Genomic DNA, 57,671 nt, shown 5'->3' on the forward strand with positions numbered 1-57,671 from the left:
CCACGCTCTTAATAAACAATGGTTGTCGTTGTGTTGCCGAAGGGGCTAACATGCCAACAACTCCCGAGGCTGTTCATGCTTTTCAAAACGCAAAAATACTTTTTGCCCCCGGAAAAGCCTCAAATGCTGGTGGTGTGGCCACTTCTGGTTTAGAAATGTCTCAAAATTCCTTGCGCTTGAGTTGGACCGCCGAAGAGGTGGATGAAAAACTCAAAAGCATTATGTTAAACATTCATGCTTCTTGCGTAAAATATGGCACAGATGATTCTGGTTATGTTGATTATGTAAAAGGTGCCAATATTGCTGGTTTTGTAAAAGTGGCCGATGCTATGTTAGCTCAAGGCGTCGTATAATTCTTTTTTAGTTTTTTGTAATGCTTTCTAATGTGTTCTTTTGGGACTATTTAGAAAGCATTTTTTTATTTGAATAGAACAAAATTCAAATTCTTTCGTTTGTAGTATATTTGTGAACCAATTGTAGTATAAAAAATGAAAAAAAAGTGTTTCTATATTTTATTTTTAATCCTTGTCCAAAGTAGTTTTGCGCAAAGTAATTTGGTCTGGAAAGGTTATTTTTCGTACACCGAAATCAAAGACCTTTCGGAGGATGCTACCACAGTATTTGCCGCTTCAGAGAATGCTTTGTTTTCTAAAAATACGTCTACAAGTAGCATTAAAACAACCAATACTATTGATGGACTTTCGGGGGAAACGATTTCGGCTTTGTACCACAGCAACACCGTAAACAAAACACTGATTGGTTACGAAAACGGGTTGATGATTGTCATTAACGAGGCCGATGGAACAATGCTCAATGTGGTAGACATCATCAATAAACAACTCCCAGCAAACATAAAAAAAATCAATCATTTCATGGAGAAAGACGGAATTGTTTATGTTTCCTGCGACTTTGGAATAGTTCAATTTAATCTCACCACCTTGCTTTTTGGCGACACCTATTTCATTGGCGACAGCGGCAAAGAAACCAGTGTTAAACAAACCGCAGTCTATAACGGTTTTATTTATGCAGCCACCGAAACGGGTATTCGTAGTGCCGATTTTTCGAATAAAAACCTAATCGATTACAAACAGTGGGCTGTAATAAGTCCTGGTAGTTGGTCCAGTATTGAAACTTTTGGAACAGCGCTAATTGCCATTAATTCAGCAGGATTAGTTCAAAAATACGCGTCAAATGCTTTTAGTACAGTGGCAACACTAGGACAAGCGGCACAAGATATGCGGGCAAAATCAAATTATTTATTGGTGACAACCGCTTCAAAAGTTTTGGTGTACAACCAGCAAATGATTTTGGTACTGCAAATAAACAACAGTCAAATTCCCGATGTAGTTCCTAGTTTTTCATGTGCCACTGTTTTAAATGATGTGGTATATATAGGAACACAAGAAAACGGCTTGTTCTCTACAGCACTGGCCTCGGGTACGGTTTTCGAAAACGACACACCCAGTGGCCCTTCCCGAAATAATATTTTTGCACTGCAAACAACAACCACTTTTCTTTGGGCGGTTTATGGAGGCTATTTGGGTAGTTACAATCCGTATGGGTATAATGGAACTGGCCCTAACTCCTATGGAATAAGCAAATTTAGCGATGCCGGTTGGCTCAATATTCCCTATTCTAAAGTTTTTGGAGCCAAATCAATTTCTAGAATTACCATTAATCCTAATAACGAGAAGCAAGTATATGCCAGTTCTTTTTTTTCGGGCTTGGTGAAAATTGAAGACGATATTCCGACCTTTTTATACAATCAAACCAATAGCGGTTTAGAATCGATTTCATTTCTTGGTCCTAATTATATCGATGTGCGTATCAACGGTGCCGCTTTTGATAAATCAGGCAACCTTTGGCTCAACAACAGTCTTATAGAAAAAGGGTTGAAAGTCTTGAAAACTAATGGACAATGGCAAAGTTTCTCGTTGAACAGCATTTTGGACAAAAGTATAGATGCGAGTATGGGTCGCCTCATTATTGATAAAAATGACACCAAATGGTGGTGTACCAATACTGATGGTTTAATAGCTTACAATGAGTCTATTAATAAGTTCAAAAAAATAAATTTTGGTCCTGACAAAGGTAATTTACCAACAACCAATGTGAGAGCTATTGCTGTTGATAACAGGAATCAGCTCTGGATAGGAACCACCAAAGGACTTCGTGTTTTATCAAATATAGGTGATTTCTTGACCGAAGATCAAATGACTACTTCCTCCATAATTATTCTAGAAGATAATTTGGCTCAAGAATTACTGTACGAACAATTTATTACTGATATTGTGGTCGATGGCGCCAATAATAAATGGATTGGAACGGCTGATTCGGGCGTGTTTTTGGTTTCGGCAAATGGACAAGAAACCAAATACCATTTCACTACCAAAAATTCGCCACTGCCTAGTAATTTGATTAATGATATCGATATTAATTCGGCTACGGGAGAAGTTTTTATCGCTACGGACAAAGGAATGATTTCCTTCAAAGGAGTTTCGACTGCGGCGAGTGCCGATTTGAGTAACGTGTATGTGTATCCGAATCCTGTTCGCCCCGAGTTTGATGGAACTGTAAAAATCACAGGATTGCTCAACAAAGCCAATGTAAAGATTACCGATATCGAAGGAAATTTAGTATACGAAACCATTTCCGAAGGGGGAACAATCGAGTGGGACACCACAGCTTTTGGCAAATACAAAGTCGCTTCGGGAGTGTATATGATTTTTATATCGGCACAAGACGGAATTGAAACCAAAGTCAAAAAAGTGATGATTATTAGGTAAAATCATATTAAAACAAACCCCACATTCTCACTCCAAATGAATAAAAATTGCTTTGATTTCCTCCGAATGTTTTTTTCGGTAACCATTCTGTTAGCACATTTGGGAGAACTTTCGCAACATAAAAGTTTCGAATTTTTACACCGTATTGCCAATTCAACTATCGCCGTGCAGGGTTTTTTTATAATTAGTGGTTTTCTTGTTGCCAAAAGTTACACCAATACGCCCTCGCTAAAAAACTATTTTATAAAAAGAGCCAAACGAATTGTACCCGCTTACGTTTTCTTGCTTTTTTTTACTGTTTTGGCACTTTCTTTTTTCAGCCAAGTATCGGCTTTGGATTATTTTTCAAGTAGTGAAACCTATGCGTATTTAGGGTGGAATCTTTTCTTTTTTAATTTTATGCATCCTTGTTTGCCTGGGCTTTTTACGGGCAATCTTTTGTGTGCCGTAAACGGTTCGTTGTGGACTTTGAAAATAGAAGAAGGTTTTTACGTCCTGTTGCCGTTTCTTTTTTATGTGCTGCATAAAATAAAGAAACCCTTTGTTGTACTTTTTACGCTCTATTTTTTGTCCTTGTTGTATTGGTATGTCATGGAAGATTTTTTTAATAAGCCATTACTCGCCAAACAATTGCCGGGTTATTTGGCTTATTTTGTGGTAGGAATTTATTTGTATTTGAATATCGAAAAGGTGTTAAAACACAAAGTAAAGTTGTTTTTGATAGCCGTTGTTGCTTTTGTAATTGCTAATTATTTTACCTTGCCAATCGATGTTGTGCATCCTGCAGCTTTTGGAACGGGATTGATAATTGCGGCTTTTAGTTTGCCTTTTCTAAATAATTTTGGCAAATACGGTGATTTTACGTACGGAATTTACATTTATCATTTTCCTATAATTCAGCTTTTTCGGCAGTACAATCTATTCGAAAAGTACAATCCAATTCTAATGGCGATTGGCGTTAGCATACTTACAATTTTGTTGGCCGTTTTTTCATGGTATGGTATTGAAAAACGATTTTTAGACCGATACAAAAAAGGGATTTCTCCTATTTTATCTTAATTTTTTATGCAAATCAAAACCAAAGCAATCGTAATTTCGGCTTTAAAATACCAAGAAAAAAGCTTGATTGTCAAGTGTTTTACGCTTTCGAGTGGTTTAAAAACCTATTTTGTTCGCGATGCTTTTTCGTCCAGAAAATCAAGTCAAAAAATCGCTTATTTTCAACCCTTATCGATTCTTGAAATCGAAGCCGTTCATATAAATAAAGGCACTTTGGAGAATTTTAAAGAAATAAAACTTGCCGTTCCTTTTCAATCCATTCCTACAAATATTGTAAAAAGTACCATTGTATTATTCATTTCCGAAATCTTGCACCATTCCATTCACGAGGAAGAAAAAAATGAATCCTTATTTACCTTTCTCGAAACGGCCTTGTTGTGGTTGGATCATCACGACGAAATTGCTAATTTTCACCTTATATTGTTGCTGGAAACGACCAAATATCTTGGTTTTTATCCTGATGTTTCGGACATTGATATGCCTTTTTTCGAAATGACCGAAGGTGTTTTCACGCCCTTCCACGCCATTAGTTCGCTCACGGAACACGAAAGCAATTTGTTCAAAAAACTCATTGGATTGAAATTTGAAAACGACAAAAAAACATTCCACGTCATTGAAAGACAATTGCTATTGAAAATTTTAATTGACTATTATAGTTTTCATCTCGATGGTTTCAAAAGACCCAAATCAGTGGAGGTTTTAGCCGCTGTTTTTTCTTAAAAATAGTAGCCATAAAGACCCAATATTCGATACTTTTTTTGTTTTAATCGGTTTTTTCAGGAACTATTTCCCTTTCAATAACGCTCATTTGCCTTTGTGCAGTAGTGGTTTTGTGGCCAACAAAAACTCCTAATTCATAACTTCTAATTCATAACTATTTCTTACTTTCGCACCACGATTAAGAAAAGGATAAAATGAGCACAAAATTTACTGAATACAAAGGACTTGACTTACCAACAGTAGCATCAGAAGTACTAGATTTTTGGAAAGAAAAAAACATATTTGAGAAGAGCGTAACCACGCGCGAAGGCAGTACGCCATTCGTTTTTTTTGAAGGTCCGCCTTCGGCAAATGGATTGCCCGGAATTCACCACGTGATGGCGCGTGCGATTAAAGATATTTTTTGCCGATATAAAACTCAAAAAGGATTCCAAGTAAAGCGTAAAGCAGGCTGGGATACCCACGGATTGCCTGTAGAATTAGGTACTGAAGCCGCATTAGGCATTACCAAAGAAGATATAGGAAAAACCATTTCCATAGAAGAATACAACGAAGCCTGCAAGAAAACGGTAATGCGCTACACCGATGTGTGGAACGATTTGACCGAAAAAATGGGGTATTGGGTCGACATGGAAGATCCCTATATTACCTACAAATCCAAGTACATGGAAACCGTTTGGTGGATTTTGAAACAAATCTACAACAAGGATTTGATGTACAAAGGCTACACCATTCAGCCGTATTCGCCAAAAGCAGGAACAGGATTATCGTCACATGAAGTGAACCAACCGGGAAGTTATCGTGATGTAACGGATACCACTATTGTTGCTCAATTCAAAGCATTAAACGAAACTTTGCCGAGTTTTCTTCAAGGTTTTGGTGATATTCATATCTTGGCTTGGACGACAACACCTTGGACTCTGCCTTCCAACACGGCATTGACTGTTGGTCCAAAAATTGATTATGTTGTAGTAGCAACTTTCAATCAATATACTTTTCGACCTGTCAAAGTGATTTTGGCTAAAAACTTGGTTGGAAAACAATTTGGAAAAGGTTTTTTCGCCAGTTCCGAAGCTTCGGATTTTGAAAATTTTAAAAAGGGCGACAAGAAGATTCCCTATCAGATTTTGGCAGAAGCCAAAGGTGCTGATTTAGTTGGAATTCGTTACGAACAATTGATGCCATTGACTTTGCCGTACCAAAATCCAGAAAATGCTTTTAGAGTCATTGCTGGAGATTTTGTAACCACCGAAGACGGAACTGGAATTGTACATACTTCGCCTACATTTGGTGCTGATGATGCCAAAGTGGCCAAAGAAGCCGTTCCAGAAATCCCACCAATGTTGGTTCTTGACGAAAACGGAACACCCGTTCCACTGGTAGATTTACAAGGAAAATTCATTGACGGTTTAGGTAGTTATTCCGGAAAATACGTTAAAAATGAATATTACAACGAGGGAGAAGCACCAGAACGCTCCGCCGATGTGGAAATTGCAATTCAATTAAAGGAAGAAAATAAAGCCTTCAAAGTAGAGAAATACGTCCACAGTTACCCACATTGCTGGAGAACAGATAAGCCTATTTTGTATTATCCTCTGGATTCTTGGTTTATAAAAATTACCGAAGTTCGGGATCGAATGTTCGAATTGAACGAAACCATCAACTGGAAACCAAAAGCCACTGGAGAAGGTCGTTTTGGGAATTGGTTAAAAAATGCCAACGACTGGAATTTATCCCGTTCTCGTTTTTGGGGAATTCCATTGCCAATTTGGAGAACCGAGGATAAACAAGAAGAAATTTTAATTGGTTCGGTAGAAGAATTATACAATGAAATCGAAAAATCTATTGCGGCAGGTTTTCAAACTACAAATCCTTTCAAAGGTTTCGAAATTGGAAACATGAGCGAAGCCAACTATGATTTGATTGATTTGCATAAAAATGTAGTCGATGAAATTACTTTGGTTTCGGCTTCTGGAAAACCAATGCAACGCGAATCGGATTTGATTGACGTTTGGTTTGATTCTGGTTCCATGCCTTATGCACAATGGCATTATCCTTTTGAAAACAAAGACAAAATAGACGAAAATAAAGATTTCCCAGCTGATTTTATTGCCGAAGGTGTGGATCAAACCCGGGGTTGGTTTTATACCTTGCACGCTATTGCCACTTTGGTTTTTGATAAAGTAGCCTATAAAAATGTAGTTTCTAATGGTTTGGTTTTGGACAAAAACGGACAAAAAATGTCCAAACGTTTGGGTAATGCTGCTGATCCATTTGAAACCTTAAATGAATACGGCCCAGATGCCACCCGCTGGTACATGATTTCGAATGCGAATCCTTGGGACAACTTGAAATTTGATTTGGAAGGCATTGCCGAGGTGCGTCGTAAATTCTTTGGAACACTATACAATACCTATTCGTTTTTTAGTTTGTATGCCAATATTGACCAATTTACTTTTGCCGAAGCGGAAATTCCATTACAAGAAAGACCCGAAATTGACCAATGGATTATCTCGGAATTGAATACCTTGGTCAAAGAGGTGGATGGTTTTTATGCGGATTATGAACCAACGAAAGCCACTCGAGCCATATCCGAATTTGTTCAAGAAAACTTGAGCAACTGGTACGTTCGCTTGTGTCGCCGTCGTTTTTGGAAGGGAGAATACGCACAAGATAAAATTGCCGCTTACCAAACATTATACACCTGTTTGTTAACCATAAGCAAACTTGGTGCGCCTGTTGCGCCGTTCTTTATGGACAAACTTTACAGAGACTTAACGCAAACAACACAAACAGAAGAATTTGAGTCGGTACATTTGGCGCAGTTTCCCGTTTCGGTTGAAAACTATGTTAATAAAATGTTAGAGAGCAAAATGCAAAAAGCGCAGACTATTTCATCACTCGTTTTATCGCTTCGAAAAAAGGAAATGATTAAGGTGCGTCAGCCGCTGCAAAAGGTAATGATTCCAGTACTTGACGCCAATCAACGTGCTGAAATTGAAGCTGTTTCAGACCTGATAAAAGCCGAGGTGAACGTGAAGGAAATCGTACTTTTGGACGATGCTTCTGGGATTTTGGTCAAGCAAATAAAACCAAATTTTAAGACATTAGGCCCTCGTTTTGGTAAAGATATGGGATTGATTTCCAAGGAAATACAATCATTTACAGCCGAACAAATCAACCAATTAGACAAGGAAGGAAGCCTGACTGTTGTTATTTCTGGAAATAGTGTAATTTTATCATTAGAAGATGTCGAAATAACATCGCAAGATATCGAAGGTTGGTTAGTTGCTAATTCAAACGGAATCACCGTTGCGTTGGACATCACTATATCGGCAGAATTGAAGGAAGAAGGAATTGCAAGAGAATTGGTCAACCGAATTCAAAATAGTAGAAAAGATGCTGGTTTTGAAGTTACAGACACCATAAACGTATTTTTAGAAAACGAAACCGTGCTAGAAGCCGCTGTTAAAGCCAATGAAGAGTACATAAAATCCGAAACATTGACTGCAACAATCGTTTTTCAAGAAAGCCTTGTAAACGGCGCAATAATTGAATTTGATGCTATCAAAACCAAAATGACAATAACCAAATAACGAACTAACAAGTAATAACTACAAATAATTTTAGGGTATGACAGACGAAATGACACGATACTCGGATGCTGATTTAGCAGAGTTCAAAGAGATAATTATAAACAAAATGCAAAAAGCGCAAGCCGATTTAGACTTGATAAAAAGCGCCTATATGAATGACTTAAACAACGGTACCGATGACACGTCGCCTACGTTTAAAGCCTTTGAGGAGGGAAGCGAAACTATGTCTAAAGAAGCGAACTCGCAACTGGCCATACGTCAAGAAAAGTTCCTTCGCGACTTGAAGAACGCCCTATTCCGTGTAGAAAATAAAACCTACGGTGTGTGCCGAGTAACTGGAAAGTTGATAGGCAAAGAGCGATTAAAAATTGTTCCTCACGCCACTATGAGCATCGAAGCAAAGAACTTGCAACGATAAGCATTAGCCTCAACCTAATAATTAACGCTCCTTTGGGAGCGTTTTTTTTGATTAAATTACTATTTTTGCGCCATCAAAATTTACAAAATGTCATTACGAAAAGCATCCCTCCTTATTTTTATCATTCTACTGGTGGATCAAGTGTCCAAAATATACATCAAAACCCATTTTATTCTAGGCGAAGAAGTACAAGTGTTTGAATGGTTTAAAATCCTTTTTATCGAAAATAAAGGAATGGCTTGGGGCACCGAAATACCAGGGCAATATGGCAAAATAATACTTACTTTTTTTAGAATTTTGGTAGTGCCTTGCATTGGTTATTGGCTTTGGGACACGATTCAAAAAAGAGGCTCTAATTATTTAATACTGGCCATAGCTTTAATTTTTGCAGGAGCCTTGGGGAATATTATTGACTCCGTTTTTTACGGGGTTCTTTTTGACGACAGTCACATTCAAGTGGCGACATTATTTACTGATAAACCTTATGGGACTTGGTTTCATGGTCAAGTAGTCGATTTATTTTACTTCCCTTTTTGGCACGGAATCTTGCCTACTTGGTTGCCTATTTGGGGCGGCAGAGACTTCACTTTTTTTAATGCCATTTTCAATGTTGCCGATATGGCGATTTCTACAGGAGTTGGAATTTTGATTTTTTTCAACAAAAAAGCATTTCATAAAAATTAAAAACTGATTTTTTGGATTGGATTTTGTGAGGCCAAACTTTTAATGTTACAGATAATCAATGCTTTTTTGCTAGCAAAATAGGAATTGTTTCGTCAATTTATTCTTTCCATTAAATTTCTCCTACCCAAACAACTCTTGCGCGACATCTTCAATTTTGGCGACAAGCCTGATTTGGATTCCGGTATTTTTTAAAGCTATTTTGTTGTATTTTGATACAAAAATTGTGGAGAATCCTAATTTTTCGGCTTCTTGAATGCGTTGATCTACTCGGTTTACAGGGCGAATTTCTCCTGACAAACCTACTTCTCCAGCAAAACAATAGCCTTTGGGTACCGAAATGTCTTCGTTCGAGGATAAAATTGCGGCCACAACGGCCAAATCTATCGCAGGATCATCTACGGATATGCCGCCGGTTACGTTCAAGAAAACGTCTTTGGCGCCTAGCCTGAAACCAGCTCTTTTTTCTAAAACGGCCAGAATCATATTGAGCCTTTTGGCATTGTAACCTGTGGTGCTGCGCTGCGGTGTTCCATAAACGGCGGTACTTACGAGCGACTGAATTTCGATCATCAAGGGGCGCATTCCCTCAAGTGTAGAGGCAATGGCTGTTCCTGAAAGCTCTTCGTCTTTGTGGGAAATCAATATTTCGGAGGGGTTCGAAACTTCTCGCAAACCACTGCCTAACATTTCGTAAATACCAATTTCGGCGGTGGAGCCAAAACGGTTTTTTAGCGAACGTAAGATCCGGTATACGTGGTTTCTGTCGCCTTCAAACTGAAGTACGGTGTCGACCATGTGTTCCAGTATTTTGGGGCCAGCAATGGTACCATCCTTGGTAATATGTCCAATTAAAATGACTGGAATGTTGGTTTCTTTGGCAAATTTTATGAGTTCGGCTGTGGTTTCGCGTATTTGCGAAATGCTTCCCGCTGTTGATTCAATATAATCCGTATGCAAGGTTTGAATGGAATCGATAATTACAATTTCGGGAGCAATGGCTTCTATTTGTTTGAAGATGTTTTGGGTTTTCGTTTCGGTAAGAATGTAGCAATTGTCGCCATTGGGCGTGATTCTTTCTGCCCGCATTTTAATTTGTTTTTGGCTTTCTTCGCCCGAAACGTATAATGTTTTGTAGGGTAGTTTTAATGATATTTGGAGCAAAAGCGTACTTTTTCCTATGCCTGGTTCCCCACCCAAAAGGATTAAGGAACCTGGTACGATGCCGCCGCCAAGTACGCGATTGAGTTCGCCATCTGTAGTATCCATCCTAATTTCTTCGGAGGAATCGATTTCATTAATTCGCAATGGTTTTGGGGCTTTGCTGCTGGTGGTGGGTTCGCTTTTCCAAGCTACTTTTTCTTGCTTTTGAATAATTTCCTCGGCAATTGTGTTCCATTCTTTGCAGGAGTTGCATTGTCCTTGCCATTTGGCATATTGTGCACCGCAACTTTGGCAGAAAAAAGTTGTTTTTACCTTGGCCATTACTTTTTGGGAATTAGACTTTTCATATCATCAAATTTGTCCATCATCATGTCTTTGGTCAAGTCACCAATTTCCTCAAGTTGTGAGGCGTTTTGGTATTTTTTGGCAGCTTTTTTGGGATCGCCTGTTTTTTCGTACATCAAGCCCAATTCATATTCGGCAAGCATGGATTTTGGGTAATTTTTATCCGCAATTTGAGCCAATTGATCTAGTTCGTTGTAGGCTTTATTTTTTAGAATTGCCGCTTCAATAGCTTTGAAATCATTGATACGAACGGGAACTTTTAGACTTAAATTTTTAGTTAGAATATCGTATTTGTTTACTAGATAATCAACATAACCTGATGGTAAAACGGCAATTTTATCAGTAAATTCAGCAGAGGAAATGGGTTTGTAGGCATCAAAAATTTGATACAAAGCATTAGGAATGGCATATAAAACCAAGGAATAATGAGAGGCACCTTTGAACAAATCGTATTTGTAGTTGACTACAGGATTAGCAATTGTTTGTATGTTTTCGTCTAGTTTTTTAATGGGTTCTTGGAGTGCTTTGACATCGCCATCAGCGGAGGATAAATAGTAAAAAATAGGCTGTTTAATTGTTTTTAATCGGTCTGGAATTCGGGTTTCCATATCGGGTGCTAGTTCTGGACTTAAGGAAATATAGCCATTAAATATAGAATAGTCTTTGTACAAATAAAAATTCAAAAACCCAGCAGTGGTATCGTGTCCCGCAATAATTCTAAAGGGAGCAACACGGTATTTTTTTTCGATATACGGCAGTAATTCGCCTCCTATAAATTCAAAGAATTTGACGCCTTTTTCGCTAGGAACACCATCAGATTCGTCAAAATGACTGTCTTCTATGCGCTCGTCATTTTTGTTTTGATTGATGGCTACAATTATCGTTTCAGGCAAATCATCCCAATAGGCACCATAATTGAGTGCGCCATAAAAGGGATCAAACAAGTATTCGCCGTCTAATAAAATGAGAATTGGGTATTTTTTGGTAGTGTTTTTTTCGTAGGAAGGCGGAAGCCCAATGGTAATTTCTCGTTTTTCGCCTAATGTAGTAGATTCGAATGTTTCTGTTGTTTTTTGCGAAAAAACAGCAACCGAAAAAAGTAAAAACAATACAAGCTGTTTCATAATTTGGGTAGTTTTAGGGGTAGGATTTTATAAATAAAAGAGCAAGATAGCATTTTATTTGCGTTTTAAAAAAAGCCCAATTACAAAAAGGAGCGTGTAGAATTAAAAGGACAATCTAGGTCAGGGAATTATCCGTTTCATTTGGAAAAATAATCCAGGGTTGAAAAGTTTTGGCTTCTTCAAATTCTAAAGTAGCGTAGGAAATAATGATGATGATGTCGTCTTTTTGAACTTTTCTAGCGGCTGGACCATTCAAAGTTATCGTGCCTGAATTTTTTTCGCCTTTGATGGCGTAAGTCTCAAAACGCTCGCCGTTGTTGATGTTTACGATAGCTACTTTTTCGCCCTCGATGATATTTGAGGCGTCAAGCAACGCTTCGTCAATGGTGATACTTCCTATGTAATTTAAATCGGCACCTGTAACTTTTACACGGTGAATTTTTGATTTTAGAACTTGAATTTGCATAAAAAAAGGAAATTAATGTAATGAAATGGTATCAATCAATCGAATGTTGTTGATAAATACTGCGATAAAAGCGCGGTAATTCTTGGTTTTATTTTTTCTCGCACAAGGCAAAAGTGTGGCTTCATTTGCAATGACAAAATACTCTAAAGTAAAAAGGGGCTGTTTTAAAAAGGCTTTTTTTACCCACTCCCCAACGACTGTGGTACTTTGGGTTTTGAATTTTTCCTTGGCAGTTTTCAAAATAGTGTAAATCACGGCGGCTTCTTGTCTTTCTGTAGGGCTTAACCGCTCGTTGCGAGAGCTCATGGCCAGTTGATTGGCTTCTCTAAAAATGGGGCAACCCACGATGGTTACGGGCAACTTGTTTTTTTCGACAAGTTTTTTTACAATTTGCAATTGTTGGAAATCTTTTTCGCCAAAATAGGCATTTGTAGGTGTTACAATTTCAAAAAGACGTTTGACAATCGTGCCCACACCATTAAAATGTCCGGGTCTAAATTGTCCTTCCATTTGGTTTTCTAGCCCATCAAAATCAAAGGATTGCGACTGGGTATTTCCTTCATAAATATCGGCTACTGTGGGTGCAAATACAATGATTTCAGGACTCAAAGCAGTCATTTTCTCAACATCTTGGTCAAGTGTTCTTGGGTATTTTGCTAGATCTTCGGGATTGTTGAATTGGGTTGGATTTACAAAAATACTTACAACAGTAAATTGATTTTCTTGTAGTGATTTTTGCATTAATGCCAAATGTCCTTGGTGCAAAGCGCCCATAGTAGGAACAAATCCAATAGTGCTTTCAGGAGTCATTATCGATTTTAAGTATTCCCTCAAAGCGACATTTCCAGAAAAAATTTGCATGGCATTATTATTAAAATTAACTGCAAACTTACTATTTTATGTCTATAACTGCATAAATTTTTGTAATTTTGCATGGTTTTTATTGCCATTAAATTAAGTAAAATATACTATGAAAGATAAGAGGATATTATACGTATCATCTGAAGTGGTGCCTTATCTCGCTGAAAATGAGGTCTCTTTAATGTCTTATGACGTGCCCAAAATGATTAATGATCAAGGCGGTCAGATAAGAATTTTCATGCCTAGGTATGGAAATATTAACGAGAGAAGACATCAATTGCATGAAGTGATTCGGCTTTCTGGGATGAATTTGGTGGTAAATGATTTAGATATGCCCCTTATTATTAAGGTAGCTTCGATTCCGAAAGAGCGAATTCAAGTTTATTTTATAGATAACGACGAGTATTTTAAACGGAAAGCCACTTTTGCGGATGAGGATGGGGTAATGTACCCTGACAATGATGAGCGCGCTATTTTCTTTGCAAAAGGAGTGGTCGAAACCGTAAAAAAATTGAATTGGGTGCCTGATATTATTCATGTTCACGGCTGGATGGCTGCGATGTTGCCTATTTACATGAAACATTTCTATAAAAACGAAGCATTATTCTCTGAAACTAAAATCGTTACTTCGGTTTACAGTCAATCTTTTGATGAAACTTTGGATGTTGAAATGATCAATAAAGTAAAATTTGACGGTATTCCTAGTGAGGCAATTGCGGATCTAGCAATTCCTAATTACGAGAATATCATCAAAACAGCCATTCAACATTCGGATGCTGTAATTATGGCTTCGGATGCGTTATCTCCAAGTTTAACAAAATTTATAGAATCTTCAGGAAAACCTTTTTTACCTTTCGTGCCAAAAGATGCATTCGCCGAGGCGTATACTAATTTCTATAAAAACGAGGTTCTTTAAAAATAAACTTTTCCATACAATATGCACACTACTTCTTTTCTTAAGAAAATAATCCTAATAGCTACGGTTGTTCTCTTGTATTCCTGCGATAAAGATTATAATTCAATAGGCGACGGTCTTATAGGCGATAATAATTTTGACCTTTTACAATACACTTCGGCTGTAACGGCTTACAATCAAAAAACAGATCTGGTACAGTCTAATAACCTAGCAATAAATGCTTTAGGAATTTATGACAATCCTAATTTTGGTGAGACAATTGCTAGTTTCAACACACAGTTGACATTGGCTACTCCTATAAGTACCACTTATATTGGTGCAAAACCTTATGTAAGCAGTGTTGTTTTAACCATTCCTTATTATTACGATGCCTCAAAAACGACCACTAGTGCTACTGATGGGAGTCACGAATATACATTAGATTCTATTTATGGTGCTAGCAAAGCGCCTATGAAATTGAGTGTTTATGAGTCAGGTGTTTATATGCCCGCTAAAGAACTTGTTGGTGGTTTTCAAAGTGATAAAGTATTCTATAACGATCAAAATACAGAATTTGATGGTTATAAAGTTTCAAGTCGTTTGAATAATGATGCTAGTGTGGCTCAAAACGATGCTTTTTTCTTTGATCCAGCAGAGCATGTTGTAGTAACCAAAGATTCGATTACAAAAGTCGAAACCACTACACGAACTCCTCCCGGAATGCAATTGAATTTAGATAAAAGTTATTTTAAAACTAAAATCATTGACGGTGCTCTTGCCGGAAAATTAGAAAATGACAACACCTTTAAAGAATATTTCAAAGGATTGTATTTTAAAGTCGAAAAATCAGGGGCTAGCGATGGTAATATGGCCATGTTGAACTTTAAAGCGGGAAAAATCACAGTGAATTACAATGAAGATTTGTCTACGACAACTAGTGGGGTAACAACTGTAACGAGAGTCAAAAAAAGTATTGTACTTAATTTGACTGGAAATTGTGTTAGTTTATTGAATCAAACCAAAACAAGTGCTGCTTACACAACGGCAATGACTACTGCTAATCCAACTTTGGGAGATGAAAAATTATTTTTGAAAGGTGGAGAAGGATCAGTAGGCGTAATTGAACTTTTTGACAAAAAAGATGTTTTAGGAATTGATGCGCTGGGTAATTTAACAACAGTTCCAAATGGTGTTTCGGACGAATTAGACCAATTGAGGAGTCAATATTTGTTCAAAAAATTATTAATCAACGAAGCCAATCTTGTGTTTCATATTGATGCGGCCACAATGGCTAAAAATAATGAACCACAACGTATTTACCTCTATAATTTGTCCCATAACATTCCTGTTTTAGACTATTATACGGACGCTTCTACGAGTAGCGATGTAAAAAAATCAAAATACAATTTTGGCGGTAATATAACGAGAGAGGCCGTTACTGGTGGTAGGGGATTAACGTATAAATTTAGAATAACAAACCAAATCAAGAATTTAATTCAACATACGGACTCTACCAATGTGAAATTAGGGGTTGTTGTTACCGAAGATATTGCAACAAGTGCTTTTTATAAAGTAAAAACACCGAATGCTTATTTTTCAAAACTTCCAAAAGCAAGTGTCATGAATCCTTTGGGAACGATTCTTTATGGTACAAATTCTTCTGTACCTGAAGATAAAAAATTAAAACTTGAAATCATTTATACTAAACCTAACTAATAAACTAAAGCTATGTGTGGAATTGTTGGATACATCGGTTATAGAGAAGCATATCCTATTGTTATCAAAGGATTAAAACGATTGGAATATAGAGGGTATGATAGCGCTGGGGTGATGTTGTATGATGGTGCCGATATTAAATTGTGCAAGACCAAAGGAAAAGTTTCGGATTTAGAAGAGAAAGCTAGCAAAGAAATGACCACCAATGGAACCATAGGAATTGGGCACACGCGCTGGGCTACACATGGCGTTCCTAATGATGTGAATTCGCATCCACATGTTTCTAATTCTGGGGATTTAGTTATTATTCACAATGGAATTATCGAAAATTACGCTCCTCTTAAGCAAGAATTAATTGCTAGAGGTTATGTTTTTCAATCTGATACCGATACTGAAGTTTTAGTTAATTTAATTGAAGAAATTCAAAAAAAGGAAAAATTAAAACTAGGCAAAGCCGTTCAAACGGCATTAAATTATGTAGTTGGTGCGTATGCCATTGCAGTTTTTGACAAAAAATGCCCTGATGAGTTGGTTGCCGCTCGATTAGGAAGTCCCTTGGCTATAGGGGTTGGCGAAGGCGAATTTTTTATCGCCTCGGATGCCTCTCCATTCATTGAATATACTTCGAATGCGGTCTATCTTGAAGATGGTGAAATGGCCAATATTAGGTTGCACAAACCAATGAAAGTTAGAAAAATTAAAGACGATTCCGAGGTAGATCCTTATATTCAAGAGCTTCAAATGAACTTGGAGCAAATTGAAAAAGGAGGTTACGATCACTTTATGCTAAAAGAGATTTATGAGCAACCAAGCGTTATTAAAGACACCTACAGAGGAAGACTGCATGCCAATGAGGGGATTATCCAAATGGCAGGAGTTGAAGATAATTTAGAAAAATTCTTGAATGCCGACCGCATTATCATTGTGGCCTGCGGTACTTCTTGGCACGCTGGTTTGGTTGCCGAATATATCTTTGAAGAGTTTGCTAGAATTCCAGTTGAGGTAGAATATGCCTCTGAATTTAGATACAGAAACCCAATTATCAACAGTAAAGACGTAGTAATTGCCATATCTCAATCAGGCGAAACGGCTGATACGATGGCGGCAATTAAGTTGGCCAAAGAACACGGTGCTTTTGTTTTTGGGGTGTGTAATGTTGTGGGTTCGTCTATTTCTAGAGAATCTCATGCGGGTGCTTATACACATGCTGGACCAGAAATTGGCGTAGCATCGACTAAAGCATTTACCACACAAATTACGGTTTTGACCATGATAGCATTGCGTTTGGCAAAAGCAAAAGGAACATTATCAAATTCTGATTTCCACATGTATTTGCAAGAATTAGAAATAATTCCCGAAAAAGTAAGAGAAGCATTAGAAACTAATGAACGTGCCAAAGAAATTGCGGCTACCTTTAAAGATGCGCCTAATTGTTTGTATTTAGGTCGTGGCTATAATTTTCCGGTTGCTTTAGAAGGCGCTTTGAAATTAAAAGAAATATCTTATATTCACGCCGAAGGCTATCCAGCTGCCGAGATGAAACACGGGCCTATAGCTTTGATTGATGATCAAATGCCAGTGGTTGTCATTGCTCCAAAACAAGGACATTACGACAAAATTGTGAGTAATATTCAAGAAATAAAATCTCGAAGCGGGCGTATAATTGCCGTAGTGACCAAAGGCGATACTCAAGTGCGTGAATTAGCAGATTATGTCATTGAAATTCCAGAAACATCCGATGCGTTATCGCCATTAATTACTACAATTCCATTGCAATTATTATCGTATCACATCGCTGTTATGAGAGGATGTAATGTGGATCAGCCCCGAAATTTAGCAAAATCAGTAACGGTGGAATAATATTTTTACCGCTTCATTTTAATACCATTTCAAAACCTCGAAAGAACATTTTCGAGGTTTTTTTGTAAAATAAATTTGTAAGGGATAGCGTATGGAATAGAATTACAGTATCGTCAATAAAATGCTTTTTTATTGATTATTTCATTTTTATTAAATAAGTATAAAAAATGATTTTTGAATACCATAAATTCAATTTTATTATGCGTGCATACTGTTATTGTGTATTTTCGTCTAAATTTTGTGTTAAAAATAAAAAATATTGAATATTTAATAATCTAATTTGCTTCAAAAACATTGATAAAAAATATATTTTTCAAACGCTTTTTTATTAATATCAAAAATATTTTTACATTTACCTCATAAACCAACTAATATTAAACCAATGAGAGTGTATTTACTTTTTTTGTCATTGTTTTTTTGCAGCATAACCTTTGCTCAAAATTCAATTTCAGGTACTGTTACTGACGGTAACAACCAGCCTATTCCAGGCGCAAATATCAAAGTGGTAGGCGACGCTGCTACTACTGTGAGTGATATTGATGGAAAATTTACGTTAAGTTTAACCAAGACATTACCACTTACGCTTGAAATTACAAGTGTAGGATTTGGTTCTCAAAAAGTAAACGTAAAATCAAGTAATCAAAAAGTAAATGTAAAGTTGACTGATGAGGAAACCAAGCTTAATGAAGTGGTTGTATCGGCTTCGAGAACTCCCGAAAGAGTTTTGGAATCGCCAGTTACCATTGAAAGAATGGGAATTGCCGAAATCAAGAAATCAGCTTCCCCAAGTTTTTATGATGGACTAGAAAACTTAAAAGAAGTCCAAATGAATACCAGTAGTTTGAGTTTTAAATCCATCAACACTCGTGGTTTTGCAACGGTTGCGAACACTCGTTTTATGCAATTGGTGGACGGTATGGACAACTCTTCGCCTTTGTTGAATTTTGTTTTAGGAAACATGATTGGTGTTTCGGAAATTGATGTTCAAAGCGTGGAGTTATTGCCAGGAGCGTCTTCGGCTTTATATGGAGCCAATGCTTTTAACGGAATTTTATTCATGAACAGCAAAAGCCCTTTTACAAGCCCTGGTATTACCGCTTATGCAAAATATGGACAAACAAGCCAAAAAGCCGCAGGATCAAACGATTACATAGATTACGGGATACGTATGGCAGCGGTTTTTAGTCCAAAATTAGCGGGTAAAGTTAATTTTACCTACATGCGAGGAACGGATTGGTATGCAACTAATTATGATGACAAAACAGTAGCAGGACGCGATAGAAGCCATGTCAACTATGATGGTATCAACGTATATGGAGATGAGGTTTCTACCAATCTTAAAGGAGTTGGACAATCATTAGCATCATTGGGTTTGATACCTGCGGGAGCTGTTAATTTATTGCCTAATTATAATGTGAGTAGAACAGGATACAATGAGGTAGATTTAACTGACAATAAAGCAAGTAATACCAAAATTGATTTCTCCCTTCACTACCGTCCTTTTGGCAACGAAAATGTAGAAGTGATTTGGCAAAGTAAATTTGGTTTTGGTAACGCAGTCTACCAAGGAGCAAATCGCTATTATTTGAACAACTTTTTTATGCAACAACATAAATTAGAGATTAAAGGTAAAAATTTCTTTGTAAGAGGGTATACAACCACTGAAGATGGCGGAAAATCATACGACATGCTTTTTACAGGGATTAATATCAACAGAAAATGGAAAGACGATAAAACTTGGTTTGGTCAATATGCAGGAGCTTATATTCAATCTACATTGGCGGGTATGACTCCAGAAAATGCGCATATTATAGCAAGAAACACAGCAGATACAGGACGTTTTTTACCTGGAAGTGCAGAGTTCAAAAATGCGTTTAACCAAGTGACTACAGAAGCCAGTGTGCTTACGGGTTCAAAATTGGTTGATAATTCCAAAATTTACCATTCAGACGCTAATTATAATTTCAAAGACCTGATTAAATTTGCCGAAATTCAAGTAGGAGGTTCTTATAGATTGTATGAATTGAATTCACACGGAAGAATTTATACCGATGCTAATGGTCCAATAAATTATAATGAATACGGTGCTTACACGCAGTTGACCAAAAAATTCATGGACGATAGATTGAAATTTACAGGATCTATTCGTTATGACAAATCCAAAAACTTTGATGGTAACTTTTCGCCAAGAGTATCTTTTGTTTACTCTGGAGGAGAAAGTAGAAAACACAATTTCAGAACCTCTTTTCAAACAGGTTTCAGAAACCCATCAACACAAGATCAATACATAGGTTTCAATGTAGGAAGTGCTATCTTATTAGGTTCAGCTCCTGATAATTTAACTAGATTTAGTGAGACTTTGCCTGTTTCAACCGCAGTTGGTCAAGCTTTGGCAGGAGGAACATCCGTAACTATTACAGGCTTAAATGCGTATAATAATTCATATACGGCATCATCAGTTGGAGCATTTAGTGCTTTGGCAGGAAGTAATCCTATTGCGGCTTCAGCATTGTTACGAAAAACAAACATCAACTTTGTTAAACCAGAACAAGTAAAAGCTTTTGAGGTAGGATACCGCTCTTTTATAGATGGCGTATCAGTTGATATTAATGGGTATTACAATATTTATAATGATTTTATTGGAAATCTAAATGTAGTGGCACCTTTGTATGGTAAAACACAAGATGCTCCAAATCCTTTGGCTGGTGCAGCTGATGGTGGCGCACAAACGTTGCATGCTTTGCAAACAGGAAACTACAGAGCGTTTCAACTGTATACCAATACGGATGTTGAAATCAAATCACTTGGTTTTGGTTTAGGTCTTTCGAAAAAAGTGTACAAAGATTTTGAAGTAGGTGTAAACTATAATTATGCCGAATTTAATTTTGATCAAGCCAAAGACCCAAGTTTTGAAGCAGGATTCAATACTCCTAAACACAGAGTAAAAGCCTCGTTTGGAAACGAAAAATTGTTACCAAATTTTGGTTTCAATGTAAGCGCAAGATGGAACAGTGAATACCTGTGGCAGTCATCAATGGTAGATGGAATGGTTGATGCCGCTACAGTAGTAGATGCTCAAATAAACTACAACCTTCCAAAATTGAAATCGACATTAAAAATAGGTGCTGCAAACATTGGCGGAAAAGAATATGCTCAAGTACTTGGTGCAGGTTTAATTGGGCAACAGTATTTTGCTTCTTGGACTATCAATCCGTAATTGAGTCAATAATTAAAAAAAAATAAAAATGATAAAAAATTTCAAATGGCTACTACTAGTTTCTTTAAGCTTTGTAGCATGTAATAACGATGATAATACTGCGGTTGTAGAAGAGCCAGTATCACCAGGAACGGCAGTTTTTACTAAATATGTTGCTTTGGGAGATTCATTTGCTGCAGGATATAGTGATGGAGCACTTTTCAAAAAAGGGCAGGACGGATCTTATGCTGCGATATTAGCACAACAATTTGCCGAAGCCGGTGGAGGAGAGTTCAAAACACCGTATATGGCTGACAATTTAGGCGGTTTGTTGTTGGGCGGAAATGTAATTGCAGGAACACGTTTGTATTTTAACGGATCAGCTCCAGTAGCAGTAGCAGGAAAACCAACTACCGAAGTGACTACAAAAATCACAGGTCCTTTTAACAACCTAGGTGTACCAGGAGCCAAAAGTTACCATCTTGTTGCGCCAGGATATGGCAATGTAGCAGGAGTAGCTATAGGGAAAGCCAATCCGTATTATGCTCGTTTTGCAACCTCTGCAACCACTACTGTTCTAGCCGATGCCTTGGCGCAAAGCCCAACCTTTTTCTCTTTATGGATAGGAGGGAATGATGTTTTAGGTTATGCAACTTCTGGTGGAATTGGTGTAAACCAAACAGGAAATTTAAATCCAGCTACTTATGGTGGAAATGACATTACAGATCCTAACGTTTTTGCAAGTGTGTATGCTAGTTTAGTGACCAATTTGACAGCCAATGGTGCCAAAGGAGTGGTGGCCAACCTTCCTTACGTAACAGGATTACCTTATTTCACAACCGTTCCTTATAATCCAGTACCGTTAACTGCGGCAGTTGCTACGCAATTAAATGCAGGGTATGCTAAATACAATGGAGGACTATTATTTGCGGCTTCAAAAGGGTTAATTACCGCTGCCGAAGCTACCAAGAGAACCATAACTTTTGCAGCAGGCGCAAATGCTGTTGTGATTGAAGATAGTTATTTGACCAATTTAGCCGCTTACGGTATCCCATCGTATAGACAAGCAACCAATGAGGATTTAATGGTATTGACCTCTAGAACTGTTATTGGTACTGCAGTAGGAGGAGACCCAACCAAAGTAAATGGTGTTTCGGTGCCCTTGGCAGACCAATGGGTTTTGACCAAAGACGAAATTGCCGAAGTAAAAGCAGCTACAGATGCTTACAATGTTACCATAAAAGCAATCGCTGACTCAAAAGGATTGGCTTTTGTAGATACAAAAGCCATGATGGCACAATTATCTACAGGAGGAATCGTGCAAAACAGCTTTACGCTAACATCAACCTATGTTACGGGTGGTGCTTTTTCTTTAGACGGTGTGCATCCTAGTCCTAGAGGATATGCCTTAATAGCCAATGCTTTTACAGCGGCAATCAATGCAAAATACACTTCAACGTTGAAAAATGTTGATTTAGGTTTGTATCGCATTTTATACCCAGCCACTTTAGAATAAAAAATTTAGATCACAAGAATAAGCCACCCGTTTCATTACGTGGTGGTTTTTTTGTTTTCAAAAAATTCTACTTTATCAACGGTTTAGAAAGCGTTTATAAACAATTCTTTAAAATTATTCTATTTTTTATAAAAAAAATTATTGATTTTATATTTTAAAAAATTATCTTTGCACTCTTAAAAAAGAGGTATTTTCAATAAACCTAAATAGCTATTTAATAAACACATAAGTAATGTCAAAAGTAATAGGAAAAGTTGCCCAAATCATTGGACCAGTAGTTGATGTAGTTTTCAACGGTAAAGATGTTGAACTTCCAAAAATTTATGATTCACTAGAAATCACAAGAAAAGACGGTACTTTATTGGTACTTGAAGTACAATCTCACATTGGTGAAAACACCGTTCGTACCATTTCGATGGACTCAACAGATGGTTTGAGTAGAGGTTATGAAGTAGTTGGAACAGGAAATCCTATCCAAATGCCAATTGGTCCAGACGTTTACGGTCGTTTATTCAACGTAATCGGAGATGCTATCGATGGTTTAGGTGAATTACCAAAAACAGGCGCTAACGGAATGTCTATTCATCGTCAAGCACCCAGATTCGAAGACTTATCTACTTCATCCGAAGTGTTGTTCACAGGTATTAAAGTAATCGATTTGATTGAGCCTTACTCAAAAGGAGGTAAAATTGGATTGTTTGGTGGTGCTGGTGTAGGTAAAACAGTTTTGATTCAAGAGTTGATCAACAATATTGCAAAAGGGCACGGCGGACTATCTGTATTCGCAGGAGTAGGAGAGCGTACTCGTGAAGGAAATGACTTGCTTCGTGAGATGTTAGAGTCAGGAATTATAAAATATGGTGACGAATTCATGCACTCTATGGAAAATGGAGGATGGGATTTGTCTAAAGTAGATATGCCAGGAATGAGAGAGTCAAAAGCTACTTTCGTTTTCGGTCAAATGAATGAGCCTCCAGGAGCTCGTGCTCGTGTAGCACTTTCTGGATTGTCTATTGCGGAATACTTCCGTGATGGAGCAGGAACAGATCAAGGAAAAGACGTATTGTTTTTTGTGGATAATATTTTCCGTTTTACACAAGCAGGTTCAGAGGTATCGGCTCTTTTGGGTCGTATGCCATCTGCAGTGGGGTATCAACCAACATTGGCTACCGAAATGGGTGCGATGCAAGAGCGTATCACATCTACAAACAAAGGTTCTATTACATCGGTACAAGCGGTTTATGTTCCTGCGGATGATTTAACGGATCCAGCTCCAGCAACAACTTTTGCTCACCTTGATGCAACAACAGTATTGTCTCGTAAAATTGCCGAGTTGGGTATTTATCCAGCGGTTGATCCATTAGACTCTACTTCTAGAATTTTGACACCGCAAATTATTGGTGATGATCACTATAACTGTGCACAAAGAGTAAAAGAAATTCTTCAAAAATACAAACAATTGCAAGATATTATTGCGATTCTAGGTATGGAAGAACTTTCGGAAGAAGATAAATTATCAGTTTCAAGAGCACGTCGTGTACAACGTTTCTTGTCTCAACCTTTCCACGTAGCGGAGCAGTTTACAGGATTAAAAGGAGTTTTGGTAGATATTAAAGATACCATCAAAGGATTTAACATGATTATTGATGGGGAATTAGACCATTTGCCAGAATCCGCTTTTAACCTTAAAGGAACTATTGAAGACGCTATTGAAGCTGGAGAAAAAATGTTGGCAGAAGCTTAAAAAATAATTATGAATTGTGAATTATGAATTGAGCAGTGCTTACATAATTTATAATTCATAACTCATAACTCAAAAAATATGATTTTAGAAATAGTATCGCCAGAGGCAAAATTATTTTCAGGCGAAGTTACTTCGGTATCGCTTCCTGGAGTTGATGGAGCATTTCAAATTTTAAACAATCACGCACCAATTGTTTCGTTGTTAAAAAAAGGAACAATTAAAATAGCGGCTCTTTCGTTTGATTTTCCTGCTGAAAGTGAAAACAAGTTTGTCAAAGTGACCAATCAATTGTACACTTTGGATATTGCATCAGGAACTATTGAAATGAAAGATAATAAAGTAATTGTTTTAGCTGACTAAAACAATGCAATCCAAAAAAAGAGGCTGTTCGATAAGAACAGCCTCTTTTTTTTATAATTGTTTTTTAGAAAAAGATCACTAAAAGTTACTTCTTTACACTGCTCACAATGCCACGCAACAATGCATTGAAATCGAAACCAGGATTTTCCTTTAATCCCATGCGGACAATAACCAAATCCAAGGAAGGAATTATCGCTACCATTTGCCCTTGAAAACCGCTACAATAATACATTTCACGAGGAACATCAGGGAATTTTCCGCCTGCATTGAGCCAAAATTGTGCCCCATACGCCCCGTTGGAAGTAGGAGTTGGCGTTCTCACGTAATTGACCCAATTTTCGGACAGGATTTGTTTGCCGTTCCAATTCCCTTTGTGCAAATACAACAATCCTAATTTTGACCAATCCCGCGTGGTCGCCCAACCGTAGGACGATCCTACATAATTTCCTGCCATATCGGTTTCAATTAGCATCGAGTGCATGCCTATTTTGTCTATTAAAGCCGAATACCAAAAATCTAAATATTCTTGATGTGTAGGGAACTGTTTTCTCAAAATTCCCGACAATAAATTGGTCGTTCCCGAGGAATAATTCCAATGTGTATTGGGTCTAAATGAAGCGGGTTTTTGCAGTTGCGATTGCGTCATGTCTTCGGCTTGGAACAGCATTTGGGTCGCATCGCATATTTTATCGTATTGCTCCTCCCATGCTAAACCGGAATTCATGTGCAATAAATCGCTAGTAGTGATTTTCTTTCTATCGTCATTTTGCCATTCGGGGATGGGTGCGGGTTTGTTAATGTCGAATTTTCCTTGTTGTTGCAGTACGCCAAACAGGGTTCCCGTCACACTTTTGGTCATGGACCAGCCTAGGATTTTGCTATTTTTGTCAAAACCAGTATCGTATTTTTCTCCAATGATTTTGTTTTTGTAAAGGACTAGAATGGAGCGGGTTCGTTTCTTTTTTTGGTTATTGGTGTCAAAAGCATTGGCGACAGCCGCCTTCAATCGAGTGTAATCGATGTTTTTAAAAACCGTGTCTTTGGGTTCGTTATCGCCATAGGGAAAAGGCAAATCCGAAATGGTTTTTGTCCTTTTGGGAACTTCATAGGGCTTTGAAACATCAAAATCGGCGTTGATTAATGTCGCTCCTAAACCCGCTCTATAAATGGCTTTTCGTTCTTTCAAACCATAAACTGCTGCCGTTGCTGATTGTGCAGCGTCGTCAATTTTATTTTTAGCCAAACCAATAAGCGGAATATCATTGTCGCTTTTTTCGATCAGTTCCTTCGAGCGATGGTCTATAAAATGTCCCGAGGCAATACTTTTGGCCGAAAAGCCAGAAATTAAATCCAACTTGGGATAGGTGGTGTATCCAAAATAAAGTAAAAAAACTAAAATTGCTAAACCAATAACTTGGACTATTTTTTTCATAACTATTAAATTTACAGCAATGTAGTAAAAAGGTGCTAATGTTTTGATGCGGGTGTGCAACAAATTGATTTTACCAACTATATTAAAACACTGTTTTTGTTTTTTTAACCATGTAAGGCATTTAAGGTCATGTAAGTTTGCTGTTTGCCGTTGGTTTAATTTGTTTTAAATACCACAAAACCTTTGTATTTAAACTTATATGACCTTAAATGCCTTAAATGGTGAATGATTGTGTACTATTTTTATTTTTGAGATTTTCAGCCCATGTAAGTTTGCTGTTTGCCGTTGGTTTAATTTGTTTTAGATACCAAAACCTTTGTATTTAAACTTATATGACCAAATGCCTTATATGGTGAATGTTTTTGCAATACTATTTTTATTTTTTAGATTTCAGCCCATATAGGGTTGCTGTTTGCCGTTGGTTTAATTTGTGTTAGATACCAAAACCTTTGTATTCAGGCTTATATGACCTTAAATACCTTATATGGTGAATGATTTTGCAATACTATTTTTTTTTGAAATAAAAAATGAGGCAATTTGTCGTAGATCCTTTTTAAACTGTTAATAAGTTGCCCCCAAATTAAATGCAAGCGTGTATTTTATAAATTACAAATGGACAACAGGCGATTTTATTAACAACTGTTTGCTAAAAATTACGTTCCATTTCACTACTTTTGTATTTAGAAAAATTCTAAATAAAGTCATGTTAGATCTTCAAAAAATAAGAGCCGATTTTCCGATACTTTCACAAACCGTAAACGGAAAACCATTAGTCTATTTCGATAATGGTGCTACCTCGCAAAAACCACAAATTGTGATTGATGCCATAGCTACCTATTACCAAGAAATAAATGCCAATATTCATCGTGGCGTACATACGTTGAGCCGACTCGCAACGGATGCCTATGAGGAATCTCGTGGCAAAATTCAAAACCATATCAATGCGAAATTAGCCTGCGAAGTCCTCTTTACTTCGGGAACCACACACGGCATAAATTTAGTCGCCCACGGTTTTGCTTCTTTTTTAAAACCCGGCGATGAAGTCCTTGTTTCGGCATTAGAACACCACAGCAATATTGTGCCTTGGCAAATGCTATGTGAGAAAACAGGAGCCACGTTACGCGTGATTCCGATGAATGAAAACGGTGAATTGATTATTGATGAATTCGATAAATTACTTTCCGAAAAAACCAAAATCGTTACCGTAAATCACATTTCGAATGCGTTGGGAACTATTAATCCTATTGCGTATATGATTGACAAAGCCCATCAAGTTGGTGCCGCCGTTTTGATCGATGGGGCGCAAGCCGTACCGCACTTAAAGCCGGATGTGCAAGCCTTGGATTGTGATTTTTATGTGTTTTCAGGACATAAAATATGTGGGCCAACAGGCACAGGAATTTTGTATGGGAAAGAAGAATGGCTCAACAAATTACCGCCCTATCAAGGAGGTGGCGAAATGATTAAGGAAGTAACTTTTGAAAAAACGACCTATGCGGATTTGCCTCATAAATTCGAAGCGGGAACGCCTAATATTGCTGGCGGAATTGTGCTAGGAACCGCCATAGATTATATGAATTCTATTGGGTTTGATAACATTCAAGAGCAAGAATTAGCATTACTAGACTACGCCACAAAACGGTTATTAGAAATTGATGGATTGAAAATTTTTGGCACTGCCAAAGCCAAAACTTCGGTTGTTTCGTTTAACATCGAAGGGATTCATCCTTATGATATAGGCACTATAATTGACAAATTAGGAATAGCCGTAAGAACGGGTCACCATTGTGCGCAACCGATTATGAATTTTTTCAATATTCCCGGCACCATTCGCGCTTCATTTGCTTTTTACAACACCAAAGAAGAAATTGATGTTATGGTTGAAGCCGTGAAAAAAGCCAAAATGATGTTGTCTTAAAATCCTAAATTATGAAAATAGTATCTTTGCTGCTGTTGACGCTTTTTTTTGCAAAAGGATGTACCAATCAAAATAAAATCGACATGAGTACCGCTTCAATCGAATACAATACCGTGACGAGAGGTTCGAATAAAACGATTCTAGTCGAAAACCAAACGGTTGCTGTTTCTAGCAAAAGAGGTGAAAAATCCCTTCCAACCCCAATTTCGGATGCCGATTGGAAGCTCTTGGTTGCTGAATTCCAAAAATTGAATTTAGAAGGCATTCCAAATTTGAAAGCACCCACCGAAAAACGATTTTATGACGGTGCCGCCATTGCCAATTTAAAAATAAAATACCAAGGAAAAACATATGAAACCAAAGGATTTGACCATGGTTTTCCGCCACAAGAAATCGAAAAAATAGTGACCCAAATAGTTTCCTTTACCCAAAAATAAAATGACAATACAAGAAATACAAAACGATATCATAGCCGAATTTTCGATGTTTGACGATTGGATGCAACGCTACGAATACATTATTGATTTAGGAAAAGGCTTGCCGTTAATCAAGGAAGAGGCAAAAACCGATGCCAATCTCATCAAAGGATGCCAATCGAAAGTGTGGCTGCAAGGCGAACAAAAAGACGACCAAATTGTTTTCACCGCCGATAGCGATGCCATTTTGACCAAAGGAATAATAGCTATCCTGATTCGGACTTTTTCGAATCAAAAAGCAATGGATATTTTAAACGCCAACATGGATTTTATTGATGAAATTGGTTTAAAAGAACACCTGTCGCCAACAAGAGCCAATGGTTTGGTATCGATGATAAAAAATATAAAAATGTATGCCTTGGCATTTAATGCAAAAAAATAATTTCAAAATAAAATAGTTGACCACTACCATATATGACCTTCAATGTCTTATATGGTTCAAAAACAAAAAATTATGACCGAAGAAATAATCACCGCCGAATTGGGAGAAGCAATCGTACAAAAGCTAAAAACCATTTACGATCCAGAAATTCCTGTAGACATTTATGAACTAGGATTGATTTATGACGTCATGGTAAACACAGATTATGAAGTAAAAATCCTGATGACTTTGACCTCGCCAAATTGCCCCGTAGCCGAGAGTTTACCCAGAGAAGTAGAGGAAAAAATAAAATCCATCGAGCATGTAAAAGATGCCGAAGTCGAAATCACTTTTGATCCGCCGTGGAGCAAAGATTTGATGAGCGAAGAAGCTAAACTAGAACTTGGAATGCTTTAAATACCGAAAAATCTGTTAACAAAAACCTTTTATAATAGCAAAAATTCGATACCAATGAACACAGTTGAAGTGACCAAAATTGGTCTTAACGAAATTGTATCCTTACAAAAAATTGGCAAACAAACCTTCTTTGAAACTTTTGCAGCAAGCAATACCGAAGAAAACATGCAAAGCTATTTAAATGAAGGTTTTACAACTGAAAAATTAACCGCGGAATTGACGAATCAAAACTCGGAATTTTACTTTGCCCAATACGGAAACGAAATCATTGGGTATTTGAAAATAAACGTTGGCGATGCGCAAACGGAACTCAAAGACGTTACAACCCTTGAAATAGAACGCATTTATGTCTTGAAAGAATTTCACGGAAAAAGCGTTGGCCAATTACTATATGAGCAAGCTATTCAAGTCGCTAATGGCAAAAATGTTGATTCGGTTTGGTTAGGCGTTTGGGAAGAAAATCCACGAGCCATACATTTTTACAAGAAAAATGGCTTTGTTGAATTTGACAAACATATTTTCAAATTAGGTGATGAAGAACAAACGGATATCATGATGAAATTGCAACTTAAAAAGTAGTATAACAGAAAATGCATTTTCAAAACAGCGTTAAAAAATGGAAGAAATAGTAAATAAAGTTGCCAATAGTGCCCTAGAAGTTTTTGACCTAGAGGATTATTATCCCAGAGGAATCCGAACCCAAATTGACCTTTCGCAGTGGCTTTTGGACGGTTTTGTTTTAAAGGAAAAAGACTTTAGAGAACACCTCAAAAACCACGATTGGGAACAATACAAAGACAATTATATTGCCATTATTTGCAGTACCGATGCTGTTGTTCCGGCTTGGGCATCGATTCTTGTTGCGATACAATTGGCTCCTTTTGCCAAGAAAATTATCCATGGCAATCTAGGTGATTTAGAAACGGCTATCTACCAAGAAATTTTACCCAAATTAGACTATTCTTTTTTCAAAGACAAACCCGTAATCATTAAAGGCTGTTCTAGAAAACCAGTCCCCAAAAGTGCTTATGTACTTGCAGCTTGCTACCTACAGCCGTTCGCCAGAAGCATCATGTATGGCGAAGCTTGTTCTGCAGTACCACTGTACAAAGCACCAAGAAATTGATTTTAGCTTTTAATTTACTGGATTTAGTTACAAATAGGAGTGTTTATACAGTTTATAAAACTATCTTTTTTTTAGTATATTTGCCCTACAAACTATAAATCATTAAAAATGAAAACGCTATTATTATCGATAGGACTTCTGTTTTCAGTTGCCTTGGTTACTGGACAAAATACCGAAAAAGAATTAATCAAAAACACCGAGAATGCCGTAAAAGCTATTGCGGACACGACTGGAAATGGCTGGAAAAAGAAAGGAAATATATCGTTTCTTTTTAACCAATCTAATTTTAATAACTGGATTGCTGGCGGTGAGAACAACCTTTCGGGAAATTTGGGGATCAACTACGACTTTAATTTCAAGAAAAATGATTTGTCTTGGGACAATAAAGTAATTGCCTCTTATGGTTTGCTACAAACTAAAAATGCCGATTTTGAAAAAAAGACCGATGATCGCCTAGAATTGAATTCGGTTTTGGGACAAAAAGCGTTTGGAAACTGGTATTATTCGTTGTTTTTGAACTTTAGAACCCAATTTACCAAAGGGTATATTTACAGCAAAGATGCTAATGGAGCCGAAATAAGAACCGAAAACACCGATTTACTTTCTCCTGGCTACTTGACTTTTGGTCCAGGAATGTATTGGAAGAAAAACGATAAATTCAAATTGAATTTTGCACCGCTAACCTCCAAATTCACTTTTGTAAATAAAGACTATACGTCAAAATTGGGGTATGTTGATGGCAGTTATTTTGGTGTCGACGCAAATAAAAGTATGCGCTACGAGCTTGGATTTTATGCTTCGGCGTATTATAAATTCGATTTAATGACCAATGTTTCTCTTGAAAACACCTTAAATTTATATTCTAATTATCTAGAGGATCCACAAAATATTGATATGGACTATTCACTAGCCATTGTGATGAAAATCAATAAATATTTATCGACTAACCTGAATTTTCAAGCCATTTATGACGACAATGCTTTTCAAGGATTTCAAACTAGAGAAGTTTTTGGATTGGGTGTAAACTATGGTTTTTAGAAATTACAATTATATCTTAAAAAGCCCTTTTGATTGATTTCAAAAGGGCTTTTTTATGTTTTTGACTCAACCATAAAACGGTAGTATTGGTACTATGTTTACAAAACGTATTTGACTAAATCCTAGAATTGATAAGACTAAACACGAATTCCCACGGAAATTTGTAAAAGTAAAACCAATAGCGTTATTCAATTAAATATATTGCAGTATATTGGTATAATTAATCGAACCAGACTATGACTAAAAACTACATTGGTATTGATATTGGTACTACAGCTACAAAAGCAGTTTGTTTTGACGGCTCTGGAAAGGTCTTGCATCAAGTCACAGCAGCTTACCCCATGTACCATCCGGAACCCAATTATAGTGTACAAAATCCTGCCGAAATTCTAACAGCAGTACTACATTGCATTCAGGAAATTACAAAAAATTTCCAACCGGAGTTCATTAGTTTTAGTGCCGCAATGCAAAGTATTATTGCTATTGACAATGCTGGAAATCCTATTACAGATGCCATTTTGTGGGCAGATAATCGGGCACATAAATTGTCCGAAATACTCAAAAATTCGGAAATGGGGACTGCTTTTTATCAAAAAACGGGGATTCCAATCCATCCTTTTTCGCCCATGATGAAAATTCATTGGTTCGAAAAAACCAACGCCAACTTGTATGCCAAAACCTATAAATTTATCAGCATCAAGGAATACATTTGGCAACAACTCACAGGCGAATATGCGATCGATTCCTCAATGGCATCGGGAACCGGATTGCTCAATATTCATACCTTGGTTTGGGAGAAAAGTATTTTAGATTTTTTGAAAATAAAACCTTCTCAATTGTCTACCTTGGTTTCCCCCACACACTCTTGTGCAGGAATTGGAGATGATTTTTTGTATATAATGGGAGGTGGCGACGGCGTTTTGTCTAATTTAGGAACTGGTGCAATGGAATCTGGACGAATGGCACTTTCCATTGGTACGAGTGGTGCCGTGCGTTTGCCCATCAAAAAACCATATATTGATCCTGAAATGAGAACGCAATGCTACCATGTAATGGGAGAGGATTACCTTAAATTAGGAGCAGTAAATAATGGCGCTATCGTTTTGCAATGGTTGAAAGAATCTATTTTAAAAACCGACGCCTCATTTGAAACCTTATTCGAACAAGCCAAAAATATTCCTGCAGGTGCCAATGGCTTACTTTTTGTGCCTTATTTATTGGGCGAAAGAGCCCCTATTTGGGATGCTGCAACACAAGGAACGCTTCTAGGAATTAGCATCAATCACACCCAAGCACATCTGGTACGCGCTACGCTTGAGGGCATTTTGTTTGGCTTATTTAGCGTGGTCGAAGTGCTACTTCCAAATCTTGTTGAGCGAAAAAATAGTATCATAATGGCAAGTGGCGGTTTTGGCAAAAGCGAACTTTGGTTGCAAATGGTTGCCGATATTTTTCAAATGAAAGTAGCGATAGCTCAAACCATAGAAGGGGCAGCTTGGGGAGCCGTTTTGATTGGTTTGAAAGCAACTGGAATTCCTGTTGTACCCTCGCATTATAACGAGAAAGTATTTTTACCCAATGAAAGCCACAAAGAAGTCTATGAAAAATGTTTTCAAAAATTCAAGCAAGTTTATCCTGTATTAAAAGGATTGTAGCTCAATTGTAGATGGCGGATTTCAAATTAAGCGTAATTAACACATTTAGCAAATAAGGATTCAAATGCTTTAAGCCGTTTTTTCGAAAGCTATAAAATGAGATAACTGGCCTTTGATATTAAAAACCGGGAAACTTTTTATCAAACACTGGTACTCTTTCCCGTTTTTTTTATAATTCAAAACGGTTTTTTCAAAAGGTTCTTGCTTGGCAATCGCTTGACGGATTTCGCCTGATGTTTTCTGGCAGGTATCCTTACCGTGAAACATTTTTGGACTTTTGCCTAAAATGTCACTTTCGTTGTAACCATTCATTTTGGCCATATTACTCGAAGCATATACTATTTTCAAATTACTATCCGTAACAATTACTACCGTTTCTATATAGTCCGATTGTAAGTCCCAATTGGTAGGTGCCCATTTATTTTGCTGCGCCAAAGTAGTTATCCGAAGGTAATCTTGATGTAAATGCTTTAAGTCTAATAGAAATTCTTTATGAAAATTCCAAGTGCGAACAGGCGTAGATTTCAGATTTAAAGTGCTGAAATTCTTTGCGTTAGCTTTATCGTATTCTCTTAAATGTAGCATTGGTTTACAAATTAAAAGCCAAATGTAATTTTTTTTGTAATCAATACTTTCAAATAAAACATTTTTAACTTTTGTTGAACAACTTAAAAATCAAATTTTAGTTGAACAGCAACTGCTTTTTTTTGTTCGGTGTTCAAGTTGCTCATGGCTATTCCTAGCAATCTTACGGAATCCTTCATGCGTTCTTGGTATAATAATTCGGTTACGGTTTCGAGCAACAATCCTTTGTCAGAAATAAAATAAGGTAGGGTTTTACTTCGTGTTTGTTGGCTAAAATCGCTGTACTTTATTTTCAGCGTAATTGTTTTTCCTGATATTTTGTGTTTTTTTAATCGTTTTTCCAAAATTATAGCAATGGCTTCCAATTGTTCTAACATAAAAATTTCGGAGGAAAGATTGCTGTCAAACGTTTGTTCAGCTGCAACGGATTTTGCCACTCGCTCCGATTTTACTTCGCTATTATGAATGCCCCGTACAACATTGAAATAAAATTTTCCTGATTTTCCAAAATGCTTTTCCAGAAATTCTTCGGATTTGTTTTTTAGTTCCAAGCCTGTAAAAATGCCCAGTTGGTACATTTTTTCGGTGGTTACTTTCCCAACACCATAAAATTTCCGGATGGGTAATACTTCCAGAAACGGAATCACCTCAAGCGCAGTAACGGTTTTTTGACCATTGGGTTTGTTAAAATCACTCGCTATTTTGGCAACAAATTTATTAACGGATATTCCCGCCGAGGCTGTTAATCCCACTTCGTTAAAAATGCGCAACCGTATTTCTTGTGCCAATAATGTGGCCGAGGGATTCCCTTTTTTGTTTTGAGTAACATCCAGATAGGCTTCGTCCAGTGACAAGGGTTCTACTAGATCGGTATAATCATAAAAAATAGCTTGGATTTTTTTGGAAATTTCTTTGTAGCGATCAAATCGGGGTTGTACAAAAATAAGTTCGGGGCAGTTTTTTTTGGCCAAAACGCCACTAATGGCACTTCGAACACCAAATTTCCTTGCTTCGTAACTCGCCGCCGATACCACTCCTCGATTTTCATTACCACCCACCGCAACTGGTTTCCCGCGAAGTTCGGGATTGTCCATTTGCTCTACCGATGCGTAAAAAGCATCCATATCGATGTGTATGATTTTTCTATTTGGATTTGTTTCGAGCATGAACAAATTTACGACTTTGTATTTCAAATACAAAGCAAGACTAGTAAAGCAAGTGTTTTACTTTATGAACATACTAGGTTTGTCGTTATAGTTCAAGCAGATTTGGGGTTGAATTAATTTTTTTTGTATTTGTCAAAATCTTATAAAACTATTTTTTTCTATTGAGCCATTTCCATTCATTATCTCTCGGAAGTGGATTTTTAAAATTTTAGGTAAGCTGCGGGAAAGGATTTGTAGAACCATTAGAGATTTCTAGTTTAGAAAACCACATCCCTATACTATTTCTCGGCTGTTTCAATAGTTACTTTCATTTGACCACCTTTGCCTTCTGAAATTTCCATGAACGCTTTTCGGGAAAGGTCGATTTCTCTGGTTCGCACAAAGGGACCACGATCCGTAACTTCTACAATTACCGATTTTCCGTTGGCTTCATTGGTCACCTTTATCATTGTCCCAAAAGGTAATTTTTTATGGGCTGCGGTGTAACTGTTATTGTTGAATTTTTTGCCACTAGCGGTTCTTTTTCCCGTAAACTTTTCGGCATAATAGGAGGCGTGTCCGTTTTTTTTGTAAAATTTAAACTTTGAGGGAACAACGACCGTGGTGTCTTTTTCTGGAAGTACCGGTTGGGGCGCAATGGCAGTTTTGTTTTTTTTGATGGTGTCTTTGGACGTGGCTCCTTTTGGCTTCAAAGCGGATGGACTTTGACTGTACACGAAACCTACAATCGCTAGCAAAATAAATACTGATATTATTTTTTTCATTTGTACTTTTTTAGTTGAAAACCACTTTAAAAAACAATGCTATTCCGAAGGATTGAAAATCGTTCCGCTATTTAATGGATGAAGACCAAAATTCAAACACTTTTTGAATGAAAAAAAATGCGACACTTGCGGAAAAAAAAACAATTTGTTGTTTTTATTTTAAAACCACAAAGACCAAGGAATTCTGCTTAAAATAAGCACTAAACCTAATCCGTAAAAAACAGAAAAAGTTTTGAACTTTGATTCGCTAGTAGTTAATTTTTTGTGTTTTGACCAGCCAATGGTAATCAAAACGATAGCTATAATGTTGATTAATGGATGTTCTAATGATGTTAATCGCAAGGCTTTGTCAGCCATTTGTCCAAAAGAAGCCAATCCCAGCGGAGAAACAAAATATAAAATCAAGCCAATAAGCAATTGTGTATGTGTTGCAATTAGGGCAAAGAGCGCAATTTTACGGTCTTTGGCGGTGAATTCTTTTTTGGAAGTAAGTCCTATAATGGCATTAATAACAGCGATTAAAAGCATAATTAATACTAAATATGCCCAGCCCGAATGAAATTTTTGAATAAAATGATACATGTTTTTTTGTTTTTGAAATTCAAATATAATAAAAATAAGGCATAAAAAAAACGACATTCACTAAAAAGCGAATGCCGTTTTACTACTTTATTGTTTTATACTCGTTTTAGAAGTTGTAACGCAAATTAAAGTTCCATGTTCTTCCAAAACCAAAGAATACTTGGTTCGTTGTAGCAATTCCTTTGTAAGTTGGCGTTGCAGGATTATCGGATGTAAAAATGTTTGTTTTAGATTCAGCAATGTACGTTTCGTCAAAAACATTATTCACATTCAATCTAAAGTTTACTGATTTGTCTTTGTTTTTACCCACAAGCATTTTGTACGTAAATCCAGCATCTACTAATCCGTATGAAGGCAATTGTAAAGAACCATTGTTCACTTCAGTTTTGAAGTTTGTTGGAGAGATTGCAGCATATACTTTGTCATTGTAGTTGTAATTTGCATCTACAGTTACTCTGGTTAGCACTTCGTATGAAGCACCTATCGAAGCTGTTAATTGTGCAGCATCACCCACTTTTACTTTGTCTAAATACAATGGTAATGAAGTTCCTCCACCTACTGGATTGTTGGATACGTCAAATCTACTGCTACTTGCTTTCCCTTTGTATTCCCAGTTTCCTAATGAGAACATACCATTCACTTTGAGTTTATCGGTAATTTTAGCATTTGCCTCTACTTCTAGACCTGAATGTGCTTCTTTGATACCAGAGAAATTGTAATATCCTTGTGGATTGTTAACATCAGCATCAGCTAAAGTTTGAAATCTATCTTTCCATTCCGTATGGTACAAGTTTACGTTTGCGGTAAGGATTTTAGAACGAAAACCGTAACCAACTTCAAGACCCATGATTTTTTCATTAACTACGTTGTCATTCACAACGGATCTATTGTTTGGATAAACTGAACCAAAAGCTGGTTGTTTAGAGTACATTCCTGCATTTATAAATACATTGTTTTGCTCGTTGATGTTGTAATTCAAACCTGCTTTAGCGTTACCACCAAGAATGTTTTTGAAGTCACTTTTGGCAAGTGGATCTGTAGTCAAATAATTAAAACGATCTACACGTTTAAATCCTTGTTGAGAAATAGCACCTTGAATGAAGGCTGTCAAATTATTTTTAGAATATTCTAACTGTGTAAAAGCACCGTACCAATTTACAATTCCATCATAATCAAATCCTACTTTTTGAGCAATAGCAGCACTTGCGAATGGGTTAAGCGATGGGTCAGATGGATAGGTTTCAGTCAAAACTCTATTTGGATCGTTTACATTTGTTTTGTCTCCAAAAGCAGTTGCTCCTAGTAAGTTACTAATACCTTGGTAATGAATTCCTTTATAAGTTCTAGCATCAAGACCAAAATCCAATGTGAATTCTTCGTTTAATTTTTTGTTCAAATTGATAACAGCGCCATACCAATCGTGTGAATTGTAAGAGTTGACTCTTGAAATTCCAGAATTTGTATTACCTGAACCAGTGCTTGTAGTATTCAAATACTCCCCGTTTACTTGCGTTCTTGTGCTTGGTACCCCGTTAATCAAAACGGTTTGTCCAGCATTGTAAGCCGCAATTTTATCATAATCAACTAAACCACTTGCAGTTCTAAAGGTAGCGTTCAAATAGTTAAAACCTTTAATTCCTCCAATTCCTGAAGCGCCACCACCACGACCCCAAGAACCGTAAAGTACTGTAGACAATTTAGTAGTTTCGTTTATTTTATAATCCCAGTTGAAGGATGCTACTGGTTTGTGATAAAAATTTCTTCTCATTCCAAAAGCTTCTCCGTTCAAATACCCATTATCCGAGTTGTAACGGGTGTTTGGTTCCCCATTTTGACCGTAATTTTGGTACGTTGCAATAGTAATTGCAGATGATCTTTGGTTGTGCCATTGTGGAGCACCTGTGAATGTAAATTGAAAATCATGTTTGTCATTAAGTTTGTACCCCAATGCAATATAATAATTTTTACCTTCAAATTTTGTTCCGTCAATGTAGCCATCTCCACTTGTAGAACTCAATAAAATAGAAGCCGAAAGACCGTTTTTCATAAGTCCAGTGTTGTAGGAACCTTGTACTTTTAAATAATCGGCATTACCAAAACCTGATGAAAAAGCACCGCCTTCTTTCATGTCTGATGATTTTGTCAACACATTGATGGTACCTCCTACAGAGGCAATAGCCAATTTAGAAGATCCCAAACCTCTTTGAACCTGCATTGCTGATGTCACATCCGACAATCCAGCCCAGTTACTCCAGTAGACAGCACTGTTTTCCATGTCATTTACAGGAACACCGTTGATCATTACAGCAATGTTTTTTTGATCAAAACCACGTATGTTGATTCTTGAGTCCCCAAAACCACCACCTGCTTTGGTAGCATATACGGATGGCGTGTTTTTTAAAATTTCTGGAAATTCTTGTGTTCCTAATTTTTCTTGAATTTCTGCTGCTTTGATAGTAGAAACAGCAACAGGCGTTTTTCTGTCTTTAGCAATGTCAATGATGCTGCTTTTGACTACAATTTCATCCAATTGATTTGAATTCGATTGCAATACGATAGTTCCTAAATTTAAAGTACTACCATTTGTAACCGAAAATTTAATAGTTTTAGTTTCAAAACCTAAAAATGAGATAATCAATTCTCCTGTGTTTGCCGTGCTGTTGATAGTGAACTTTCCATCAAAATCAGCGGTTGCTCCAGTAGATGATCCTTTTATAGCAACATTTGCCCCTGGTAAAGAACCTTGATTGTCAGTAATAGTTCCACTGATTTTTCCTTGAGAAAAAGCTGTTGTAACTACCAAAAATAATAATCCATTGAGTAACCAATTTTTCATTGTCTTCATTGTTGTTTAGTTTGTTAATTTTTGGCAAAATTCTAACATTTAAGACGCAATTATGTTAAGGAAGTGTTAAGAATAAAGTATTAGAAACCCTCTTTTTTATTTAAAATGAGTTCTATACTTTTTGTGTTAAATTAAATTAAAACTGTTGTTTTTATTTGGTTTTTATTATCAAAAACGCATAATTATAACAATTTGTCAACATGTTAATTTTTTGTTAAAAACAAAATAACAATTGAAAGTGAGTTACTTGAATTAAAAAAGCCTTGATTCCAAAAAATCAAGGCTTGTAGTAGTTGTATTAATAGTAAATGACTATTTATTAGTCAAAAAATGATTCAGTAAAAAAGAAGTAGAACTATCGTGGTTTTGTATCGTTTTAGAATTAATCTCTTCCAAAATAGAATTTGCCAATTGTTTGCCTAATTCTACTCCCCATTGGTCAAAACTAAAAATATTCCAAATGATACCTTGTACGAATATTTTGTGCTCGTACATGGCTATTAATGACCCTAATGATTTAGGTGTTAATTGCTCAATAAGGATAGTATTGGTTGGTTTATTTCCTGCAAAAACTTTAAACGGCAGTAAAAAAGCGGCTTTATCAGCAGGAAGTCCTTGTTTGTCAAATTCGGCTTGTACTTGCGCTTCGGATTTTCCGTGCATTAAGGCTTCGGTTTGTGCAAAAAAGTTAGACATCAATTTGTCATGATGATCTTCATCGCCATACAATGGTTTTACAAACCCAATGAAATCAGCAGGAATTACTTTGGTTCCTTGATGTATTAATTGAAAAAAGGCGTGTTGTGAGTTGGTTCCTGGCTCTCCCCAAATGATGGTTCCCGTTTGGTAATCTACTGGTTTTCCGTCACGACCTACGCTTTTTCCGTTACTTTCCATAGTGCCTTGTTGCAAATAAGGAGCTAATTTTTGTAAATATTGGGTGTAAGGAATCAAGGCTTCACTTTCGGCACCAAAGAAATTATTGTACCAAACGCTCAATAAAGCTAGGATAACGGGAATGTTTTGGTCAAAAGGCGTAGTTTTAAAATGGTCATCCATTTCATTTGCACCACTTAATAAGGCATCGTAGTTTTCAAAACCAACAGCCAAACTAATCGAAAGTCCTACAGCGCTCCAAAGCGAAAATCGTCCTCCAACCCAATCCCACATTGGGAATACATTGTCAGGGTTGATTCCAAACTCGGTTACTTTTTGCATATTAGTGGAAACGGCAACAAAATGGTGGGCGACATCAGCTTGTGTAGCGGTTTGCAAAAACCATTTTCTGATTGTTTCCGAGTTGGTTAAGGTCTCTTGTGTGGTAAATGTTTTGGAAACAATGACAAAAAGTGTTGTTTCAGGATTTAATTTTTTTATGATCTCGTGAACGTGATCGCCATCTACATTGGACACAAAATGAACTTTCAAATGGTTTTTGTAAAACTGCAATGCTTCTACTGCCATTGCAGGGCCTAAATCCGAACCTCCAATGCCAATATTTACGATATCCGTAAACGGTTTTCCAGTATATCCTTTGCGTTCTCCCAAGGTAATTTCGTTTGTAAATGCTTTTATTTTGGCTTTTACCTCATAAATTTCAGGAACTACATTGATGCCGTCAACATGTATAACGGCTGTTTCTTTGGCTCTCAAAGCGGTATGAAGAACGGCTCTGTTTTCGGTTTGATTGATTAATGCGCCATCAAAATAATCGGCAATAGCGGTTTTCAAGCCTACTTCATTGGCCAATTCCAATAACAGTTCTATGGTTTCTTGGTTGATTCTATTTTTAGAATAATCCAAAAGAAAGTCATTCCATTTCAAATTAAATTGAGCTGTTCTTGCAGCATCAGCTTGAAATAAATCAAGCATTGTTACCGCTTGCAATTGGTTATAATGTGCTTGTAATTTACTCCAAGATGCAGTTTTTGTTGGGTTTGTTGTATGTAAAGCCATAGTATAAAGTACTTTTTTTGTAATGAAAATTTTTGCAAATTTATGAAATATACTTTGATTAGCATAAAGGGCAACCGTTATATCACAATTTTTTAAAATAGTCCTACAAAATTAGTTTTGAAAGTAACTGCCTTGTTTTAAAAGCATAACGGCTGTTTATAAGTTTGCCACGCTGTCTAGTTCCCATTTGAGTGGGGTAATTATTTTTATAAAACGGTCTTTATTTTTGCCACTCATGGGTTCTCCGTTAGGCAATTTTAGTCGCAGCGCATCGACTTGTACGCCGTTTTTCCAAAAGCGGTAACACACATGCGGGCCAGTTGCCAGACCAGTACTTCCTACCAGACCAATGGTTTGTCCTTGTGTAACTTGTTGTCCTCGACGTACTAATATCCTCGACATGTGTAAATATTGTGTCGAGTAAGTACTGTTGTGTTTTACTTTGACAAAATTTCCATTTCCCGCCGTAAAGCCCGTTTGTTCTACAACTCCCGCTGCTGTTGTTGATATTGGCGTGCCATAAGGAGCGGCATAATCCGTGCCTTTATGGGCTTTCCAGATTTGCTGCACGGGATGAAATCTATTGGTCGAAAAGTGAGAGGTAATTCGGCTGAACTTTATGGGCGTTTTCAGGAAGAAATTTTTGAGTGTTTTGCCTTCCTCGTCATAGTATTCGGTTTTATCTGAATTTGGGTTTTGAGCAAATGGAAAAGCATAGATTATTTTCCCTTTGTATTCAAAAAAAGAAGCTTCTAGGCTGTCTACACCATCGTAAATGGAATCATTAATATACCTTTCGGTAAAGGTAATGGCAAAACGGTCGCCTCTTTTTAATTTAAAAAAATCGATAGACCACGCATAAATTTTCGATATTTTATTGGCCAAAGCGCCTTCAACTTTAGCACTTTCTAATGTTTCCGAAAGCGATCCTTTTAAAACACCACCAATGGTTCTTCGTTTAAGTGTAATGGGTTTTGTTTTTTTGTATGCCACAACTGCGGTATCTCTAAAATCGATGACATAATACGACAAAGCATCTGGTTGGTAAATAAAAACTTGAAGGGCATTGGTTTTATTTTTGGAGCGTAAGAGCGTATATGGTTTCTGGTTTCTAATGGTTCTCACATCAAAGGAATCCTTGATTTTGGCTACGATATCAAATATTTTTAGGTCGCCAATATTTTGTTTTTGAACAATACTGCCAAAGGTGTCACCACTTTTTATGGTATCGTGTACGACATTAAAATTGGCATATTTGAAACCAAAATCCTCTTTTTTGGGAATTGGTTTGTTGTTTTCAAGGGTGTAAGTAGCTTCTTTTTTTGTGCAAGAAAAAAGGACTGCTAGTAGCATAAGTAGTAATAAACGCTTCAAGATATTTGGGGTATTTGAATTCAAATTAATTTTCGGTTCCCCAATTGGCAAGTTCTTCTACAGACCATAATTCAGGAAAAAAGATTCTTCGTTGGTATTTTGGGTGCATGTATTTTTTCCAATCGCTCCCTCCTGTGGCTTCGCCATTTCCTTTTCCGCTTTGTTCAATGTATTTTTTAGCGGTATTGAGGTGTTGTAGCACCCAGGTAATGTTCACGGTATGGTCGTAATGGCGCATTGCTGCAATTAATGCGGGGTTTTTTTGATCCAATTCAGGTAATTGTTGGAATTTTTGCCAAAGATTTATGGTATTGTATTCCTGCATTTGGCTCAAAAATGTATTTTTATATTTGCGTTCAAATTCCAGCAGCAAATAGGATTTTTCCCCTGTAATAGGGTCTTTTCCTGCGGCTTGCCAGTACAAATTTTCAAAAGCATGTTCTAACGGAGTTGCTCTATTAATGGTTGCTCGATAGCGGGCATCGATGAGGTTTATCAAATCGGTGGAGGCAAATTCTATCAGTCGGTATTGGGCACTTTGAAAACCGCTTGCTGGGGTAAGTGTATTGCGAAATTTCATGTATTGTTCTACTTCCATTCCGTTGCCCATGATGTCAAAGGAAGTGGTTAACATGTCAAAATAACGGCTAATTCGCTGGAGTCTTTCGACAAAAAAAACAGTTGTAATATCTTGGCAATAGGAAATTTGCTGCATTTCCCACAAAATCATTTTAAAAATCAATTCGTTGACTTGATGGTACATAATAAAAACCATTTCGTCTGGTAATGTAGTTCTTTGAATTTGAAGGTTTAATAAGGCATCGGTTTGAATGTAATCCCAATAGGTAATGGGTTTTGACCACAATAATCCTTCGAGTTGTGTTTCGGTTTTTTGATGTATGCCTTGGTATTTAAGATCAATTTGTTTTAATATTGATGCTTCCTTCTCGTTAATGGTCATTTCGATTTTACTTTAAATGGATTTTTTAATCCTTTGAATGCGTCCAAATCAGCTTTGATAGCACCTACAGCAAGATCCGCTTTTATCCGAACGGGTAGTTTATTATCATCGTTTGATATCCAAACGGTTACGCTTTCTTGTTCTTTGAAAACGCGCCCTGATTGTACCAATGGTTTGAATACCATTGTTGAAATCACGCCAAATTTAGTGGTAATATCTTCACGACCTATAAATTTTAACTTAAACTTTGTGGTTTCATCGTCAAAAAACATATCGATTGCAATGGCTTCTCCTGGCTTTAACTTGTCTATATTAGGGTGGTTTCTCAAATAATAAAACGATGACATAATGTCTTGCGTATTTTTAGGAATAGCAACGGTTAATTCCTTATTGTGCTTGTAATCTTTTACGAGTACCTTGTCCGTATTTTGATTAAAAAAACCTTCCTGATCCTTGGTGTAGCCGCCTTCATTGATTTTTCGAACAAATTGATAGGGTTCATTGGTAACTTTATCAATGTAACTTTCGTATAAATCATCGACTCTAAAAAAGAAACGCGACATGCCTGTAGTGTAGCCTTTGCCTATTACGTGAAATACTTTTTTGTTGTTTATGGTGGCGTCTTTTACCTCGAGAGTGGCATAGCCGGCGTTTACAAATCCGTAATGAATCCTGAATTTAAACCATTCGCCCGCCTCATACGCTGGCGTATTTTGGGTGTCAAAACTAACCGTTAGGACAAATAGAAGGAGTAGAACAATTTTTTTCATTAGAAGAATGTGCTATTTATAGGCTCTAAAGGCAAATTTCATTCCAAATGTATTAAAACAAAAAAACCCAGTCAAATAATGACCGAGTTTTTATGCTATTAACTAACCAAAAAACTATAAACTATGAAATTTATATCAAATAAGGAAGGAAACCACCCCTTCCATTTTTGTGAGTGCAAAGTTAGATAACAAAACAACACTTTTAGTACTAAAAATAGAGTTTAACAGAACATTTGCTATTTTAAGAGTTCCTTGTGAGTTATTTTTTTTGATACTGTAAAAAAAACCACTTTTTATACAATTCCTCGCAATGCTTTTTTTGGCAAATGAATTTGGACGATGGTAAAAAGTAGCTTACACTCTTTGATTTTGTAATTGCCAGTTGGATTTTATGGAAATGGAAACCGTTTTTTGTACAAGTAAGCGCCTTTTAGCAGGAAGTTCGCTTTTAAAACAATTGTAAATAAAAAAAGAAAACACACCACTGATTGCTTCACGTGTTCGCTATCAATGTCATTAAGATAAGGAATTAATTATAAAATTAGCACGCAGATTTAGCCGATTCGGCAGATTTTTTCCTCTTTTTTCTGCGTAAATCTGCGTGAAAATAAAAAGAGCAATTTCTTAACTTAATGACATTGTGTTCGCTATAGCTCGGGTCACAGATTTAAAATCTAGTAACTATTCAGGCTAAAACAGAAAAAATTAAAGTAACCACAAATTTAACAAATTAACACAAATTTGATTGTCTATAAAATTAGATAAACGTCAAAAAAGTCATGAATTTGTGTTAATTTGCGAAATTTGCGGTTAAACTTTTAATAGGCTGAATAGTTACAAAATCTAAATAATGCTGTTTGATTGCACAAATTCAAAAATCAGTGTCAATTTCATTCCTTTTAAGTTATTGAAATCTGTGGCAATCTTTTTAAAAGCGAACGACCTGGCTTTTTAGAACATAAAGCCAATGCTAAACCAAGTATATTCTTTGCTGTTTTCTGGCGACCACGAATGTTTAATTTCTATAGGGCCAATGGGAGTTTCTAAACCATAACCTACAGCATATCCAGAGTATTTGGGAATCGAAATCCAGTTAACACTGCTAAAAAGATCGTCCTCTAAATTTGCAAAATTCGCCGAAAAATTCAAATGGTTTTTTTTGAAAATTTCATAATCTACAGTTGCCGAAGATTTAATGTAACTATTGGCGGCAACGCTCAAAAAATCATACCCATAAAAAGGTTTGAAGTTGTTGACCGTATTAAAACCATAGCCTCCTAAAACAAAATCGAAAAAATTGACACTTTTGGAGCCAAAAGAAAAACCAGCTTCAGATTGAAATTCAAGTGTTGTTTTATGGAATAGTTTGGTGGCAATTCCAAACTCGGCTTTTGCAATAGAAAAGGGTTCGAAATTTTTGGTGTAATTAGACGACATTAAATACGATTGGATTTCTCCCGAAAATCCCCAGCCTTTTTTAGGAAAATATTTGTTGTCAAAGGAGTCGTATTTCAGGTAACCAAAAACACTTGTATAACTACTTTTGTCTATAGTTGGGTTGGTATTTGCTAACGTTTCTGATTTTATATTCAAATACTTAAATTCCACTCCAGCACCAATTAGGAATTTTTGAACAAATACCGATTGGAAATACGCTTGATTGGTTACATCATAAAAATCGACATTAATGGTTTTCAAATCAGGAAAATTAGCTGATTTGTCACTGATGTTTTTAGCCACATTCCTGTTGAATTGATTGAATTTTGACTTGAAACCAAAGCTTAAATTGAAACCATTGTCGATATAATAATCAAGATTGTACCTGATATTATCCCCAATAATCATGTCCAAGGAAGCAATATCATTCTTGAAAAAAGTTTTTTTGTGGGTCAAATTGACTAGAACGGCACTCTTGTACAATCCATCATAATGCAACCCAAATTTCAAATAGGTTTTGTTGGGATTTTCTTTGAGATACATATTCAAATTGTCCTTTCCATCCTTTGTAGGTTCCAGAAAATAGTTGATGGTGCTAAAATTATGAGTAGCATTTATGGTGTTGATTCCCTTTTGTAAATCGGCATAATTGATTTTTGCGTCGGCTTTAAATTGCAATTTCCCAATGATGTAGGGACGGGTATAGTTTTGCAAAGCAGGACAATTTATGGCTGCAATATGCACGCTGTCGGTTTGGATTTTCAGTTTGGGTTTTTTGTATTCTACCGTATTTTTAGTCAGTGCTTTTAGTTTTTCATAAACGGCAAAAGTGGCTTCCTCGCCTTTCAAAATAATTTCGGTGCCTTTGTCAAACGAAATCACACCGTAATTGGTAATATCTGGTTTGATATAAATATCGGTTTTTATAATGTTTTCCTTCATTTTCTCAATGGTTTGAAGGTTGGTAATTTGAACCAATATTTTAGTTGCGTTTTTGAGCGAATTTCGATCTAATAAATCGTCTTGAACATCCACCCCAATGATGATGTCAGCACCTAATTTTCGGACTTCTTCCACCGGATAATTATTAGCAACACCACCATCAACAAGCAATTTTCCATCAATTTCTACAGGAGAAAACAAAGTAGGAAATGCGGCACTAGCAAGCATGGATTGCGCTAAATTTCCTTTGTTTAACACCACTTGTTTTCCCGTTTCAATATCCGTTCCTATGCACAAAAAAGGTGTTGGGAGCTGGTTGAAATCTTTAATTCCCCTAACGTTTCGGGTAATTCGAGTAAGTAAATTGTAATTGTACATTCCCTTGGAAAGCGCTTCTGGAATACCTATTTTGAATTTATTAAAAGGCAAAATCAAGGCATACAATTCATCATTTCGTTTTTCATAAAAATTTTTGGAAGCACGAGGAATAAAATCATTAATCAACTCATCGAAATTGGTGGTTTTAAAAATAGAATCGATTTGAGTAGCATTGTAGCCCGACGCATACAACCCGCCAACAACCGCTCCCATACTGGTGCCGCCTATATAATCAATTTTTATACCTGCTTCTTCGAGCACTTTGAGTACGCCAATGTGAGCAAATCCTTTGGCACCACCACCACTCAATACGAGTCCTATTTTGAGTTTTGTTGTGGTGTCTTGCGCCAAAATTGTCCAACTACTAGCCATTAGAAAAATAATAAAAATCACGTTCTTCATAGTTGGTCTCTTTTTGAGCGTATTAATTCTTGTAAAAGTCGGTAATTTTTTTCGCTTTTGATAGTCCTACCACCTCCGAAATTTCTTTTTCGGTGGCCAATTTCAATCTTTTAACACTTTTAAAATGTTGGATGAGTGTTGTCATTGTTTTTTCGCCAATGCCTGGAATGTTGTCCATGGACGAAACCAAGGAGGCTTTGCTCCTTTTGTCCCGATGGTGCGTGATGCCAAATCGGTGGGCCTCGTTGCGCAATTGCTGAATAACTTTGAGGGTTTCGGATTTTTTGTCCAAATAAAGCGGAATGGAATCGTCGGGATAAAAGAGTTCTTCCAAGCGTTTGGCAATGCCTATGATGGTAATTTTGCCTCGCAACCCCAAGTCGTCAATGCTTTTTAAGGCCGAAGACAATTGTCCTTTTCCCCCATCGATGATGATGAGTTGGGGCAAGGGTTGGTTCTCGTCCAAGAGGCGTTTGTAGCGGCGATACACCACCTCGGTCATGGAGGCAAAATCGTCTGGGCCTTCGACAGTTTTAATGTTAAAATGGCGGTAGTCCTTCTTGCTGGCTTTACCATCCTTAAAAACCACGCAGGCCGAAACTGGATTGGTGCCTTGAATGTTGGAATTATCAAAACATTCAATATGGCGGGGTTCTACGGGTAGCCGCAAATCTTTTTGCATTTGTGCCATAATTCGGTTGGTGTGGCGGTCTGGATCTACAATTTGGAGTTGCTTGAGTTGTTCGATTCTGTAAAATTTGGCGTTCCGAATGGAGAGTTCCAAGATTTGTTTTTTGTCGCCCAATTGGGGTACGGTTACTTTTATTTTTTCGCCCAAATCGACTTCAAAAGGCACCACTATTTCTTTGGAAAGCAATTGAAAACGCTCCCGAAGTTCGATAATGGCTAGGGTTAATAGCTCTTCGTCGGTTTCGTCGAGTTTCTTTTTAATTTCCATGGTGTGCGACCGAATAATGGATCCGTGGGCTATTTGTAGAAAATTTACAAAAGCAGCCGCTTCGTCTGAAACAATCGAAAACACATCGATATTGGTAATTTTTGGATTAATAATAGTAGATCTAGATTGATAATTTTCTAGAATTTCAATCTTTTCTTTTATTTTTTGAGCTTCTTCAAATTTTAGATTTTGAGCCAAATCCAGCATTATTTTTTTGAAATCCTTCATGGATTCCTTAAAATTCCCTTTCAAAATTTCTCGAATGGCATCGACTTGTTTTTGATAGTTTTCTAGCGTTTCATAACCCTCGCAAGCCCCTTTGCAATTGCCAATGTGGTATTCCAAACACACCTTAAACTTGTCGTTTTGAATATTGGACGGCGACAAATCGAAATTACAGGTTCGAAGTGGATACAGCTCTTTGATTAAATCCAAAATGGTATAAACGGTCTTAAAACTGGTGTAAGGTCCAAAATATTCCGAGCCGTCTTTGATCATTTTTCGGGTCGAAAATATCCTCGAAAAAGGTTCTTTCTTGATGCACAACCACGGATAGGTTTTATCATCCCGCAGCAGTACATTGTAGCGGGGTTGCAGGGTTTTTATCAAATTGTTTTCGAGCAATAGCGCATCGGTTTCGGTGGGAACAACGATATGCTTGATGCTTACAATTTTTTTGACCAAAACATTGGTTTTGGCCGTATCGTGGACTTTATTAAAATACGATGCAACTCTTTTTTTGAGGTTTTTGGCTTTGCCTACATACAAAATTTTGCCCTCCTTGTCGTAATATTGGTATACGCCAGGATTGTCGGGTAGGGTTTGTATTTGAAGGGCTAAAGAGGGAATTAACATTATTTATTTTTGGATTAACGATTTTTTAAAGGAATATTGATTTTTGCTAGTGTCACTGAAAACAGCTTGTAGATTAAAATAGATTTTTGCAATTGCATCCAACTTTTGTTTTAAATCTAGTGCGGTTTTGCTGTTTTCCATCTCGTTGTTTGATTTGCGCTTTACAAATTTACAATAACATTTTTGGAAATCAACACCTCATTTTTAAGACCCAATTATTATTTCTATATTTAGCTTTTATTATTTACTATGAAAAGTACCCAACCGTTAAAAATTTTTGGCGAAATCGTTTTGCCAGGCGAAAACAAAACCATCAATGTCGAAATGGCACGCTTGCATACGACGACCAAACTGAATATTCCTATAATCGTGCGGCGTTCTAAACTTGATGGGCCTGTGGTGTTGTTCACGGCGGGAATTCACGGCGACGAAATTAATGGCGTAGAAATAGTTAGGCAGCTGATTCACAAAAAAATAAACCGTCCCAAAAAAGGCACTATCATTTGTATTCCTATTATAAACATCTATGGTTTTGTCAATAAATCTCGCGAATTTCCTGATGGTAGGGACTTGAATCGTTCGTTTCCAGGCAGCAAAAAAGGGTCTTTGGCGAGTAGATTTGCCTATCATATTTTGACCGAAATCATGCTTAATGTGGATTTTGCTATCGATTTTCATGCTGGTGGTGCAAGCCGTTTCAATGCGCCACAAATACGATTGACACAAAATAATCCCGTTTTGAAAAAATTAGCCGACGCTTTTAATGCGCCTTTTACCCTGTATTCTAAAAACATTATAGGCTCTTTTAGAAATTCTAGCGAAAAACTAAAGGTAAAAATGCTCCTTTTTGAAGGGGGGAAATCATTAGATATTAATGATGATGTAGCTCGAGAAGGAATTAATGGCGTCAAACGATTCTTGGATCACCTTCAAATGTTGGATCTCAAACAAATTCCTGAAAACGCTGTGGCAAGCACCATTTATATCGAAAAATCGAGTTGGTTGCGCGCCAAATGTTCTGGAATGCTCAACGACAACAATAGTGTGGGAAAATACGTGACCAAAGGCACTGTTCTAGGGATTATCACGGATCCTTTTGGAAAATTTGAACGCAAAATAAAAGCGCCCAATGATGGTTATGTGATCAATGCCAATCACTCGCCTATCGTGTACGAGGGCGATGCCATTTACCATCTTTCAAATACCTTTGGTGATGGCGATGAATAGCCGTAAATAACTACAACTAAAGTAAAAATTGGCACAAAGACCCAAAGAGATTTTTCTCTATTTTACGCCTTTGCGGTAAAAAATCAATAGCAACAATATGAGTTCGTGCAAAAAAGAAATTAGACTCCAATACAAAGCCTTGCGCAAAGCCCTTTCCGAAACGGAATTGGACGAAATGAGTTTGGCTATTGCCAATAAAATTCTCGAAATCCCAATTTGGCAGCATACTTATTTTCATATTTTCCTACCCATTACAGAACATAAAGAGGTAAATACCGAGTTTATATTGCATTTGCTTTCGGGGAAAGATAAGGAGATTGTCATTTCGAAAAGTGATTTTGAAACCAGAGAAATGACGCATTTTCTGGTAATGGACAACACCAAAATCAAGAAAAATCAATACCATATTCCTGAACCTATTGACGGTCTCGAAGTGCCAACTCGCAAAATCGAAGTGGTTTTTGTCCCGCTTTTGGCTTTTGATAAAACCGGGCATCGGGTGGGATATGGCAAAGGATTTTATGACAAATTCCTATCAAGCTGTCCGCCCGAAACCATCAAAATTGGCCTTTCCTGCTTTGAAGCCGAAGTAAAAATTGAGGACGTTCTTGAAAATGATATTCAATTGGATTATTGTGTGACGCCCAACGCCATTTATCGGTTTTAAATTTTTAACAAAAAAGTTTGCAAATTAGGAATCCGATTCCTAGTTTTACAATATGATACCAAGAGAGCTTGCTGCTAAAATTTCGGAATTAATCGACAAATTTCCAATTGTTGCTATTACTGGTCCAAGGCAATCGGGCAAAACCACTTTGTCCAAAATGCTAAAGCCTGATTATAAATATGTGAATCTGGAGAATTTATCGGATAGAGAATTTGCCAAAACGGATCCAACTGGATTTTTAGAAACCTATAAAAATGGCGTTATCATTGACGAAATTCAAAACGTTCCCAGTTTGTTCTCCTATTTGCAAGTTGTCACTGACGAGCGAAATACTAACGGTGAATATATTATTACGGGTTCTCAAAATTTCTTAATGATGGAACAAATAGCACAATCACTTGCTGGTCGTGTTACTATTTTTTCGCTTTTGCCTTTGTCGTATAATGAACTAAAAAACAGTACTTACCTCCCGAAAACTTGGGAAAGTTATGCCTTATCGGGCTCATATCCCCGTAAAATAATTCAAGATATAAGTGCTTCTGATTATTATGACAACTATATAAAAACGTATATTGAGCGTGATGTTCGGTTGCTTAAAAACATTAATAATTTGGATTTATTTCAAAAATTCATCAAATTAATTGCAGGAAGAGTGGGGCAATTATTCAATCAAACGAGTTTAGGAAACGAGTTAGACTTGGATAACAAAACTATAAATTCTTGGTTTTCGTTGTTAGAAACTTCTTTTATTGCTTTTAGGTTGCAGCCCTATCATTCGAGTTTTAATAAAAGAATTGTCAAAACTTCAAAAATTTATTTTTATGACACGGGATTATTGGCTTATTTATTAGGAATCAGAAATGAGAATGACTTGGAAAACCATTTTGCAAAAGGATCCATTTTTGAAAATTTAGCAATCTCTGAATTGAAAAAAAATGCGCTAAATGGTGCTATCAATTCCAAATTTTTCTTCTGGCGGGATCACTCTCAAAATGAGGTAGATGTTATTATGGAAACAGGAATGCGATTGGATGCGATTGAAATAAAATCGGGGAAAACAATTCGTCAAGATTTTTTTAAAGGACTCGATTTTTTCAAATCATTAAACTCAAAAACCAATTTAAGCTTGATTTATGGTGGTTCCGAAAGCCAAGAAAGAACCAATTATACCGTCAATACCATTTATAATCTACCTGTTATTAAGGAATCCGATTCCTAATTATTGTGAAATTGACTTATTTTTAAATACGAGGTAAAGCCAAATTATTTTGTAACTTCACGTGCGTTTGTAGTGGCAATCACTAGTGAAAATAAAATCCAAAAAACCAACCATGAAAACCCCAAAACAAAAAATAGTCCTAGGTTTAAAAATTCTTGTTGCCGTTTTGATGCTTTTGGTTGTGGGTTTTATCGTTTTTAGAAACGCTCTTTTGGAACAAGCCGTTGCTAAAGTAAGCGTCAAAATGGATTTGGAATACAACAGTCGTTTCACAGTCAAAAAAGCTTCTTTTACAGGCGTTTCAGGGATTGAGTTGAACGAAATTGTTTTGGTTCCAGCAACTGGTGACACGCTTTTTAGCATAAAAAAATTAAAAACCAGCATTAATTTATGGAATCTAATGTTGGGAAACGTACAATTGGGTTCGTTAGCCATCAATCAAGGTTTTGTACAATTGGTCAAGAAAGGGAAGATTCGGAATTTTGATGCTTTTTTGAAAAAAAACAAAGACGAAACCACAACCAACGAGAAAAAAGATTATGCCGCTTTTGCGTACCGCATTATTTCCAAGGTGTTAAACCTTATTCCCACGGATATGAATGTCGAAAAGCTGACTTTTAAGATTGATGATAACGGCAATAAAACCACTATTGGCATTCAAAAATTAACCTTGGCTAACCAGCAACTCGAAACGGCCATCGCGGTCGAAACCAATACTTTTTCGCAACGTTGGAGTATTAAAGGCTTTGCCAATCCTCGAAATAAACAAGCGGATATTCGGTTTTTTAATAGAGACACAGGTGCTATAAAAGTACCGTACTTGGACGAACGCTATCATTTGATTTCAAGTTTTGATTCGATACGGTTGAACATTCAAAATATTGACAAAAGTGGCGGCGAATTGCATATTGATGGCTTTGCGGCTATTGCCAATTTGCACCTTAATCACCCCAAAATTGCTAGTAAAGATGTGGTTATAAAGAAAGCTCGTTTTGATTATCGGTTGCTATTGGGAGCTCGTTTTGTGTCAATTGATAGCAGCTCTACCGTACAACTCAACGCTGTAAAAATGCATCCTTATGTGGCTTATGAAACGGATGCCGATACGATTTACAAACTCAATATTGCCATTCCAAAAATGAAAGCCCAAGATTTTATTAGCTCGCTTCCAGATGGCTTGTTCACTCATTTTCAGGGCATGGAAGCCACGGGAGATTTTGACTATCAATTGCATTTTAAATTCAATAAAAACAAACCCAATCAACTGGTTTTTGATAGTAAATTAAACAAAAAAAATCTTAAAATCACCAAATATGGCGAAGCCAATTTAAACAAACTCAATGGCGAATTCGTGTACCGCGCTATTATAAAAAACGTCCTGCAACGCCCTATTCTGGTAGGAACAGCTAATGGTGATTACACGCCTTTGGATCAAATTTCGCCTTATTTACAAAAGTGTGTTTTGACCACCGAAGATCCTTCCTTCTTTTCGCATCATGGCTTTATAAACGAAGCTTTCAAGCAATCGATTATTAAAAACATTCGAACCAAGAAATTTTCTCGTGGCGCGAGTACCATTAGCATGCAATTGATAAAAAATGTTTTTTTGACTCGTGAAAAAACACTTTCTAGGAAATTAGAAGAAATTTTATTGGTTTATATTCTCGAAAACAATCGTGTAGCTAGCAAAGAACGCATGTTGGAGGTGTATTTTAACATCATTGAGTGGGGGCCAAATGTGTTTGGAATTGGTGAAGCGAGTCGGTTTTATTTTCAAAAAAAGCCATCAGAATTAAACCTGAACGAATGTTTGTATCTCGCTCGAATTATACCGAGTCCCAGAAAATTCATGTACCAGTTTAATGATTTAGGCAATCTAAAAGATTTTGCAATAAAACAACAAAACTTCTTGACCACTATTATGACCCGACGCGGCTTGTTGACTTTGGACGATACCATTTATAAATCGCAACCGTTGCTTATTTCTGGCTCGGCCAAATCCTTTATCAAGCTAAAAGTACAAGACACGACCAAAGTTGAGGTAGATTCTATAGCCGTTGACGACCAATTTGGGTTTTAATAGCGGTATTGCAGGAAATGGAAGGAAAGAGAATGTTGTTTTTCAGTTGCTGCAATTCGTATTTAAAGATTTTTATTTGAAATTTCCAGTTGGGAAAAAAAATATTATTTGGCTGGTTCTAATTTGTATTTTCCAGCAATAATAAGCGCTCCCGATGCCAAAACAACATTCTTAATAATGTATTGACCCATCAGAGTAGGGCAATACGGAAAGGCATCAAAGCAGTTTTTTTGTAAAATAAAAATGGGAAAAAAAGTAGCCACCATGTGTACTAATAAAAAGGTAATGGCATAAGGAATCATTTTTTTGACTAGTAATCCCAAACCAATAAGTACTTCGCAAATGCCTAGAATGGGAATAAAAATTTCGGGTTTAAACCAATAGACCGTTTTTTCGACCAATTCCCCGGCAGGACTCATGCCAAAGATTTTTAACGCTCCAAACCAAATGTAAACAATAGAAAGTGCCACACGCATCAACGTGACGCTGTGTTTTTCCATGGAGGTACTGAACTGAAAATAGAGAGAGTTGAATATAGTTTGCATGATTTAATTTTAAGTAATACCAATAATTTATATGTAATAGTCCATTTTGTAAGTTCGAGCGCAGTCGAGAACCAATTAGTGCATCTCGACTTTTGCCTGTCTTGGGCGAAGTCGAAAGGCTCGATGTGATAAAAAATAGGATTGGACTATATTGTAATAGTGTTTGGTATCAGGATTATTTTGAAGTAACAGGAAATTTAAGATACTATTCGAATGAAAAAAACCTAACAGGTTGCTCAAGACCTGTTAGGTTGTAATTGATAATTTAAAACAATAACCATTAAAGCTAAATTATCAACAGTATGCTATTAGGTAACAATCATCGTATTAAGTCGTGTTTTAAAAATTAGACAAAAAGGAGTAATAGATTGATTTTGAACTATTATTGACAATATTGCTTCTTTTGACTTTACGACATTAAAACTTTCGACTTACTTATGTTTATTCGGCGCCATCAGTTGTGGCTCTTGTAACGGCAAAATTACCAACGGTTTCGCCCAATATAAGTCCTTTTTCGCAATCACTTCTATAATGAATCGCACCAAACATCCTAGAATCCGAGGCTTGTTTTGCCATGGATTTAAAGCTTTCGGATTGTGAAGGAACAATATGTGATAAAACGGTACAAGCAGCACCACTAAAGGTCGAGTGACCTGAAACATAGGCGGGGAAGTTAGGTACTCCAGTTGTTGTTTTTATAGACGAATCCATTTGTGATGGTCGTGGATTAAAATAGGTGTATTTAGCATCCCAACAACTAATGGCGGCATCCATCATGGCAATATTTAATAAGGCCATATTTCTAGCCCAACGCACTTCGCTGTAATCTTGTGTTGCAAATGTTTCGGCAGCAATGGCGTTCCAGTGTCCTGGAGGCGTGTAGGTTCCTACCCCGTCAGCCCAAAAAGTTACTATTTTTATATGGTCTTTGGAGGCATCCTTACTAAAAGCTTTTACTTCGGCAAGTTCCTTGGCAAATTGTTCCGATTTTGTAGATGGTGGTGCAACTGGACGGCTGGCAACTACCATTTCTGGCGTCATTAAAAATGATTTTACTTTTCCAAACAAAGGCAACATAGGTGGTCTTTTGGGAGATTCTAATGAAATCCAAGGTGTTTCTCCTTTGGCGGCTGTTGTACTTTCTAATTGTGCCCAAATTTCTGGTGTTCCTATTGCGGCTCCTGCACCATCGGTAGCGGCTCTAGCTATAAATTTGGCTGCAATTTTTCGACCCAAACCTATGCCGGCTTCAACATCGCTGCGCACATTAGCACCACTAATGATGCGGTATAGTTTTTCCTCATCGGCTTTTCCGTCGATGTAGGCAATTTCGGTTGGGAATAATAATTTTAATAATTCAACCGTAACACCAGACAAGACACCGTCCTCTGATGGATAGGCAGGTAGGGTACTTTTTGGGATTAAAACCTGCAAATTGGTATCAACCGTGTAAGGTGCGGCTCTATTGTATAGTTTTTTATAATGCCAAGCGGCGATAAGTGCATCGGCTTGTGCGGCACTTACATAGGCATAAGCTCTAGCAGCAAATGGTGGATTTGAAAACGGAAATTGTGGGTTTGCAAAAGGATTTGCTGCCGATGGCGCTGGATAGGTTCCATCTTCGTTTTGGTACGGCGGACGATTGTGTCTGGCGACTAGCGTTCGCATGATTTCGTTCCAACGCAAAACACCACCTGCACTCCAATATTTTATAATGCTTTTTTGCTCTTCGGTAATGCTGGCTTGGTAGCTTTTTATTTCGTTGATTTCTCTAGTATAGGCTGGCGTAGTGGTAGCTACTGGAGCGTCAAGAGGGAATTCGTCTGGTGTGGTTAATAAATAGGTTTTCCATGTTCCTGCAAGCGCATCAATATTAGACGGATTCAAGGCATGAAACTCTTGGTTTCTTTCGGTTATCTCGTCACTACACGAATACGTACAGGCAAGAAATAAAGCTATTAGACTGGTATAGGCTGTTTTAGTAATGCTATTTTTCATTTTAGTTAGTCGCTTTTTTAAAATTAATCACATAAAATATTCCACCATAAATGGCGTCTGATTTTCCCACGTTTCGTCCTTCAACCACATAATTGTATCCTCCTACAAGAGATAATTCGGGTATTTTTTTGAAGGTATATTTTGCATTAACACCATATTTTAAGGCGTTCATGGTGTTGCTTGGAAACGGCATATTGTTTTTGGTAATGTCAAATCCTCCTGCTTGCGTTACCCAATTGTCTATTACAAATTCAGCTATTAATCGATTCGAACGGTAACCCGCTCTAAAATTTACCGAAACCGCATCAGGCATATCAACTTCATTGGTGTAATGTACTTCATCTGTCAAATAGGAGTTTCTGTCAATAGTGATGTTGGCTCTTTTGATATATGCTCCAGAAATAGTGCTGAAAAAATTTTCTCTTTGGTAATCTCCCATGATTCGCAATACGGCAGTTTTGCTTTGTGAACCAAGACTTAAAGGCAAATAATCTGCGGGATAATTTGAAAGTGGTGCCGAGAAACTTCCCAAAGCGTATACCGAGTACGTGGCTTTACCAATGGTTTTTTCTATGGGCATGTATTTTAGCGTAAGCGAAAGATCTTGAACGCCTTTTTGTCCTTTCATTGTTCCTGCCGAAGCATTGGTCTCTACATAAGGAGCACTAAAAATGACATTTAATTTATCCGAAACACCGTAGTTTCCCATAACTGCAACGGATTGTGTGGTTACGGTTCCTAAATTAAGATTTGTTCTCTTGAAGCTGCCTTCCCAGTATTCATCCCAACTGCTGTGTTGGTAGACTGCTCCTACGCAAAAATTGTTTTTACTCATCATGATACCGTCAATATCGGTTTGTGCACTCATAAATAAGGGTAAAAATAAGAGGCAACTGATGTAAATTTTTTTCATTTGTACTAAAAAATTGGTTTGTAATTAGGGTTTGATTTTAATTGGTTTTTTTTTTGGATTAATGAGGCATTGTTACTATCATTTTTTTGTTTAAACTAAAACGGTAGGAATACCCAA

The 57,671-nt window shown here is 36.9% G+C and carries 46 protein-coding genes (2 of these 46 cut by a window edge); 26 read left to right on the forward strand and 20 right to left on the reverse strand.

Annotated elements, in window-relative coordinates; genetic code table 11:
- From gdhA to FNW21_RS06920, 7 genes are all read left to right on the forward strand, one after another.
- Positions 1–353: the final stretch of an NADP-specific glutamate dehydrogenase gene (gene gdhA, locus FNW21_RS06890; RefSeq protein WP_144256009.1), read on the forward strand. The gene continues 991 nt to the left of window position 1, outside the view; only the last 353 of its 1,344 coding nucleotides appear in the window; its start codon lies beyond the left edge, outside the window; it ends in the stop codon at positions 351–353.
- A 135-nt stretch (positions 354–488) separates the two neighbouring features.
- On the forward strand, positions 489–2,786 hold the full coding sequence (porZ, locus tag FNW21_RS06895) for a type IX secretion system anionic LPS delivery protein PorZ (RefSeq protein WP_144256010.1): 2,298 nt from the start codon (positions 489–491) through the stop codon (positions 2,784–2,786).
- Between the two features lie 36 nt (positions 2,787–2,822).
- The gene (locus FNW21_RS06900) at positions 2,823–3,845 is read left to right on the forward strand and encodes an acyltransferase family protein (RefSeq protein ID WP_144256011.1); all 1,023 of its coding nucleotides are present in this window, start codon (positions 2,823–2,825) and stop codon (positions 3,843–3,845) included.
- A gap of 6 nt (positions 3,846–3,851) precedes the next feature.
- The gene (recO, locus tag FNW21_RS06905) at positions 3,852–4,565 is read left to right on the forward strand and encodes a DNA repair protein RecO (protein WP_144256012.1); all 714 of its coding nucleotides are present in this window, start codon (positions 3,852–3,854) and stop codon (positions 4,563–4,565) included.
- 194 nt (positions 4,566–4,759) lie between these two features.
- Entirely contained in the window at positions 4,760–8,161 is a 3,402-nt protein-coding gene (ileS, locus tag FNW21_RS06910) for an isoleucine--tRNA ligase (RefSeq protein WP_144256013.1), read from the forward strand.
- 37 nt (positions 8,162–8,198) lie between these two features.
- Positions 8,199–8,579, forward strand: coding sequence for a TraR/DksA family transcriptional regulator (locus tag FNW21_RS06915; protein ID WP_144256014.1), 381 nt, complete (start codon positions 8,199–8,201; stop codon positions 8,577–8,579).
- Between the two features lie 87 nt (positions 8,580–8,666).
- A complete protein-coding gene (locus tag FNW21_RS06920) occupies positions 8,667–9,263 on the forward strand; it encodes a lipoprotein signal peptidase (protein WP_144256015.1) in 597 nt (198 codons plus the stop codon).
- 120 nt (positions 9,264–9,383) lie between these two features.
- Here the strand turns inward: FNW21_RS06920 and radA are convergent, their stop codons facing one another.
- The 4 genes from radA to panC form a co-directional block, all read right to left on the reverse strand.
- Positions 9,384–10,745 carry a DNA repair protein RadA gene (gene radA / locus FNW21_RS06925; RefSeq protein WP_144256016.1) on the reverse strand — a complete coding sequence of 454 codons (1,362 nt, stop codon included), beginning with the start codon at positions 10,743–10,745 and terminating at the stop codon, positions 9,384–9,386.
- A complete protein-coding gene (locus FNW21_RS06930) occupies positions 10,745–11,893 on the reverse strand; it encodes an alpha/beta hydrolase (RefSeq protein WP_235889599.1) in 1,149 nt (382 codons plus the stop codon). Before FNW21_RS06930 ends, radA begins: the two co-directional genes overlap by 1 nt.
- A gap of 115 nt (positions 11,894–12,008) precedes the next feature.
- Complete coding sequence (panD, locus tag FNW21_RS06935) at positions 12,009–12,359, reverse strand: aspartate 1-decarboxylase (protein WP_144256018.1); 351 nt, start codon at positions 12,357–12,359, stop codon at positions 12,009–12,011.
- A gap of 12 nt (positions 12,360–12,371) precedes the next feature.
- Entirely contained in the window at positions 12,372–13,220 is an 849-nt protein-coding gene (gene panC / locus FNW21_RS06940) for a pantoate--beta-alanine ligase (protein WP_144256019.1), read from the reverse strand.
- Positions 13,221–13,329: 109 nt separating this feature from the next.
- Here panC and FNW21_RS06945 point away from each other — a divergent pair, with 109 nt between their 5' ends.
- From FNW21_RS06945 to FNW21_RS06975, 7 genes are all read left to right on the forward strand, one after another.
- Positions 13,330–14,136 (forward strand): glycogen/starch synthase, encoded by an 807-nt coding sequence (locus tag FNW21_RS06945; protein ID WP_144256020.1) that lies wholly within the window; start codon positions 13,330–13,332, stop codon positions 14,134–14,136.
- Positions 14,137–14,157: 21 nt separating this feature from the next.
- Positions 14,158–15,831 carry a DUF4270 domain-containing protein gene (locus FNW21_RS06950; protein WP_144256021.1) on the forward strand — a complete coding sequence of 558 codons (1,674 nt, stop codon included), beginning with the start codon at positions 14,158–14,160 and terminating at the stop codon, positions 15,829–15,831.
- A gap of 12 nt (positions 15,832–15,843) precedes the next feature.
- Positions 15,844–17,691, forward strand: a complete 1,848-nt coding sequence (gene glmS, locus FNW21_RS06955; protein ID WP_144256022.1) for a glutamine--fructose-6-phosphate transaminase (isomerizing) — start codon at positions 15,844–15,846, stop codon at positions 17,689–17,691.
- A gap of 382 nt (positions 17,692–18,073) precedes the next feature.
- A complete protein-coding gene (locus FNW21_RS06960) occupies positions 18,074–20,908 on the forward strand; it encodes a TonB-dependent receptor domain-containing protein (protein ID WP_144256023.1) in 2,835 nt (944 codons plus the stop codon).
- Between the two features lie 28 nt (positions 20,909–20,936).
- Positions 20,937–22,403, forward strand: a complete 1,467-nt coding sequence (locus FNW21_RS06965) for an SGNH/GDSL hydrolase family protein (protein ID WP_144256024.1) — start codon at positions 20,937–20,939, stop codon at positions 22,401–22,403.
- 232 nt (positions 22,404–22,635) lie between these two features.
- Positions 22,636–24,147, forward strand: a complete 1,512-nt coding sequence (atpD, locus tag FNW21_RS06970) for a F0F1 ATP synthase subunit beta (RefSeq protein WP_144256025.1) — start codon at positions 22,636–22,638, stop codon at positions 24,145–24,147.
- Positions 24,148–24,225: 78 nt separating this feature from the next.
- Positions 24,226–24,507: a F0F1 ATP synthase subunit epsilon gene (locus tag FNW21_RS06975; RefSeq protein ID WP_144256026.1), complete on the forward strand. Its 282-nt coding sequence runs from the start codon at positions 24,226–24,228 to the stop codon at positions 24,505–24,507.
- Between the two features lie 85 nt (positions 24,508–24,592).
- Here the strand turns inward: FNW21_RS06975 and FNW21_RS06980 are convergent, their stop codons facing one another.
- Entirely contained in the window at positions 24,593–25,939 is a 1,347-nt protein-coding gene (locus FNW21_RS06980; RefSeq protein WP_144256027.1) for a serine hydrolase domain-containing protein, read from the reverse strand.
- Between the two features lie 703 nt (positions 25,940–26,642).
- On the opposite strand from FNW21_RS06980, the gene FNW21_RS06985 reads away from it, so the two are divergent.
- From FNW21_RS06985 to FNW21_RS07020, 8 genes are all read left to right on the forward strand, one after another.
- Complete coding sequence (locus FNW21_RS06985) at positions 26,643–27,857, forward strand: aminotransferase class V-fold PLP-dependent enzyme (RefSeq protein ID WP_144256028.1); 1,215 nt, start codon at positions 26,643–26,645, stop codon at positions 27,855–27,857.
- Positions 27,858–27,868: 11 nt separating this feature from the next.
- A complete protein-coding gene (locus FNW21_RS06990; RefSeq protein ID WP_144256029.1) occupies positions 27,869–28,294 on the forward strand; it encodes a hypothetical protein in 426 nt (141 codons plus the stop codon).
- Position 28,295: 1 nt separating this feature from the next.
- Positions 28,296–28,715, forward strand: a complete 420-nt coding sequence (locus FNW21_RS06995) for a SufE family protein (protein ID WP_144256030.1) — start codon at positions 28,296–28,298, stop codon at positions 28,713–28,715.
- 72 nt (positions 28,716–28,787) lie between these two features.
- Complete coding sequence (locus FNW21_RS07000; protein WP_144256031.1) at positions 28,788–29,111, forward strand: SUF system Fe-S cluster assembly protein; 324 nt, start codon at positions 28,788–28,790, stop codon at positions 29,109–29,111.
- Between the two features lie 54 nt (positions 29,112–29,165).
- Positions 29,166–29,690 (forward strand): GNAT family N-acetyltransferase, encoded by a 525-nt coding sequence (locus FNW21_RS07005; protein ID WP_144256032.1) that lies wholly within the window; start codon positions 29,166–29,168, stop codon positions 29,688–29,690.
- A 37-nt stretch (positions 29,691–29,727) separates the two neighbouring features.
- On the forward strand, positions 29,728–30,237 hold the full coding sequence (locus FNW21_RS07010) for a DUF2480 family protein (protein WP_144256033.1): 510 nt from the start codon (positions 29,728–29,730) through the stop codon (positions 30,235–30,237).
- Positions 30,238–30,345: 108 nt separating this feature from the next.
- Complete coding sequence (locus FNW21_RS07015; RefSeq protein WP_144256034.1) at positions 30,346–31,275, forward strand: DUF3078 domain-containing protein; 930 nt, start codon at positions 30,346–30,348, stop codon at positions 31,273–31,275.
- A 236-nt stretch (positions 31,276–31,511) separates the two neighbouring features.
- Positions 31,512–32,930, forward strand: coding sequence for a gluconokinase (locus FNW21_RS07020; protein ID WP_144256035.1), 1,419 nt, complete (start codon positions 31,512–31,514; stop codon positions 32,928–32,930).
- Between the two features lie 69 nt (positions 32,931–32,999).
- Here the strand turns inward: FNW21_RS07020 and FNW21_RS07025 are convergent, their stop codons facing one another.
- The 11 genes from FNW21_RS07025 to uvrC all read right to left on the reverse strand — a co-directional run bounded on the left by FNW21_RS07025 (position 33,000) and on the right by uvrC (position 48,905).
- Positions 33,000–33,515, reverse strand: a complete 516-nt coding sequence (locus FNW21_RS07025) for a PAS domain-containing protein (protein WP_144256036.1) — start codon at positions 33,513–33,515, stop codon at positions 33,000–33,002.
- Positions 33,516–33,598: 83 nt separating this feature from the next.
- Positions 33,599–34,681: a DNA polymerase IV gene (gene dinB, locus FNW21_RS07030; protein ID WP_144256037.1), complete on the reverse strand. Its 1,083-nt coding sequence runs from the start codon at positions 34,679–34,681 to the stop codon at positions 33,599–33,601.
- A 278-nt stretch (positions 34,682–34,959) separates the two neighbouring features.
- A complete protein-coding gene (locus FNW21_RS07035; protein WP_144256038.1) occupies positions 34,960–35,445 on the reverse strand; it encodes a septal ring lytic transglycosylase RlpA family protein in 486 nt (161 codons plus the stop codon).
- Positions 35,446–35,604: 159 nt separating this feature from the next.
- A complete protein-coding gene (locus FNW21_RS07040; protein WP_144256039.1) occupies positions 35,605–36,027 on the reverse strand; it encodes a hypothetical protein in 423 nt (140 codons plus the stop codon).
- 106 nt (positions 36,028–36,133) lie between these two features.
- Complete coding sequence (locus FNW21_RS07045; protein WP_144256040.1) at positions 36,134–38,872, reverse strand: TonB-dependent receptor; 2,739 nt, start codon at positions 38,870–38,872, stop codon at positions 36,134–36,136.
- A 312-nt stretch (positions 38,873–39,184) separates the two neighbouring features.
- Positions 39,185–40,828 carry a glucose-6-phosphate isomerase gene (gene pgi, locus FNW21_RS07050; RefSeq protein ID WP_144256041.1) on the reverse strand — a complete coding sequence of 548 codons (1,644 nt, stop codon included), beginning with the start codon at positions 40,826–40,828 and terminating at the stop codon, positions 39,185–39,187.
- A 156-nt stretch (positions 40,829–40,984) separates the two neighbouring features.
- The gene (locus FNW21_RS07055) at positions 40,985–42,181 is read right to left on the reverse strand and encodes a M23 family metallopeptidase (protein WP_144256071.1); all 1,197 of its coding nucleotides are present in this window, start codon (positions 42,179–42,181) and stop codon (positions 40,985–40,987) included.
- Positions 42,182–42,227: 46 nt separating this feature from the next.
- The gene (locus FNW21_RS07060) at positions 42,228–43,163 is read right to left on the reverse strand and encodes a tryptophan 2,3-dioxygenase family protein (protein WP_144256042.1); all 936 of its coding nucleotides are present in this window, start codon (positions 43,161–43,163) and stop codon (positions 42,228–42,230) included.
- Complete coding sequence (locus FNW21_RS07065) at positions 43,160–43,933, reverse strand: DUF3108 domain-containing protein (protein ID WP_144256043.1); 774 nt, start codon at positions 43,931–43,933, stop codon at positions 43,160–43,162. The genes FNW21_RS07060 and FNW21_RS07065 overlap by 4 nt, the downstream gene beginning before the upstream one ends.
- A gap of 951 nt (positions 43,934–44,884) precedes the next feature.
- Entirely contained in the window at positions 44,885–47,092 is a 2,208-nt protein-coding gene (locus FNW21_RS07070) for a patatin-like phospholipase family protein (RefSeq protein WP_144256044.1), read from the reverse strand.
- Positions 47,093–47,114: 22 nt separating this feature from the next.
- Positions 47,115–48,905, reverse strand: coding sequence for an excinuclease ABC subunit UvrC (gene uvrC, locus FNW21_RS07075; RefSeq protein WP_144256045.1), 1,791 nt, complete (start codon positions 48,903–48,905; stop codon positions 47,115–47,117).
- Positions 48,906–49,154: 249 nt separating this feature from the next.
- On the opposite strand from uvrC, the gene FNW21_RS07080 reads away from it, so the two are divergent.
- The 4 genes from FNW21_RS07080 (at position 49,155) to FNW21_RS07095 (ending at position 54,098) form a co-directional block, all read left to right on the forward strand.
- Positions 49,155–50,132: a succinylglutamate desuccinylase/aspartoacylase family protein gene (locus FNW21_RS07080; RefSeq protein WP_144256046.1), complete on the forward strand. Its 978-nt coding sequence runs from the start codon at positions 49,155–49,157 to the stop codon at positions 50,130–50,132.
- Between the two features lie 97 nt (positions 50,133–50,229).
- Complete coding sequence (locus FNW21_RS07085; RefSeq protein WP_144256047.1) at positions 50,230–50,799, forward strand: 5-formyltetrahydrofolate cyclo-ligase; 570 nt, start codon at positions 50,230–50,232, stop codon at positions 50,797–50,799.
- A gap of 52 nt (positions 50,800–50,851) precedes the next feature.
- Complete coding sequence (locus FNW21_RS07090; protein WP_144256048.1) at positions 50,852–52,018, forward strand: ATP-binding protein; 1,167 nt, start codon at positions 50,852–50,854, stop codon at positions 52,016–52,018.
- Positions 52,019–52,130: 112 nt separating this feature from the next.
- Positions 52,131–54,098 carry a transglycosylase domain-containing protein gene (locus FNW21_RS07095; RefSeq protein WP_144256049.1) on the forward strand — a complete coding sequence of 656 codons (1,968 nt, stop codon included), beginning with the start codon at positions 52,131–52,133 and terminating at the stop codon, positions 54,096–54,098.
- 104 nt (positions 54,099–54,202) lie between these two features.
- On the opposite strand, the gene FNW21_RS07100 is transcribed toward FNW21_RS07095, so the two are convergent.
- From FNW21_RS07100 to FNW21_RS07115, 4 genes are all read right to left on the reverse strand, one after another.
- Positions 54,203–54,643, reverse strand: coding sequence for a DoxX family membrane protein (locus FNW21_RS07100; protein ID WP_144256050.1), 441 nt, complete (start codon positions 54,641–54,643; stop codon positions 54,203–54,205).
- Between the two features lie 441 nt (positions 54,644–55,084).
- The gene (locus tag FNW21_RS07105; RefSeq protein ID WP_144256051.1) at positions 55,085–56,641 is read right to left on the reverse strand and encodes a phosphatase PAP2 family protein; all 1,557 of its coding nucleotides are present in this window, start codon (positions 56,639–56,641) and stop codon (positions 55,085–55,087) included.
- A 1-nt stretch (position 56,642) separates the two neighbouring features.
- The gene (locus FNW21_RS07110) at positions 56,643–57,554 is read right to left on the reverse strand and encodes a hypothetical protein (RefSeq protein ID WP_144256052.1); all 912 of its coding nucleotides are present in this window, start codon (positions 57,552–57,554) and stop codon (positions 56,643–56,645) included.
- A 58-nt stretch (positions 57,555–57,612) separates the two neighbouring features.
- A protein-coding gene (locus tag FNW21_RS07115; protein WP_144256053.1) for a hypothetical protein crosses the window boundary here: on the reverse strand, positions 57,613–57,671 show its final stretch. It continues 1,255 nt past the right edge of the window; 59 of the gene's 1,314 nt are visible here — the last part of the coding sequence; its start codon lies off the right edge, out of view; its stop codon occupies positions 57,613–57,615.

The organism is Flavobacterium restrictum (assembly GCF_007097245.1).
GTDB lineage: Bacteria > Bacteroidota > Bacteroidia > Flavobacteriales > Flavobacteriaceae > Flavobacterium > Flavobacterium restrictum.

Bases quoted from the DNA above. Each gene is read 5' to 3' on its own strand.
- porZ (WP_144256010.1), top strand. From the start codon at position 489: ATGAAAAAAAAGTGTTTCTATATTTTATTTTTAATCCTTGTCCAAAGT.
- FNW21_RS06900 (WP_144256011.1), top strand. From the start codon at position 2,823: ATGAATAAAAATTGCTTTGATTTCCTCCGAATGTTTTTTTCGGTAACC.
- recO (WP_144256012.1), top strand. From the start codon at position 3,852: ATGCAAATCAAAACCAAAGCAATCGTAATTTCGGCTTTAAAATACCAA.
- ileS (WP_144256013.1), top strand. From the start codon at position 4,760: ATGAGCACAAAATTTACTGAATACAAAGGACTTGACTTACCAACAGTA.
- FNW21_RS06915 (WP_144256014.1), top strand. From the start codon at position 8,199: ATGACAGACGAAATGACACGATACTCGGATGCTGATTTAGCAGAGTTC.
- FNW21_RS06920 (WP_144256015.1), top strand. From the start codon at position 8,667: ATGTCATTACGAAAAGCATCCCTCCTTATTTTTATCATTCTACTGGTG.
- radA (WP_144256016.1), bottom strand. From the start codon at position 10,745: ATGGCCAAGGTAAAAACAACTTTTTTCTGCCAAAGTTGCGGTGCACAA.
- FNW21_RS06930 (WP_235889599.1), bottom strand. From the start codon at position 11,893: ATGAAACAGCTTGTATTGTTTTTACTTTTTTCGGTTGCTGTTTTTTCG.
- panD (WP_144256018.1), bottom strand. From the start codon at position 12,359: ATGCAAATTCAAGTTCTAAAATCAAAAATTCACCGTGTAAAAGTTACA.
- panC (WP_144256019.1), bottom strand. From the start codon at position 13,220: ATGCAAATTTTTTCTGGAAATGTCGCTTTGAGGGAATACTTAAAATCG.
- FNW21_RS06945 (WP_144256020.1), top strand. From the start codon at position 13,330: ATGAAAGATAAGAGGATATTATACGTATCATCTGAAGTGGTGCCTTAT.
- FNW21_RS06950 (WP_144256021.1), top strand. From the start codon at position 14,158: ATGCACACTACTTCTTTTCTTAAGAAAATAATCCTAATAGCTACGGTT.
- glmS (WP_144256022.1), top strand. From the start codon at position 15,844: ATGTGTGGAATTGTTGGATACATCGGTTATAGAGAAGCATATCCTATT.
- FNW21_RS06960 (WP_144256023.1), top strand. From the start codon at position 18,074: ATGAGAGTGTATTTACTTTTTTTGTCATTGTTTTTTTGCAGCATAACC.
- FNW21_RS06965 (WP_144256024.1), top strand. From the start codon at position 20,937: ATGATAAAAAATTTCAAATGGCTACTACTAGTTTCTTTAAGCTTTGTA.
- atpD (WP_144256025.1), top strand. From the start codon at position 22,636: ATGTCAAAAGTAATAGGAAAAGTTGCCCAAATCATTGGACCAGTAGTT.
- FNW21_RS06975 (WP_144256026.1), top strand. From the start codon at position 24,226: ATGATTTTAGAAATAGTATCGCCAGAGGCAAAATTATTTTCAGGCGAA.
- FNW21_RS06980 (WP_144256027.1), bottom strand. From the start codon at position 25,939: ATGAAAAAAATAGTCCAAGTTATTGGTTTAGCAATTTTAGTTTTTTTA.
- FNW21_RS06985 (WP_144256028.1), top strand. From the start codon at position 26,643: ATGTTAGATCTTCAAAAAATAAGAGCCGATTTTCCGATACTTTCACAA.
- FNW21_RS06990 (WP_144256029.1), top strand. From the start codon at position 27,869: ATGAAAATAGTATCTTTGCTGCTGTTGACGCTTTTTTTTGCAAAAGGA.
- FNW21_RS06995 (WP_144256030.1), top strand. From the start codon at position 28,296: ATGACAATACAAGAAATACAAAACGATATCATAGCCGAATTTTCGATG.
- FNW21_RS07000 (WP_144256031.1), top strand. From the start codon at position 28,788: ATGACCGAAGAAATAATCACCGCCGAATTGGGAGAAGCAATCGTACAA.
- FNW21_RS07005 (WP_144256032.1), top strand. From the start codon at position 29,166: ATGAACACAGTTGAAGTGACCAAAATTGGTCTTAACGAAATTGTATCC.
- FNW21_RS07010 (WP_144256033.1), top strand. From the start codon at position 29,728: ATGGAAGAAATAGTAAATAAAGTTGCCAATAGTGCCCTAGAAGTTTTT.
- FNW21_RS07015 (WP_144256034.1), top strand. From the start codon at position 30,346: ATGAAAACGCTATTATTATCGATAGGACTTCTGTTTTCAGTTGCCTTG.
- FNW21_RS07020 (WP_144256035.1), top strand. From the start codon at position 31,512: ATGACTAAAAACTACATTGGTATTGATATTGGTACTACAGCTACAAAA.
- FNW21_RS07025 (WP_144256036.1), bottom strand. From the start codon at position 33,515: ATGCTACATTTAAGAGAATACGATAAAGCTAACGCAAAGAATTTCAGC.
- dinB (WP_144256037.1), bottom strand. From the start codon at position 34,681: ATGCTCGAAACAAATCCAAATAGAAAAATCATACACATCGATATGGAT.
- FNW21_RS07035 (WP_144256038.1), bottom strand. From the start codon at position 35,445: ATGAAAAAAATAATATCAGTATTTATTTTGCTAGCGATTGTAGGTTTC.
- FNW21_RS07040 (WP_144256039.1), bottom strand. From the start codon at position 36,027: ATGTATCATTTTATTCAAAAATTTCATTCGGGCTGGGCATATTTAGTA.
- FNW21_RS07045 (WP_144256040.1), bottom strand. From the start codon at position 38,872: ATGAAGACAATGAAAAATTGGTTACTCAATGGATTATTATTTTTGGTA.
- pgi (WP_144256041.1), bottom strand. From the start codon at position 40,828: ATGGCTTTACATACAACAAACCCAACAAAAACTGCATCTTGGAGTAAA.
- FNW21_RS07055 (WP_144256071.1), bottom strand. From the start codon at position 42,181: ATGCTACTAGCAGTCCTTTTTTCTTGCACAAAAAAAGAAGCTACTTAC.
- FNW21_RS07060 (WP_144256042.1), bottom strand. From the start codon at position 43,163: ATGACCATTAACGAGAAGGAAGCATCAATATTAAAACAAATTGATCTT.
- FNW21_RS07065 (WP_144256043.1), bottom strand. From the start codon at position 43,933: ATGAAAAAAATTGTTCTACTCCTTCTATTTGTCCTAACGGTTAGTTTT.
- FNW21_RS07070 (WP_144256044.1), bottom strand. From the start codon at position 47,092: ATGAAGAACGTGATTTTTATTATTTTTCTAATGGCTAGTAGTTGGACA.
- uvrC (WP_144256045.1), bottom strand. From the start codon at position 48,905: ATGTTAATTCCCTCTTTAGCCCTTCAAATACAAACCCTACCCGACAAT.
- FNW21_RS07080 (WP_144256046.1), top strand. From the start codon at position 49,155: ATGAAAAGTACCCAACCGTTAAAAATTTTTGGCGAAATCGTTTTGCCA.
- FNW21_RS07085 (WP_144256047.1), top strand. From the start codon at position 50,230: ATGAGTTCGTGCAAAAAAGAAATTAGACTCCAATACAAAGCCTTGCGC.
- FNW21_RS07090 (WP_144256048.1), top strand. From the start codon at position 50,852: ATGATACCAAGAGAGCTTGCTGCTAAAATTTCGGAATTAATCGACAAA.
- FNW21_RS07095 (WP_144256049.1), top strand. From the start codon at position 52,131: ATGAAAACCCCAAAACAAAAAATAGTCCTAGGTTTAAAAATTCTTGTT.
- FNW21_RS07100 (WP_144256050.1), bottom strand. From the start codon at position 54,643: ATGCAAACTATATTCAACTCTCTCTATTTTCAGTTCAGTACCTCCATG.
- FNW21_RS07105 (WP_144256051.1), bottom strand. From the start codon at position 56,641: ATGAAAAATAGCATTACTAAAACAGCCTATACCAGTCTAATAGCTTTA.
- FNW21_RS07110 (WP_144256052.1), bottom strand. From the start codon at position 57,554: ATGAAAAAAATTTACATCAGTTGCCTCTTATTTTTACCCTTATTTATG.